This is a genomic window from Maridesulfovibrio ferrireducens (genome assembly GCF_900101105.1).
Classification (GTDB): domain Bacteria; phylum Desulfobacterota; class Desulfovibrionia; order Desulfovibrionales; family Desulfovibrionaceae; genus Maridesulfovibrio; species Maridesulfovibrio ferrireducens.
The window spans coordinates 288357-331194 of sequence record NZ_FNGA01000005.1; the positions used below are offsets into that span (position 1 = coordinate 288357).

Consider the following 42838-nt stretch of genomic DNA (forward strand, 5'->3'; position numbering starts at 1 on the left):
ATTATTTAACTACAAAGGCGAAACTATCGTCATTGACATCGCCTATAATGGCCGCATCCCCCTCAATCCTCACAAAACAGAAGAGTATGAAATTCCTGATGCTGACACCAGCCTGCAAGAATTAGATATGGATACCTTGTGGCTGCACATGATCAAGCGACGCATGGACCGGGTCCGGTTCATGGTTCAAGGATCACGGCACGTGCTGCGCATGGTCAAATATCGCCGCGAGGAAGGCAAAGAAAAACAGGCATGGATCATGTCCGTAAAACCGGAATTGCGCCAAGGGCTTATATTGCATCTTGCTGACGAAGACGCGGAACATCCCGCCTGCACGCTTCAGGCTACGGGAATGGGAGTACTCAAGCTCGGCCCCAGCGAAACATTCATCATTCAAAACATAGACGGCAAAACTTCGTTCCATGACCTATACATGGCACATATCGACGCTCTGGGTTTAACATCACCTGATATGCTGGCCGGACTATATGAAAAACTCGAAGCAATGGGGATGTTGTCCAATCCAGATGAAGATACAAAGAACACACACCTTAGAAGAACTCTCAAGAAAATAATCAACCCCAATATTTCCATACCCAATGCCGACATTGTGGTCGTGGCAGTCCATGATAAAACACGTTTTCTCTATTCCTTTCTCGGTCTGGCCATGTTGCTCGCCATCGGGCTGTCCGGAATTATACCTTATCTGGAACACCGCGCCCAATTCATACACGTCATCATGAATCTGGAAGAAACATTTCTCAGCACACCAATCCTCATAGTGCCCGTCTACCTCCTGACACTCATTCACATATGTTTACACGAACTAGGGCACGGCGTAACCTGCAAACACTACGGCGGCAACGTCCCACGCCTTGGCATCATGTTCTATCTGGCGTCATTCATCTTCTATTGTGACACTACGGCAGCATGGAATTTCCCAGATAAAAAACATCGCATTTTAGTCTCATTAGGCGGTCCGCTCATTTCCTTCTCCATTATGGGAATCGGACTCTGGGCGGCAGGACACTATGCCGGAACCGGCTTGATATGGGAACCAGTCTTCGTGGCTTTCAGCCTGCTTAACATCTTCGGGCTGGTCATGAACTTTAATCCGTTCATCAAAATGGATGCCTACTACATGCTGCTGGACTACACCGGCATTCCCAACCTGCGGCAACGTTCCTTCAAATTTCTCGAGCGCAAAACCCTAGGCTGGCTGGGCGTCGGCTCGGACGAAGACACCAAAGTCACCATAAAAGAGCGAAAAATATTCTGGTGGTATGGCACCCTTGGCGGTTTCGTAACGCTCGTCTTTCTTGCAATACCAATATTCCGGCTCAACCATCTCCTCAGCGCCGAATCAGTCTCCGAAGGTAGGTTGCTCTTTGCCGTACTCATCGGAGCACTCCTGATTGTGCGTCTCAGCAACATTGCTTACAGCAAAATCAAGGCTGTGCGATATCGGGAATATAAAATTCAGTAGAGAGTTCATCCAATCAATAAAGCTGTCTTTGCCTCTACCCTCGCCAGTTCTGGACAAGTAGATATGTACACTCTGCAAAAGCTGCTCACTCATAAAACACCGTCTATGGTTCAGAGATATGCACACCTGCGTGATGATGCCATGATGAAGGCAAGTGAGGTTGTGGGAGGGCCGAAGCTCCGGTTGTTCGGAGCGTTCGGTAGCAGAATTAAGGTAATGTCCTATGGGGTTGTAATTATAATATTTGAGAGAGAAATTCCTGAGTTCGCTGCTCTGACGGAGCAGAAAACAACCGGGACGGGCTATCCTGTTCAAGGATCACGCCCTGATCCATAAAGGCCACGGAATCCGCCACTTCATTTGCAAATTTCATTTCATGAGTAACGACCATCATAGTCATACCGTCGTTGGCAAGGTCACGCATAACGGTGAGCACCTCGCCGACCAGTTCCGGATCAAGGGCCGAGGTAGGTTCATCAAAAAGCATGACCTCCGGTTCCATTGCTAGAGCACGGGCAATTGCCACCCTCTGCTTCTGTCCTCCGGAAAGTGTTTCGGGATAGGCGTCAGCTTTATCGGACATGCCCACCTTATCCAGAAAAGACATACCTAGCTCAACAGCTTCCTTTTTGGGCAACTTCCTGACTTGGGTAGGTCCCTCGGTGACATTGCCTAAGGCCGTCATATGAGGAAACAAATTAAAATGCTGAAAAACCATTCCCACTCGGCTGCGCATGGAATTAATATCCTTTTCACTGCTAGGAACCTTGTCCCCGTTGATGCAGATTTCACCCTTGGTGTAAGTCTCCAGACGGTTTACACATCTAAGCAGAGTGGATTTACCCGACCCGCTTGCCCCAATGACAACTACAACGTCAGAGTTTCCAACATTTAGGTCTACACCTTTCAAAACATGGTTGGCATCAAACCATTTATGAACGCCTTCTATACTAATTGTATCCTGCATGACTACTCCTTAACCCCTGCTGGTATCGAGTCTCTTTTCGATTCTGTGAAATAGGAAAGTGAATGCCCCAGTATAGATGAGATAAAACACCCCGGCGATACTCAGCATTTCCATCATCATAAAATTGGAAGAAGCTAATTGCTGTGACTTGAGCAGCAGTTCATTGATGGTAATGGCACTGGCAAGAGATGAATCCTTCAGTGCGATGACAAACTGATTACCAAGGGCTGGAATAGCTCTTTTGAAAGCCTGCGGCAAAATAATCCTAATCATTGCCAGAGGATAACTCATACCGATACTGCGCGCCGCTTCCATCTGCCCAGAGGAGATGGAAATAATCGCCCCCCTGAAAACCTCAGCTATATAGGCGCCGTTATGGACACCTAGGGCCAGAACTGCTGCGGGGAGAGCCGACAGTCCGATCAAGCTGCGCATACCAAAATAGATGAACAACAGTTGTAAAAGAAGCGGAGTCCCGCGAATTATGTAAATATATGCATGAGCCGGAATATTGAATATCCGCCTGTCCGAAATACGCATGAATACGGCAATAAGGCCAAGGGCAAGCCCGAGAAGAATTCCCAGAACGGTAATCTCAAGGGTCATCCAAGCTGCCGGGAGAAAATACGGAATGTATTCCACCAGACTTGCTAAATCAAAATTCATCTATTTTCCTTTACTCAAAAAAATAAAGGGGGCCTTAGGCCCCCTTTATTTAGATTTATTTTTTAGTGATATCTACTTTGAGCCACTTCTTACTCAGCTTAGTAAGAGTGCCGTCTTCATGCATCTGGTTGAGTATCTTATTCACTTCATCCGTAAGGGTTTTGTCATCCTTACGAAAAGCTACTGCGATATCTTCCTTACGCAGCGGAGACCCAAGGGGCTTAATCTTGAACTTACCACTATTCATAGCGTTCACACCTACAACACGGTCGGTGATAACGCCATCGATGACGCCATTAGAAAGTTCGGTAAGGGTATGGGTATCGTCCTTGTAAAGACGGATATCAGTGACTCCGAGATCTTTGGCATCTTGTTCAAAAGTGGTTCCGGTTACCAATCCGACGGCCCTGCCCTTAAGTTCTTCTACAGAACTGAAAGGAGCCTGAACACCAACGAACATCTGAGCGCCGGAGTAGTAATAGGGAGTTGAAAAATCGACTACTTTTTTACGCGCATCGGTAGCAGCCATGCTGCCTAAAATTCCATCATAAACACCGGACCTAAGTCCTTCGATAATACCGCTCCACTCAGTAGTCACGGGATTGAGTTTCACGCCCAATCTTTTGGCAACTTCGTTTGCCACATCCACGTCAAAACCAACCAACTCATTATTTTTATTAAAAAAGTTAAAAGGAGGATATCCCCCACTCATGGCAAAGCTGACTTCCCCGGTTTCTTTGACCTTCTCAAGGCCGACCTTTTCCTGCTGGGCACAACCAGAGAAGGCTACAGCGACAAACAGCGTAAACACTGCAAGATATAAGGCGGTAAAACGTCTCATGTTTTCTCCTGTAATATGTACATTATTTTTCGAGATATACGCTTTTGCATACTATCATATGGGAAGTGGAAATGGAATTTTGAATTTCACTACGATGCACTGATGAGTTGAAGTAAAACAGAATTATTTGTTGCCCACAAGGCGATCTATTGGGTACACATTAGGTATATTAAATACCTAATGACTTATGAACTGACTTAATGTTTGAAGTAAGAAATCAGAGAGACACTCTTTCCCTGCAACCCAAGCTTGCGACGAATATTCCTATGGTAGGTGCAGACATGATTTGCTCACGGACCAGCAGAGCAAAATCCTCGTGCATGCCGTCTACCTGTTCGCAGATTTCTCAAGCCCGGCCCGGTCTCAAGGTGCTGACTATCGGCCATGTCACGCAGCCCGACATGAACGACAATACGAGACTAGAGCCTTGCCTTATGCATGGTAAGTTCAACAGAAATATCATTGCCGGAAAGCGTGGAACTGAGTCCGAAAAGTCGTTCCGAAGCGATCCTCTACCCTTTCACAGTCAAACGGTACTTCTGCAACTTACTGTTAGGCTTATCAGGAATAGTCATTTCAATAAGCCCTTCTTCCAGAGCCGGCTTGAGGTAAATCTCTCTAAATGATTTGCGATCTTTCAGACCCAAAACAGCTTGCAATTCATCACGACTCATTTCTCCAGAAATGGCTTCTACCAAAGCTTTAACATGGGGGGGGGTAACTTGGGGGGGCGTAGATGAAACAGCATCCAAAATCATCCTGCATTAAAATAGAAACTCACTTTGTTGGCGGAGCCATGTGAATTACCCGCTCCACAGACCAACTACCGAAACATTCATAAAACAATGACGTTACGAAATCGATTGATACGCCTTAGCCGCAATTCTTTTAAATTATCGATAAGGACGGTCAAACGCCCTACTACCTCGCTTATCTGGGATATCAGATTTACGATGGGTGGGGTTATTGTGTGGGGTGGGTGGTAGGTAGATTGGATGGTCATAGTTTTTTTAACAAATAAGAATCAAACAAACAATTAAACGAGTCGACAATACTCCCATTTATAGCCGCGATGTAATAAAAACAAATTTTACCAAAACAGTTCAAGTATGTGGACGTTTACAAGTGAAGCCATCACAATAGGAATAATAAACTTCAATTAAATTTAATTATTACATACCAGAGTATATAACTTATAGCATTTAAGTCGCAAATAAGATACTCGCTTACACGTTACATTTAAACGCTAGATAACATTTTGCCCTAACCTTGGCAGATAGTTTTTTCCCTATAAATTGGAGATCTGATATGTTTTTTCTTGGCTCGATCTCACTACTACTTTTCATTGTATTCATTTCTGTTGCAATATATTATTATTATAAACGAAAAAAATTTACACGTGAACGCTTTGCATTCGCTGTTTTTTTTGCATCTTCAGCTACAGTTACACTCATAATACAAACTTTTTTTGGCTATAACCCATATGTTACAATTATCGGTATAATAAACGTTATTTTTAATGCTAACATTCAACCACAACAAGCTGGGTTATCAGATAATATTCTAGCGATTCTTACTCTTTTTATATTCCTTTATTATATGAATTCTTTCTACAAGAACTGGAATGGCTTAATCTCTGAAAAACAATACGAAAATGAAATAATCAATGGCAACCAACCAATACCCTTCGCGTTTGCTTTTGAAGGACTATCTGAACTTCATCGCATGAAAGCAAAACTACCTCCGTCACCTGCTTACGAAAAAAAACAATCAGAAAAATATACAGCAGAACTATTACAAAATGTCGACAATTGCTCTTGGAATAACCAGGCAAGTTCACTAATTAAACTTAAATATCCTAGCTTATCTGTTACCGAAGACGATTGGCACGATAGAATTTCCTGTTGGATAGGTGAAGATAAAAAAATAGGTTTTCCTGTTGTCATATTCTGCCCTCAAAATACCCCCAGCAAAGAAAACATTTTAAGTCTAGTTAGCGACATAAAAAAGGACTATTTAAAGGATGAAGCAAGAAATATTGAATTGCTCATTATTACTCCAACTGGACCAAAACCAGCAATAGAAAAAGCTGAAGGCGTAACGATACAGAGCTTCGTAGAAGAAGATTTATTAAAAAATTTAGTCGATTTTTCAGACTATATTGCTGACATAAAAAAACAAGTTGAAAAAAATAAACTTCCAGATAGTGATCTCACTTTGAGAGACATCTATGTCGAATCTCAGGTGAAGGATTCTGACCAGAAAGACATAGAAATTACTCTTGAAAAACATCTTGAACAGTGGATCAATTCCCCTAGTCGCCAACAAATAGCGCTATTAGGAGAATATGGACAAGGAAAAAGCACAGGCTCTCTAATGTTTACATATAATTTATTATGCACAAAGAACATCAGAAGCAACCGAATACCTGTTTTTATAGACTTAAGAGGTAAGAATCCATCCAGCTTAGAACCTGAGCAACTATTAGCAGTATGGGCTGCCAAGTATAACATCAACCCTAAAGCAATGTTCACCTTACTTGTTGCTGGCAGACTGTCTATAATTTTTGAAGGATTTGACGAAATGCAAGGAGTCGCCGACCAAGAGTCCAGAATTGCACATTTCGCTTCTCTATGGAAGTTTTCCCAACAAAATTCTAAGATTATGATTACTGGAAGACCCAACTTTTTCCTTGATGATGAAGAAATGAAACAAGCGTTAGGTATTAACAAATCTCAAGGTATTGGGCCATCATGCAAAGCTATATACCTTCAACCTTTTAATAATGAACAGATTCTAAGCAGTCTAAGACACAGTGACAAATCGACTCAACAAGAAATAATATCTCTATGTAAAACAAACAATTCTTTCAAAGATCTGGCGTCCCGCCCATCACTATTATATATCATTAGCATCCTGTGGAATTCAGGAAAAATGAAAAAATACCGTAACACTAGCGAGCTAAATTCTGCGTTGGTAATGTCTAACTTCATTGATCATTGCTGCAACAGACAAACAGAGAAACAGGACAAAAAGAAGGCTTCTTCATTAAAATTCATGAATCTTAGCGAAAATGAAATAAAATACTTCATGGACGGAATAGCTGTTCACATGATGCATTCGAGCAGACAAAACCAAATACGAGGTAATGATTTTAAAAAAATAGTCCAACAATTATATTCCCTTATACCAGATAAAGCCTCTTCCCCAAAAGTTATGCTTGAAAATCCTCAAAAAACTCTGAAAGAAAGACTACAAGACAATCCTGAAGCAACGGATATCGTCTATACCAACGTCAGAAGTTATGGATTGTTAGTCAGAGATTTAAGCACTAACGACAGTTTTAAATTTCCCCACAAATCCTTTTTAGAATACCTGTATGCAGAATATATTGCCAACCAAATCATAAATTATAACTTTATAAAACGTAACGCAATAAACATGGCGATTTCCGACACAAAATCTTCAACGGGAAAGTATTATAATGTTGAAAGAGTTAATCCAGAAGCTCTCAATTTTGCGGGTGAAATTGTTGCAAACCATTTTACAGAGACCCCCCGCAACAACCAAAATATAAAAAACCGAAAAGGCATTATTATTTTTTTTAATGATTTAATATTTACTCCAAAAAGACTTCCATTTTTTCCAATTCCGAAAAAGATGGTTTCTCAATGCATGCAAAATTATTTAGCAATTACCGTTGCATCAAACGCTTCGTACGGAATAATGGAGAGGGCCAGCAGGGATCTCTTCGTAGGTTATTTTTCTCCCATACTAAAAAAATATAACCTCCAAACGAGAGCAGCTGTAGCATATAAGACTCTTATTTATTTAACTAAAAACAAAAAAGAAGTTGATTCTGCCATAGGATCAAAGTATGGGGACAAGTTTATAGTTGGTCTCTCCGAAATGCTGGATATAGAATGCAACTTCACATCCCCTAATAATTTAGAAAAAACACATACTGATTCTTCGACTTAGCACACATAATTTAAGTATAAACATTTAGTTTGTTAAACCCTTAAATCAAGAAATACCAAATGTATCTCTACTGCTATAAAACAAATTTATCCACAGCCCCCCCTCTATATCAAAACTTACCACTTTATCATTCTATTATTTATAATCTCCCTCATTGCCCTGACAACCTCCTCAACTCCCTCAACGCACCATCCAATCCGCTCTGCAAGTCCCGGCAACCCTGCACATCCTTTTCCATCTCGGCTACCCTTTGCCCCTGTTCGGCTATTCTCTGATCTTGCTGCTTCAACTTTGTTCCTGTGCTTCTACAGATGGCTGTCTATATCGCTAGTGATGGTATTCAATTCGATTTCGGCATATTCCAGCAAGTTCTTGCAATATAACTAGCTAGCTAACTGCCCCTTTGTCTGATGTAGACCCTACAAAACACCACGCACAAAAAAAGGGTTTACAGTCGTTAAACTGTAAACCCTTGATTTATCTGGTACCGAGAGAGAGAATTGAACTCTCATGGTATCACTACCGGCGAAAAAAGGAACCCGCGAAAAGGCAGAGAAAGGTAAAGGCATTACTTTTGATGAAATATGGACACAATTCTATCGGCCACAAGCAGAATCCAATAAATCTGCAAAATCATGGAAAAGAGAAGAAAGCCTCTACCGCATATGGATTTCACCGGCCATAGGCGAATGCCCTTTTGCCAACGTTTCAGCCCCTGACCTTGAAAGAATAAAATCCAATATGGCAGAAAAAAGATCTCAGCCCACGCTCAATACAATATGCGTTGGCTACTGTGCGACAGGTATATAATGTTGCCAAGAAGCAAGACATCTTTAAAGGCGATAATCCGGTCAAAAAAATAAAAATGCCTAAAATGGATAACCGGCGAACAAGATTTTTGTCAGAAGATGAAGCTGAACAGCTACTTGAAATACTAAAAGACAAACATGCTCTACTATACATTATCGCGCTTGTTTCTCTATATGGCGGCCTGCGGGCAGGAGAGATTATCAACCGAGAGTGGAAGGATCTGAACTTTGCTGAAAGCATGATCCTGATCCGAGACTCAAAAAATGGTCTTTCACGTCATGCATTTATGACAAAGCAGGTAAAAAAAGAACTTCGAGAACTCAAAATCCAGCTTTCGGTCATTGATACGGCTCAGGAAGTGGAGGACGTGGACCTTCCCGGATTCCGGCTGCACAAGCTCAAAGGAAGCCGTGCGGACCTATGGTCCATAACCGTCAATGGTAATTGGCGGCTGACCTTTGAATTCCGAGACGGAAACAGTTACATCTTAAACTACGAGGATTATCATTAATGACTATGTACAATCCCCCCCACCCCGGTGAGCTTATTAGCTCCGTGTATATGGAAGAGTACGCTCTCAGTTGCCGCAAGCTTGCAAAGAAGCTCGGTGTCGCACCCTCTCCTCGCACGCGTCCTGAACGGCAAGAGTGCGGTATCGCCTGAAATGTCCCTGCGCCTTTCAAAGGTTCTCGGCCGTACTCCTGAAAGCTGGCTGACTATGCAGGCCAATTATGACCTTGGCAAGATTCGCAGCAAGGTTGATTTGTCCGGAGTTACTCCTGTTGGGACGGATTGTCCGGTAGTGTAGGTGACTGAACTTTTGTTATCAGCAGGCCGTCGATTTAACTCCTATCGCTTACTCCATAAAAGCAAAAGCCCCGCAATGTGTTAACACATTGCGGGGCTTTTGCTTTTAGAACAAACAGGTCAAGACATTCAACAGATACGTACCTATTTTTCTTATTTCTTCAAAATAGTTTTCTTTATGATTGTTTTTTTGTTAACTATTTTTTGCTTATTGTTGAATCAAAGGTACGGAAGTATTGATATCATCACGACATAAAAGCCGAGAAAAGACGTGCACTGGCTAATCGTAAGTGCCTCTAAAAATATGATGATAAAATCAACGGCACAATTTTTAAAACAATAGAAAAGAATTAACGAAGATATGAGAAATATTACAACCATCTTAGTTATCGCGGCCGGAACATTCCTAGTTAATCTGGACGCCAGCATCGTTAATATAGCACTTCCCACACTCTGCACAGATTTAAGGGCCAGCACACAGGATGTCGCGTGGGTCGTGCTGATTTATTTGTGCGCACTGGGAAGCCTGCTTCTTTTTTCAGGAAAACTTGGAGATGCACTGGGCTCAAAACGAGTTTTTATCACGGGTTTTTTAATTTTTTCCGTGGGTTCTCTTATCTGTGCTTTTGCTCACCAGATTCACATGATGTATCTAGGCCGACTGGTTCAGGGAATCGGTGCGGCATGTATTATGGCTAATTTTGGCGCAATTCTACTCCAGAACTTACCTTCAGATTACATAGGCAGAGCTTTCGGCCTTAATACGGTTCTCGGAGGTATCGGGTATGCCATGGGTGCGCCTCTGGGCGGCTGGCTGATTCATTCTTTCGGCTGGCGATGGATCTTTTTAATCAATATTCCTGTAGGAATTGTCGCGATTATCGCCTCAATGATATATCTAAAAAAAGATCCGGCAAGAAAATCAGAGCCGGAATGCTTTGACCTGCAAGGCCTCTTCCTAAGTATTATAGCTGTAACTCTTTTTCTGCTGATCCTGACCCGGGGATTCGGTGAAAATATTTTTTCAGCAACATATGCCGTTGCTGTTATTATTTTCTTAGCGTGCACAATGGCATTTATCCGGCAGGAGCTTAAAACTAAACACCCTCTCCTTGAAATACCTCTGTTTCTAAAAAAAGGCATACTTGCATGTATTGCCGCCAACATGGGCTTTGTGATTGTCCTTTCCGGCTTAAACTTCCTTTTCCCTTTTTATTTCATGGAAGTGCTGCAAATGGGGGTAGGCAGAACAGGCTTTTTCCTCATGTTCTTCCCGGTGGTGTCCATCGCGGTAAGCCCTCTTGCCGGCTATCTGGCAGACAGATTAGGTCCTAAGGTGATTGAGGTCAGGGCCTCAGCGCTGGCAGTACTTACCACCGCCAGTTTTTATTTTTTCTCACCCGATATTTCAAGTGCAATGATCATTATCATTTTTATCGGATTCGGTATCGCTCTTGCCATGTTTTTCACAGCAAATATAACCCTTTTCATGAGCAATGCCCCGGCTGACAGAGCCGGAATGTTCACTGCGGTAGCATCTTCGGGCACAACCATCGGAGCGGCTCTGGGTGTAAGTATTTTTGGAAATTTTCTGGAAACCAGTAATGGATCTGACATTTTAAGCCGTGCCTTACAGATTGATTCCGGTTTCCACTATGCAGTTTTTCTGGCTACAGCCTTTGCCCTGATAGCGTTCGGGGCTTCCATGATATCAAAATCAGGGCAGCCCTCACTGCCTGAAGAGGAACAGAATTATGAAAAATGAAAAATCAGAACATAAACTATATGACCTGTCACATCCTCAAAAAAGAATCTGGTATTCTGAAAAGACATATCCCGGAGTAGGTGCCGCCAACCTAGTTTTCCTTGTAAAGTTTGATTTCAAAGCCGACAATACTATACTGGAATCCGCCATAAATGCGGTAATCAATGCCCATCAAGGGATAAGAATGCGGATAACGGAGCTAACCGAACAGGAAACGGTAAAACCCTGTCAGTACATTGAACCCCATAGCGATAAACTGTTTGATGTATATGACTTCCATGTTCCCGGCGGTACTGCAAAGCTTAAAAACTGGTCAGTTGACCAGACTTCCCAGCCCTTTGAATTTTTAGATTCCGATCTGTTCTATTTTGCTCTGCTGCGTCATGACGACGGAAAAAGCGGCTATTACATGAAGCTTCACCATATAGTCTCAGACGGCGGCACTGTGCTGTTATTTCTCAGAGACATCAAAAATACCTATTTTCGATTTTTGGAAGGAAAAGCCGCTGATTTTTCAATGACCAACTCCTATATTGATTTTTTAAATTATGAACAAAAATATTTGAATTCAGCCAGATACAATGAAGATAAATTGTACTGGGAAGAAGAGATGCTGCCCTTACCCGAGGAAATTAATCTATCAGGATCACGTTCTACCGATGGTTCCATGGCAGCAGATAAAAAGATATTGGCCTTCGACAACGGGCTGAGAGACGGTATGCGTAAATGGGCAAAAGAAAATAAAACTTCTGTTTTTAAACTCGTTTATACAGCGGTTTCTATCTACACAAGTCGCATTACAGGCATAGATGATTTTGTACTGCCCACCTTCAATCACAACCGTTCCATAAAGAAACAGTATGAAATGGCAGGGATGTTTATCAGCACCATCCCCGTTAGAATTCGAATGAAGGGAGATGATATTTTTGGATCACTGGTCAAAACCGTCGGCGACCAGATGAATTACCTTATTAAGGAACGGCAGAAATACCCTTTTGATGAATTGGCTGTAAATCTGAGGGATAAGTCTGGAATTGACCCGTCCTTTTTTATGAATGTTTCGGTAATAGGACATCAGGACGTGCTTTTTGAAGACATGGGTTTTGAGCATATTCAGCCTCCTTATGAAGCCGGCGGCCTTTCCATCCACGTTAATCCGCAAAACAAAGATCTTCTCGGAATTTTAGAGCTGGAATTCGACTATAAAAATGCTTTGTATTCGGAAGCATCCATTGAGACAATTTTTAAGGGAATATGCAATATTATTTCTGCCGGAATTAAGCATCCTGAACAGAAAATTAAAGATCTGCCTATTATCGACAAGGCTCAAATAAATCAGGTCATACATGAGTTTAACGCTACAGAAGAAGCTTATAACCTTGAAACTACCCTTGTTCACATGTTTGACAAACAGGTGGAGAGCTATGGCGACTCACCTGCTCTCGTTCTCGGTGATGAAAAACTTACCTATAATGAGCTTGCAAGTAAGGCTGATTCTCTTGCCTTTAAGTTACATGAAGCGGGAGTTGGACCGGAAACCATTGTGGGGCTCATTGCAGGAAGGCGCGTAGAAAGTATCATCGCCATGCTTGCCATATTAAAGGCTGGCGGGGTCTATCTTCCCATTGATCCCAAATATCCCGAAGACCGTATTCTCTACATTCTTAAAGATTCTGGGGCAAAGCTCCTTCTGGCTCATTGCGATGAAGTTCCAAGTTCTTATACCGACAATTATTTTGATCTTTCAGATAGTTCTCTTTTCACTGCGAAGGCTGAAAAACTACCCATACGGACAGATTCCAAAAATGCAGCCTATATAATCTACACATCCGGTTCAACGGGACGCCCCAAAGGGGTTGTCATTGAACACAGGAGTGTTGTGAATCTTGTTAACTGGCACAGCCGGGCCTATGGCATAACAGCCGGAGTTAAAACCGCCGAGTATGCTTCTTTCAGCTTTGACGCTTCGGTCTCCCAGATATTTTCTCCCTTACTAAACGGCGCCGAGCTTCATCTTATTTCCGAAGATATCAGACTCAATCCCGTAAAAATAAATGAGTATCTTGAGGAAAATCAGATTATTTATATCGATCTTCCCACCCCCATGTGTGAACAGTTCCTTGAAATGTGCGATAATAATTCTCTCAAGGTGATGACCACAGGCGGGGAAAAACTAAAGAAATACAGCCTGCCTAAATTCCGGCTGGTTGATGAATACGGTCCCACGGAAAACACGGTAATATCCACACATATCCATCTGGACAAAAAATGGATTAAATCTCCCATTGGGAAGCCTGTTCCCAACACCCGTGCATATATTCTTGATCGGTATAAAAATCCTCAGCCCCTTGGTGTGGCTGGAGAACTTTATCTCGCCGGAGCTGGTCTTGCCAGAGGATATCTGAACCGGCCCGAGCTTACCCTTGAAAAGTTTGTGGCTGATCCTTTTTTCCCCGGGCAGAAAATGTACCGGACAGGAGATCTCGCAAAATGGCTTCCCGACGGCAATATAGATTTTCTGGGCCGGATCGATTTTCAGGTGAAGATCAGAGGATACCGGATAGAGCTTGAAGAGATTGAAGCACGAATAGTAAAGCTGCCTCATGTCACAAATGCTGTGGTCGATGTCAGAGAGGATAATACTGGATCACCCTTTTTATGTGCATGGGTTGAAACATCGCAAGAAAACGGGGTTTCAGACATACAGGCCAGCTTGAAAGCAGATATGCCGGACTATATGGTTCCTGCCTTTATTACCGCCATTGATACTCTTCCTATGAACAGTTCGGGGAAAGTAGACCGGAGAGCGTTGCCGGAACCCGATCTTGAATCCCAAAGACAGACCGAATATGAACCTCCCAAAACCGAGACAGAAAAAAAACTTGCTCTTATCTGGGAAAAAATCCTGGGCCTAAAGAAAATCAGTGCCAATGATAGTTTTCTATCTCTGGGCGGCCACTCATTGAAAGCTTTGACCATGCAATACCGGATACAAAAAGTTTTCAAGATCAACCTTCCCATATCAGAAATTTTTAAACTGCAAACATTGAGAAGAACTGCCGCCTTTATTGAACAGTTGAAAGACAGCAAAGAAGACGAAATAAAATCAGTACCTGTCCGTAGTTTTTATCCGGTAACGTCTGCCCAGAAAAGACTCTACCTGATTCACCAGATGGGAAATGTAGACACGGCATACAACATCCCCCTTGTCATGAGAATACAGGGCCCTCTGGATCATGTGAAACTGGGAGCCGCCATTGATGAACTTGTTTTGCGCCATGAAATACTGCGCACAGGTTTTAAACTGGAAAATGGAATTCCGGTGCTGAAAGTTCATCAGGAAGTCACTCCTAAAAGGGTTTTTGCTGAAACTTCTCCCAATCATGTGCAGGCTCAGATAAAAGATTTTGTAAAACCGTTTGATCTGGAAAATGCTCCTCTGTTCAGGACAGCATTGTTCAGGGAATCTGCTAACAGCCATGTATTTGTTTTTGATGTTCACCATATCATTATGGATGGACTTTCTGTTTCCATTCTTATGAAGGAATTATGGGATATTTACGGCGGCAACGAACTGCCTGCCCTCGAATTCAGCTATAAAGATTTTTCAGTATGGCAGCAGGAAACCAACGTAGGTGGTAGATTACCGAAACAGCAGGCGTATTGGCTGGATGTTTTTAAAGGGTTTAGCCAGACCATGGAATTTGAAGCTGACCATGTGCGAAAAGCTTCTATGGATTACAGCGGAGGCCGCCTGCTCTTTGACGTACCCGAAACCGTCAAAAACAGGTTAGCAAAAGTCGCTGAGAAATCAGGGGTTACTCTGTTTACAACCATGCTCGCGGCCTACGGAATATTTTTAATGCGTCATACCTCCTGCACAGATCTTGTTGTGGGAATTCCATCATCAGGCCGTACCATCCCGGAAGTGGAAAATATGCTGGGCATGTTTGTCGGTACTATGCCGTTAAGGTTGTTCCCCGATAAAAACACCCCGATAAAAAATTACCTTTCCTCAGTAAACCAGACGGTCATGGGAGCTTTGGATAATCAGGATTACCCTCTGGAAGACCTTGTTGAACAGCTTGGCGTAAAAAGGGAACCCGGAAGGACTCCACTGCTTGATGTCCTTTTTACTCTCAGAGAAATGCCTTCGACCATGAAAGCGGGAGAACTTTCAATTTCGCCTGTGGATTATGATCCGGGAGTTTCCAAGTTTGATCAGACCTTTGAAGCCATCATTCATGAAGAAGGCATTCAGCTAAAAATTGAATATAAAAAGGCTTTGTTTGACGAAGAGACCGTGCTTGGCTGGGGAGATCAGTATATTCAGCTTTTAGAGCAAATCTGTGAACACCCTGATAAAACGGTTGGTGAATATGATATAATTCTGCCTCGGGAACGAAAATTTCTTCTAGAAAAATTCAATGATACCAGCGTCCCATGTCCTAATCAAACTGTGACTGATTGTTTTTGCCAGCAGGCCAAGAGAACACCAGACGCGGTTGCTATTAAACAAGAAGACAGGACCATTTCATTCAGCGAACTAGACAGCCTGACCAATCGGCTTGCCAATAGACTTAGGGCCGAGGGCGTAAGTTCAGGGCAGGTTGTAGGGGTAGTAGGTTCGGCTTCCATTGAATTTATTGTAGGTATTTTGGGAATTCTGAAAGCTGGGGGAGCATATGTGCCGGTTGATATCGGCTACCCAGCTGAGAGAATAAATTTTATGATGAAGGAGGCGGATGTCCGCCTTGTTTTGACCACTTCAGGCAATGATCAGGCTCAAAAACTGGCCCCGTCTTTAACCTGTCTGAAACTTGAAGATGAACAAACGTATTCGGATAATGACCTCATGCCGGATTCCGGCAGCAATCCATCTGACCCCATTTACATCATTTATACATCCGGCTCCACGGGGAAACCGAAAGGTGTAATGGTAACCCATAAAGGGGTTCTTAATTATCTGCTGTGGGTAAAAAGCTGTTTACTTCAGGATCAGGTCTTTGACGTTCCGCTTTATTCTTCACTTTCATTTGACCTTGTTGTCACCTCAGTGTTCCTTCCTCTTTTGACCGGTTCCCGCATGGTTATTTATCCGGGAGAGGATAAAAGCGGATTGGTAGAGAAAATTATCCGGGAAAATGAAGTCGATGTATTGAAAATGACTCCAAGCCATCTGGCACTTCTTGAGATGGTTGATTGTCAGAGCACCCGTGTGAAAAAGCTGATTGTAGGCGGGGAGAATCTGAGCACAGATTTATGCCGCCGGGTTCTTGCAAAATTCCCGCAGGGGCTTTCAATCGTAAATGAATACGGCCCAACAGAAGCTTCCGTGGCCTGTTCATGGCATGCTTTCAATCCGGCAACAGACAGAGGGGGAGCCGTTCCCATCGGAATCCCTGCCGACAATGCTCGGTTGTATATACTTGACGAAGACCTGCGCCTCGTTCCACGAGGAGCTGTGGGTGAATTATACATAGCTGGTGACGGGCTGGCTGATTGTTATGTCAATCGGCAAGATCTCACCGATCTGGCATTTTTGCCTGATCCATTTATTTCCGGCGAAAGGATGTACAAAACAGGAGACCTTGTTCGTATGTCTGTTCAGGGGCGGATTGTTTATCTGGGCAGAAAAGATCATCAGGTAAAAATCAGAGGATACAGAATTGAAACCTCTGAAATAGAAAATGTACTGGGCAGATATCCATCTGTGAAGGATACTTATGTGCTTGCCGTGGCCGGTGATAATTTAGAAGATTCATTTTTATGCGGCTATTATACCGGGCCTCAGGAAATAGCTCCGGCCGAGTTGAAAGACTTTCTACTCCAAGAACTGCCTGGCTATATGGTACCTTCCCACTTAATTTATTTGGATAATATACCAGTAACAGCCAACGGCAAAGTCGATCGCCGCGCACTCCCTATGCCCGGTAATAACACGAGTGATAAAAAACAGATTGTTAAGCCTCAAACCGAGGTGGAAAAGAAAGTTTTGGATGGATTTTGCAGTATTCTCAAAAAAAATAATATCAGTATGACCGATAATTTTTTTGATATGGGCGGCAACTCCCTGAAGGCTGTGACCCTTATCTATGAGTTGAAAAAACATGTGGAAATCGGGGTGAATGATATTTTCAAATATCAGACGCCGGAAAGACTGGCCCGCAATGTCAGACCTCTTGAAAACAATCTAATGAAAAAATTGCTTGAGGTTAAAGAAAGATTCGGGACCGGACCGGATTCAGAGATCGAAAACTCTTTTGCACAGATGGAATCATCCTATAAAGACCAGTATACTCCATATGAAACGCTGGATCTTTCTGATCAACAGCAATATGAATCCGTGCTTTTAACAGGCGTTACCGGATTTTTAGGAATTTTCCTTTTAAACGGATTACTGACAACGGGTACCTCTCGTATCCATCTGATCATCCGATCCAAAGACAGTGATGCGGCCCGTGCAAGGCTTGACTCCAAATGGGAGTATTACTTCAAGTGCGCTATGCCCAAAATATACAAAGAGAGAATTCAAATCCATGCCGGAGATCTTTCCAGTGAAAAAATAGGTTTAAACAAAGCCGACTGGGAAAAACTTGCACAGGAAGTCGATTGTATTATCAATGCTGCGGCCCTTGTAAAACATTACGGGCATTATGAAGAATTTGTAACGGCAAATGTGGTGTCTGCCAGCAACCTGATCGAATTTGCTCTTCATGGCAGAGATAAAGTCCTACACCAAATTTCAACCACTTCGGTGGGGCTGGGAAATATAGATGATAAAAAGACTTTCCTGTTCACCGAATTTGATACCGACGCCGGGCAGAAAACAGATAATTTTTACCTGACCACAAAACTTGAGGCGGAAAAACAGATTATTTCGGCAAGGCAGCAAGGGCTGACAGCCAATATCTACAGAGTTTCCAACATTGTTTTTGATTCCATTAACGGACGCTTTCAGGAAAATATCGAAGACAACGGATTTTTCAGGCAGGTGAAATCCTATGTTGCCATAGGCGCCGTGCCCGAAGGTATGGACAGGAGTGATTTTTCCTTTGTTGATCAGGTTGCCGGAGCAATTCTCACCCTGTTTGACAGGCCTGCACTGTTCAATGAAATTTTCCATATACAACATGAAACAAAACAAAGTGTTGCCGAGCTGCTGGAAGACCCTGCTCTGAACCTGCCCACACAACGAATGCGTATTCCGCAGTTTATTGATTTCCTAATGGAAAAATTAAATTTTGACGAATATCGCGAAGATATTGAATCTCTCCTGCTTCATTTAGGCTGGCTGGAGAAAAAGACCGCGCAGACAACCACTATGATCAGCTCTGATAAAACCATTCTGGTGCTCAAGAAATTGGGCTTTGAATGGCCATCTCTAAATCCTGAAACAGCCCGCAAATTTGTTTTGGAAGCTTTAAAAAAACGCATGGAATTTTTGAAGAGTATCAGAGCCTTTACCGGCTTGCCTGCTCAAGCCATAGAAGGGCTGGCGCTTAAATCAAGACATGAAGTTTTTGCTGAAAACAGCCTAATTCAAATGGAAGGAGATGCTGCAACAAACATTTTCCTTATTGTAAAAGGGTTTGTTGAGATAAGTAAGCTTTCTCATTCTGGATGGGCTGGCACTATAAAAATAGCCCATGCCGGTGATTTTGTGGCTATGCAGAATTTTGCCGAAGATAAAGGGGCTAGTATAACAATAGAAGCGATCATGGGAGAAGCTCAGGTTGTTATTATCAATCGGGAAGCTCTACTTGCTCAAGTTGTTCAAACCCCGGAATTGGCAGTAAAAATCATGCAGGTCATGGCCGGTCAGCACAGGGATCTGGAAAAATTGCTGGTATATTCAAGTTAGTTCGTTTTAGCAGGAAGGAAAAACATTACCTCGTGAGGACTGGCCTCCATGGTCAGTCCCATGAGACAAATGGGTTTCAATCTTTTAGAATAGTTGCTCCGGATAATATAAATCCGTTCTTCACTTCATAGCGGCCATGTATTTTGGAGCAAACCAGAGAAACTTCAGGTGACTTATGAGTGACGATAACATTAAAAGACAACTCATTAAAATCTAGAGTAATTTCAGCTTGAGCATAATCGATAAATTCCTGAGTAATCGGAAACTGACATTTAAACGCAGCCTCCTTTGTACTAAAAAATATCTTCGCTAATTTGCTGCGTTCACTGAGAGGATAGCTGGAAAGCCAGATAAGCTCTTGCGGAGAACATATAAGCTCAGACAGTTTCCAATCAAGTGGAGAATCAAGCTCTACATCAAGGCCGACACCTTCAATATCATCCTTTTTTGCCACCGCAGCCGCGCAATATCCTTGAGTGTGCGAGATTGAACCTGTCACGTTGTCCGGCCACCGTGGTGAACGATCTTTATTTTGTAAAATTGCACTATCAGCCATGCCTAATTGTTTCAAAGCCTGATGCGCACAAACCCGCCCCCCGCAAAACTCCGCCTGCCTTTCAGGCACCGAGTCTGCTACTATTTCCCATTCATCTTCATGCAAACTGCTTCTAGATATATGAGGCAAGGATTCTGCTGTAACCACAGAATCGGGAAATAGGATATCAAGAAAAGAATCCTTACAATGCTTTATAGACGAGGGCGGCATAATAGCTACATCCTAAATTTTAATTTCCAGTACTTTCATAAAGACATGTCTCTACCAATGCTGTGGGCAATTCCGAGGGTTCTAAATCAGAAACTCTGCACATAACGAGCTTCACAAGGTATTCATAAAAATTTAAAGCTTCGCCACGCCACCAACATTCAACATTTTTTTAACGAATGGCTTTCGTGTGAACTATTTTTCTTTTTCATGCGTCCATTTAATCGAATATAAACTCATTCTGTCAAGAAAAGGACGAGATTCTACCTCCCCCCTCCCCCAAAAAAAGCGGGATAGAAACGGGGCAAAACACCACGCACAAAAAAAGAGCTCACAGTCGTAAAACTGTAAGCTCTTGATTTATCTGGTACCGGGAGAGAGAATTGAACTCTCATGGTATCACTACCGGCGGATTTTGAGTACCGTTCTGGACTCTTTACCCGAGTTTAACTGCCTCATAAGTTCTTTAATTAAAAGAAGAACACTCTTTAACCTACCTTGTTTGATTTCCCCATAATTTACTGTATCTTGGCCTTCTTTATGGGGAATAGCATGGGGAATATGAGCCATGACCCCACGGAATTAAACGGATTAATGAGAGAAAATTGATCACAAATTCCTCTTCCCCACAAACAGGCAAAAAGGACAAGGTTATGGCAGTTAAAAAAAGGAATAAAACCGCATACAAAGGCGTATTTTACATCACCAGCACCCACCCCACAACCGGCGTAAATGAAAAGATCTTCTACATCCGTTACTATAAAAATGGAAAATCAATCGAGGAGAAAGCCGGTCGCCAGCATCAGGACCGTATGACACCAGCCAAAGCCAACCGATTGCGGGTGCTCCGCATCGAAGGCAGGGTTGACTCCAATGAAGAGCGTAGAGAGAAGATCCGTGCAGAACGGGAGAAAATGAACACCAGCCGGTTATGGGAAACATTCTATGATGCTAAGCAAGAAAACAAGAGTATAAAAGACGACCGTAATCGCTGGCGGGCATACCTGCTCAAAGATTTTGGTAGAAAAATTCCGGAAGAAATTTCAACAACGGACATAGACAAACTGCGCCGCAAACTACAGGACCGCGGCCTTGCTCCCGGCACAGTTAAGCAAGGACTTGTCCTGCTCAAACGCATACTTAATTTCGGAGCCAAGCGCGGCCTATGTCAGCCTGTCAATCAGGCCAAACTTCATTTCGAAATGCCTAAAGTAAATAACATCAAAACTGAAGACCTCACGCCCAGACAGCTTTCATCACTCATGGAAGCCATTGAAACCTCATCGAATAAACCTGCTGCGAACATGATGCTTATGGCCCTCTATACAGGCATGAGAAAGGGCGAAATCTTTAAGCTAAGATGGAATGACATTAATTTTAATCGTGGCTTCATCACACTCAAAGACCCAAAAGGTGGAACTGATCAGCGTATACCTTTGAATAATTTAACCAGATCAATTTTGGAAGACCTGCCCCAAAAAGACAGCGAATACATTTTCCCCGGTAGAGATAACGGCCCAACAAAAGAAATGCGTATTCCCTTTCGGCGTATATGTGACAATGCGGGACTGGCCAAAGATTTTCGCCCTATGCACGGACTGCGACACGTCTTTGCCTCTACCCTCGCCAGTTCGGGACAAGTAGACATGTACACTCTGCAAAAGCTGCTCACCCATAAAACACCGTCTATGGTTCAGAGATATGCACACCTGCGTGATGATGCCATGATGAAGGCAAGTGAAGTTGTGGGGGATATGTATCAGAAGATGCAGAAATGTGGCGGTCAAAAGAGGTAGACACAGATACAAATTTTATGACTGCGGTTAACTTGAGAAAGCGGTAGTAAAAAAGACAAACAAAAAAACCGGCGCTTCACTCTGTGAAACGCCGGATAAATAATCAATTACCAGCTGGCATCATCTTGACCAGCACCAGAGTAAACTCCGCTACTAGCTCCCGCTCCACTAGAAACGCCTGGATTAGAGTTTACAGCGGGCTGAGCCTGATTGGCCTGTGAAGAGACATTACTGCTGGCCTGAGCCTTGGCCTGATTATATGAGGTTTTATCAGCTTTAGCGTTCTGTACAGCTGAATCATGACCAGCTTTGGTTCCCTTATGAACCTGCTGAGATTTAACGTCCATTATTCTGGTCAGATAATTGGATTCTTCCATCATTAAGGCCTGTCTAGCAGACTGACCGCTTACCCCATAAATAGAGACATAAATAGTCTGCCCGGAAATGGGATGCTTGACCTTTCGCGAATATAATTTCTGCATTCCGGTAATGGTTCTATTTTTCATAGACTGAGACAACTCGCTGGCAAAACTTTCGGCAGCCACAGAAGTATCTTTGCCCGTGCCTCCATTGTATGTTTCCATCATCTGCTCAGCCTTTTCGTATGAAGAAACATCTGCAAAGATGGCTGTTGCCACTTCCTTCTGAGCATTAAGAGAAGATATTCCACGAGCTCTTTTTTCACTGCTGGCACTTGATCCAACAGCCGCGGCACCAATTCCTATGAAATAAATGTTGCCTCCATTATCGCGAAACCTACGCCCTCCAGTGGAACAAGACCAATCATTATTGTTTACATAATCAGTAATACTAATCTTCCCCGGAGGAACAGTCATATTTTCCCCGGCAAGGTAGCCCCTGACAATCTCTTCCATCTTTTTACTCCACATCATAACAATGGCAGTATGAAATTTTTCATCGTCAGCGCTCCAAGCTTCAAACTGGCCCAGAACTAATCCGCCCATAAGGGGCATTGCAGCCATAGTTTCTACACTGGATTTCAATGTCTCTTTTTTGGAACCTGTCAAAGCGTTTAACTGGGCTTCAGTCTTATCGTACTCCCCGCGAGCGTCCTGATACCGAGATTTAGCTTGTTCGAACTTAGCCCTTTTCTTTTCCTCAATCTGCTCGCTGGAATAAGTCTCATCCAACTTTTTGATGGCAGCATCCATAAGCCTGTTCAGACGATCTCCGAAAGTAGCTCCCTCTAGGGCTGCAGCATCTGCGGCGTTCACGTCTTTAAGCAGAGCCACAAGTCTTTTCCGCTGGGCTTCAATTTTCATCTGCAGTTTATCAATTTTTTCCTTAAACTGGGCACTAAGGTCAGTCCCGGGGGTACTTGCCTGATCCATCACACTCATATCAGTTCTGATAAACTTAATAATTTGTGATTTGGCATCCAGAGTAGCTTCCATGCTTTTGAGCGATCTTTTAATCATAAAACTGTCATCATAAGAAGGATCTTCACTGTCTAAAACCGAAGTTCCCACAGCAATGAATGTTTCCTTTTTATCGTTCCAACCTTGCATGTAACCAGCCCGCGACAAAAACTGAGCCACCATATCATCAACACTCATAGCTGGCACAGAAGACGGCTGAGAAGTCGCCATAGCCTTTTGGGCTGCATTTAAACTGACATCCTTAGACGCATCTTGAACAACCTGTTCTTCCTGAGCTTTTTCATCTGAGTATTCTACTGCAAAGGCAATTGAACTTGCCATCAGCATTACCATGGATACAGCTAATATTCCCGCCAGTTTCGTGGTTCCACTTCTCATTATTGCTTTCCTCTTATTTGCTGTGTGATTCTTTTAAGAATTTTATTTTCCCCAACCCGGCCACTGTAAAACATGAAATCTGCAATAACACTTGCTGACTCCGTTCTACCCATCTGACTATAACACTCAGCCAGATGTCCCATCGCTTCGGAGTCAAATTCCCGTATTTGCAAAAGCTGTAGATAAACTACAGAGGCTTGCGCCCACTTATTATCTGCCTTCAATATAGCCCCCAGATAATCCCAGACTTTAGGATTAGCTGGAGTTTTATCTGCCGCCTGAATTAAAAGTTTTTTAATTTTATTTTTATCTCCGTGACTGCGAAAAAGCTTTACTGCTTGCTTAAAATAGCCATCATCAAAAGCGGAGACACCTTCCCCAAAACGAAGATTACCTACAGAAGACATCGACATTTTAACTGTCTCACCACCGATCGATTGCCATTTTGGAGGTACCATTGAACTACCTCCTGTCAAACTATTCATAGTATCGAGAACGTCCGGATAATTATTGCCACTCGCAGGCAATGATAATCCTAAAAGAGAAAAGGAACGTTCCGGCTGAGTATTCATAGATCTTTCAGCCATCATTGAAAGAATTTCATAAGAACCAGGAAGTTTATGAAGATTTTTAGCCTCAATATTCATCTTTCCGTCTAAAAGTTCCTTTAATGCATTCCTTTGAGCTAAGGGACTAGGCTTAAAAGAATAATTATCCATGCAGAACTCTTCTGACAAACCTTCTTGAATTGCAAGGGAGGCGAGATGAGGTAGACCTGCATCAAAAAACAGAGTCGCTGCTAAAGAATAGTTTTCATGCTTAAGCGCATCCTCAAGAACTTGACTGAACACTCTCATGGGATCCGCAGAAACTTGCTTAAGCTGAGCACAAAATTGTTTAAGCTCAACTACAGGAACAGCAAAGGCATATCTATACCTTTGCTTAACAGGTGCATTTTCCACAACATGTCCATGAAACTGAGCGAAGGACGGAGTTTGAATTTTCTTTTCAAGATAGGCTTGAAGAATCTTTCTGGACCGCTCAGGCCAACGACTCAAATCACATTGAACTTTGCCGCATTCTGAGGCCGACCATGAGCGCATCAACTCGCCAACTTTAAGCATGGTCTTGGCTCTCATATCACGCACAGAATTGCTGCGATCTTTTCTTTCAAGATCGGCAATAAAAACAACGTAATCAGTTAATGAATACCAGCCTGAACTCTTATCCTTTAACGAAGACTGATACAACCCAGCCAGTTCAAACACCTTTAAAGGAGCTTGCTGAGCCATCGTTACTGACGGGAAAGCGACCACAAACATAACCGCAAGTAAAAAGAGGGAGCGCAGCTTCCCTCTACCAGTCATCGCTACTTTCCTTTTCCATCTCAGCCATGGATTTCTCTATTACTTTTTCAACCTTCTTAGTCTTTTTAGCAGCACTTTTTTGACCACCAGACCCTTTAATCAAACGAACAATAAAACCATTCGGAGTAAAGACCTTATTCATATCAACACTGCATTTGAGAATGTTAGCCCTGGAAGTTTTAGCCTGTACATCGACGACTTGCACAATCCCTATCGCAACCTCTTCACGTCCAAGAAACTCTTTGGTATATGGATCAACCATTCTTTTTCCATACTGAACTAAAGTGAACTTCTGTCCTTTCTTTACAGTCTCTCCACCCTGCCCGAGGTAAATGGATTTACCGGAGACAGAAACGACCACAAGAGGAAAAATTCCATCTACGATTTTCCTGCCCACCACGTCGGCATCTTTCTTGGAAATTCTGCTCATGTCCGGCAAAGAACCCTGAATAGTTTTGATATTCTCATAAAGCTGAGAAAACACAACCTGCCCGGTGGCAACATCAATTACGCGACAGGTAAAAGATCCACCGTACTGGGACATAGGAAATTTTTTTCCAGTAGATTTCATTTCCTTGAACCATTTCTTGGCAACAACCTTGTTGATCTGCCCTACTACAATAAAATCAGTGCCGAGTCGGTTACCAAGCCTGGCCATTTCCTCAACAGGAACGTTAGCTCCTTTTAAGGAATCCAGTTCTGCATTGCTCTCTTTCTCAAAATCACGATCCAGCACGGCAAACTTTCTGCTCTGGGCAAGGTAACTCACCAACCCCTGAGCCAAAGTCTTCGCAAAATCGGCCTGAATTATATCTTCGGTATTTTCCAAACGAAACGGAAGGACTGCAATACGGTTGCGCTTAGACTGCTTGGACACTTTATATTTGGCAATTGTTGCCTTCAGAGTAACATTTACCAGTTTTTTATTATAAGGATCGTTTCCAAGGGCCAGAACCTCATAGCTCTTGATTACACCTTTTGTCGCAGTCTGAACTTCCTGTTGAAATTCTTCACTGTTAAGCTCGGCAACACCTTTCTCTCCCAAAACATTAGCCTCTACTCGTACAGAAGATAAAGCAGATCGCTCTTTGGTAGACATTTGCATACCATTAACCTGACCTAAAGCCTGCCCCAAAGCGTCATGGACAGCCGCTTTGGCAGTTTCACCTGTTCCAGTCTTTTCAACTGTCACATAGTCAATTTTAGCAAAAGCCATACTGGTAGAAAGACAAAAAGTAACCAGAGGAATAAAAAGAAGTTGAAGAAATAATCTCACTTGTTGAATCTCCTGAAAGCACGGCAGTTCAGATTAAATTTATGCAGCCCGGGCCAATATAAGCCCGGACTGTCCACTTAATGCACAAGACTTTCTACAAATCACCCATCGCATCTTCAGCGCCGGATGTTTCGAGTTTATTACTTTTGCAAAATGCTATCAGTTTATGAGTAGTTGAAACTGTTTGGGAAGTAAGAGCAGGAATTCTTGGAGCCATATTCATACCAAAGGAAAGATCTTTTTTGATAGAGAGAAGACTAGTCGGAGAAGCTTCTGCAATCGCAGACTGAGCTCCGTCAAGCCACTCAGTGAAGTCCTTGCTGAGTTTTGTCATATCAACAACACCAAGAGCATAAGGAGGTAATGCTTCTGCAACCTTCTTTTTAGAGGACTGGTCAAGATCATTCATAGATGACTCTTTTTTAGAAATAGCTTCATCATTATCTTCGGTTAACGCAACGGACTTATCAATCTCTTCATCCTGAACGTTACCAGCTTTGAGAACTCCAATCTGGTTAGCTACAGCACCAGCTGCATTTTTATCACCAGTTGCGATAAGAACTTTTTCCTGAGCACCGAGCATATGCACCAACGCACTGACAAGTCTTGATTTAAGCTTTGCCTGATCTGAGCTTAGCCCCTTAATGTCAGCCTTAGGCGCATCGTCTCCGCCTGACACCACAGAAGTAACGCTGCCTAAACCAAATGCACTGGCTGCACCTGCAAGACAAAGAACCAAAAGGATAGTACACAAAGAAATTGTAAAGCGTTTCATCAATTCACTCCGTAACGGATGCAGGAAAAACCTGCGTTAATGGTTAAAAAAATCTCTCCCCAAAAAAATAAAGCCCAGCCTAAATTGGCTGAGCCTTGCTACTCTACTTCAATCCTTTTGCATTCAATTGATCAACAATGGAACGAGCTGCTTCCTTAGCAGCCTTTGATAATGCATTTCTTTTAGCAACAATGGCAGAAGGACCAAGACCTGCGAACTGAACAGGACCGACAGAAGCAACCTTCTTAGGCAAACGTTTACTAATATTATAAACCTTGGCATTTACAGATACATAAACCCTTTTCAAGCCACTTGTAGGATCAATATCTGGCATTCCTGCGTCTAAAGTTCCAATTGCAAATAAAGGAACTTCACAACGTCTTGCTCCTGCAATGGCGGCTTTGCGAGTTTCGCGAGAAAGCTCTGCCTGCATTGAAAATTCTTTTTTAATAACTGCAGGTTCAACTCCACCGCATTCACTTACGATATCGCCATACTCTACAACTTCAAAGCCGGCAGGAGACAAAACTTCATTCATTGCAGCATCAATATCTGCTGAGCTTGAAATAGTATATTTGAGTTTATCTGCCTTTTGCTCAGAGCTTCCACCAGTTGTAGTTTTGGCCATGCTTTTTTGGGATTCACCAGAAACCATGGTAGAACCGCCCATCGAACCTGTTTCTTTACCTGATGACATCGATTGCGCCTGAGCAACTTTGGTCACCTTTTTGTCATAGGATTTAACTGAAGCAGTATCGCGAGCAACAAAAATAAAGGAGAACATACTTCCTTCGCCGGACGCCCCACTACCTGCGGCAGAAGAAAGGCTCAGTTTGCTGTCAACGGCAACATCATTAATGAGAGCTTTAACCGCTACAGTATATTTTTTATTATCTTCATCGTTCCTTTCGTCCACAATGCTATGGCTGGCAATGTATTGACCAAGATTATCCGTAAATTCCTTTTCAATTTTAAGATAAGCTTTATACTTTGCAGCGTTAAATGAAGAAGTATATTTCTTCCATGCATTCACTAAGGCTTCTTGGGCAACCTTATCCTTAGTTTCTGTTTTTATTTTTGAAGAAAAAACTCCTCCGTCGTAATTGAGAGTAGCAACTCCTGTTACTGAAGTGCCCGCAAAAGCGGCAGAACACAGCATTAACACGCAACAAATCACCAGCATTATTGAAAATACTTTCTTCATTTGATCCTCGTTTATCAGTACTTATTGATTTTTTGTTTCAGAGCTTGAAATTGGTCACCCGTACATGACCCTTCCGCACATTTTTTCAGCCAATCTGAATCACATATTTCGATTTGTTTTGTTGTCTTATCAAAAAGAACCAGCAAGCTTTCAACAAAAGCAGAACTATCCTCGACGGTTAACTGGCCAACAGGAACAATTTTAACCGCTCCGTTTTTAATTTTACTGTTGACGACATCTCCAAGAGCAGACTCGACAATAAGCCGAACATAGCTTCCATACACCCACGATTGCCCGGTCTCGTTTTCGTCCAGTTTTACCTTTTTAAAGCCTCGAATAGCTATGGTTATAGGATAATCTCCATCTGGAACCGTAAGCTCGAAAACATTCCCATTTGCAAAACGGCCAGCCATCTTATTGCCTATGGCCTTTCCTTTTGTATAAGGCAGTATGCTCGTCTTCAAATTCTTGGCAAAAAAAGAACTAAACTGTTGGGCAACAAAAATCTTAAAAGCTTCTTCTCGGTCATTCGGGAAATTCTTTACAACAAAATCATTGGCCTTTGCCTCTAAAACCACGTCTTCAACCTTGAAAGTCAAATTTGAGGCACTGGATTTAACTTCTACGTCTGTTAAAAGACAGCACAAAGAGTCAAGAAAATTCACTCCCGCAATATCAGACAAATAAAGTTTTTTAAATATTTCAAGCTTGTGTTCCTCGGAAGGAATCTTAGAAGTACAATCGGTAACCCTGACACCAAACGGATAGCTGGCCACAACTTCCATTTTAATAAAATCAAAAATCAATATCTGGCCGTGTAAGTTGTAGACAGATTTAACCAACCCCTCTTCAAGTGTTTCAACGGCTACATCCTCCCAATCCAAAGCAATAGCCATTGCTAAACCTTCACCACTATCCAACTGTCCCAATTCACCGGTAATAATTTCAATATTTTTACTGTCAGTCTTCTGCATCCTCTCGGAAAGCATCTTTTCAACAAGCGGTCTGCCTTCTGCATTATTCAGGCTGTAGATTTGATCACTGTATTTATACTGACTCTTTATATCTGCATGCTCTCCAAGAAAGGCAAAACCAGAGTAAATAACCTTTTCTTTCTCGGCATGAGCTTCAACAATATTTAGTGTTGAAAATAGACCTAAAACAAAAAGCACGAATATAATTCGCGCGGTATCTTGTGCTTTCATTTTGTGGGTATCCCTTTCCAGAGTGTAGTTATTAATTTAATTATCAGACAAGAATTAAACAATTAAACCCCGTAATATCTATACCAAATGAATTGTTCAATCAATAGAAAATTATGATTAATTCAATAAGGTGCAAGCAGCTTTTAAAATTTCTTTTTTTTTAGGATGTAATTTGAATTTATGAACGACTAAAAGCTACACGAATAAACCGAGTCATCGACTTTCGGTAAAATTTTCAAAAATAAAAGAATATGAGGGCGAATGAAATTGTAGAGGGATGTATCAAAGCATATTTTCAACAGATAGGGCGATTAACATGGTCCAAAGGAACGCCCCATTCATATGAATTAACTCATCGTGGTGGTAAAATATTCGAGGTAAAAATAAAATAGAACAGCTTAACAAGTGGTCTGTGGAGGTTGAAAGGCTAATGCTGTAGTCGCAGCCTCTTCTCAGTCAAACGATACTTCTGTAACCGACTCTTAGGCTTATCAGGAATAGTCATTTCAATAAGCCCTTCTTCTAGAGCTGGCTTGAGATAAAGATCTCTAAATGATTTGCGATCTTTCAAGCCCAAAACAGCTTGAATCTCGTCACGGCTCATTTCTCCAGAAATAGCTTCTATCAAAGCTTTAACATGGGGGGTGACATGGGGGCCGACTTGGGGGGTCGTAGATGAAACAGCATCCAAAATCATCCTGAGCATGAACTCGATAAATGGGGCTGAATCAGCTTTATCCGTGCTCTGTTGCAGAGCGTCATAATATTCTTCTTGGTGTTCATAGATCAGACTTTCGACCGGAATATCTGCGAACAAAGGATTCCAGCGATTCAGGATCAGAGTTTGCCACAAACGGCCCATACGACCGTTGCCGTCTGCGAAAGGATGTATGAATTCAAATTCGTAATGAAAAACTGAACTTGCTATCAGCGGATGGTCATCAGTAGCGGCAAGCCATCCAAAAAGATCCTGCATTAAAATAGAAACGCGTTTCGCTGGCGGGGCCATGTGAATTACCCTTTCACCCGCAATCACGCCGACACCGGAATGACGGTAAACACCAGCCTCATCTATCAGGCCGGACATAAGCACGCTATGTGCCTCAAGCAAGTCAGCTTCCCGCTCCACAGACCAACTATCAAAACGCTCATAAGCAGCAATGGCGTTACGCACTTCCTGAATTTCACGGGGCGGGGCTATTACCCTTTTGCCGTCAAGAATAGCTGTTATCTGTTCTTCGCTTAGGTTGTTCCCTTCAATAGCTAAAGAACCGCGAATAGTGCGCACGCGATTGATGCGCCTTAACCGTAATTCCTTTGAATTGTCGGTAAGGACGGTCAAACGCCCTACGACCTCGCTTATCTGAGCTATCAGATTTACGATGGCTGGGGTTATTGTGTGGGGTGGGTGGTAGGTTGGCATTCTAATATTTTAGCAAACATTATCAAGAGTAACAACTTCCTAGACACAACAAAACAAAATATTCAATCCAAGAATTCACATACCGACCTCAAATTACAAGTAAACAAATACCATACCATGAAAGCGGAGATTAATTTTAAAAATAATTCCCCTCGCTTTTCATAAACTTTCTATATATTTTGTTAAGCAACAACAAAACACATTAAATTAAGTAAATATTTTAAAGACTAACAAGAAAACTAGATCTTATCTTTATTATTTGACAGACAATTTCAACAATTCCCCAGATCTATTTTAAAATAGATCTGGGCTTAAAAATTAAACTTTAGGGGAGACACATGCACCAAGTCATTTTTTATCCAGTCGGCAATGGAGATACTAGCCAAATCATCCTTAATAATGGCAAGCGGATTCTTTTTGATTTCAGGCATCTTAAAAAATCAGAAGAAGAGGGAGACCCCCACATCAACTTAAATGACCACCTAAAAGACGAACTCAAAAAGGCCGACAAAGACTATTTTGATGTTGTAGCATTCACTCATGGTGATAAGGACCACATTGAGAACAGTACAGAGTTCTTTGAACTTCAACACGCAAAAAAATACCAAGGCGATGGTCGTATAAAGATTAAAACCCTTTGGGTTCCAGCTGCTATGATTCTTGAAACGGCTGCATCCGACAGCCAAAGCAGTGAATTCGTAATATGGCGCCAAGAAGCCCGTTATAGATTGAAAGAAGGAAAAGATATCCGAGTTTTTTCTAAGCCCGCCGAGTTGAAGAAATGGTTTGAAGACGAGAAGCTAGATTTTGACTCACGTAAACACCTTATCACTGATGCAGGAAAACTTGCTGAGGACTTTAGCTTAGAAGATGATGGTGTCGAATTTTTCTGTCACTCACCCTTTATTAAACATGTTGATGAAGGCGACGACATGCGCAATTCTGCTGCGTTAATATTTAACGTACGCTTTAGAATCAACGGAAGCGTATTCGACTACCTCGCGGTTGGAGATTCTGAATACGAAGTCCTAGAAGATATTATTTCAATAACCAAATATCATAGCCGTGAAGACAGACTACACTGGGATTTATTTAATATCCCTCACCACTGTAGCTATAAAGCCCTTAATAAGGAGAAGGGAGATAATGAAACTGAACCAGCAGAAAGCATTAAAGAACTTCTCGGATTTGGAAGGCTCAACTCTTATCTGGTAAGCTCAAGCAAACCAATTGAAAACAACAAGGAAGCATATGACCAAGAACAGCCTCCCCATGTTCAAGCCAAAAACTGCTACAAAAAATATCTTAAAAAAGTAAATGGAGCAGATCTTCTGGTCACCATGGAAGAACCCAAAAGAACAAAACCAGAACCACTAATATTCAAAATTGAAAGTCGAGGAATTTCCCTTGACTCTAAAACAGTTGCAGCCGCCGCTGCCATCACAAGCTCTCCAGCCAAAAGGGCAGGACATGAGTAGCTCATACATCGAATATGGTTCTCCTATAGAAAACCCATCTATAGGAGAACTTACCTTGCCTGCTGCACAGGCTATTTTTACCGCATGCGAATCTAGCTCCTGCTATGAAATTATTGAATTGCGTAAACTCGAAGGAGAAGAAGGGCTTGTCGCTGAAATAATTGTAGCAGACTGCACATGCAGAGAAATACCCAGCAGGAATGATGTTGGTATTTTAATTAGAGAACGTATTGCATTAACTTTAATGGCTGACGAAACAAAGATGCCGGAAGTAAGGATGCTTCGAAACGAATTTCCAACAATTCTACACTGCAACTACGTAAAAGAAGGTGATCCTGTATCACTCTGCTTATACTTCGAGCCTTGGAGCACAGTTAGACGGGTGTGGACGCCTCAACAATTCCTTCAGCGTGTGGAGTGGTGGCTAACCTCTGCGGCTCAAAATAGCCTTCATAGAACTGACCAACCCCTAGAACCTCTATACTTTGATTCTCCCCAAAAATTTGTAATTCCACCGAAGGATGCACTAAAAAACGGACCTCTAAAATTATTACCTCTGACCAAGAATTACTATAGATCAGCCTACGAAAATGACATTTCAATAGGCATTTCAATTGACAACAACATAATACCTATCACGGTCTATTTTCCGCCAGTCATCCACGGAGAAATAGAATCATTCCCATCAAACCTTGGGGAAATCAATGACCAAATAGAAAAAAGGGGACCAATCTTTAGCACAAAGCTCTTTGACGCGATACGCGAGCATGTACAAGAAAATATAGATGAAAAATATGTAACTAAAAATCCTTCTGAAAACTGTTTATTAATCCTTATTATTCCAGTTGCACGAAATGAAGATTCAGAAGCAGAAAAGATCGATGTTTCTGGGTTCTTTTTGGGAACAGATTTAGCTTCTTTAGGAGAGTCACTTGGAGCTCTAGATAGGATGGAGGATTACACCCCAAACAGATATTATGCGATAGATATATTAGGAGTTGTGGAACACACTAACTCATGGCGCGATTTTGAAGTTTCTCCAGTGGAAATAATACAAGAAAATTCTTTTGAATTTGCTCAGCAAGGATCAGGATTAAATTCTGAGTTAGCAAACTTTCAAGGGACACTCGTAGGTGTAGGAGCATTGGGGAGTACTATCGTCAACATCTGGAGTAAAGAAGCATGGGGAAAATGGACCCTGATTGATGCGGATGTAATTAATCCTCACAATATAATAAGACACCTTGCAACAGACCAATTAATTGGTGTTAATAAAGCAGAAGCAGTGGCTCACCTTGTTGATAACAACTACTACAACATGTACAGTGAAACGGTTAATCTTAACAAAAACGTCCTAGATCTATTAAAAGATGAGTCTGACAATACACTTGAAACGTCTGATCTCCTCGTTGATGCAAGTACCACATTAGAGGTTCCCCGTGAACTTTCGAAATCTGAAAAATGCCCAAGATCCGTCTCAATATTTCTAACCCCATCAGGCAATGCTTCCGTATTGCTTCTTGAGGACTCCGAACGGAAAGTCCGGTTAAATAATTTAGAAAGTCAATATTATAGGGCAATACTAAATTTTCCATGGGGTGCTGCCCATTTAAAAAACCATAAAGGACACTTAGCTGTGGGGCTCGGCTGTAGGGATGTGTCTCTAGTAATGTCCTATGAAAAAATAACCTTACACAGTGCTATTTTATCTCAGCAAGTAAGGATCCTTCGCGACCAAACACAACCCAAACTAAAAATTTGGATCTCCGATGATGAGAATTCAGCAGTGCAAGTTCACGACATACCTATATCCCCTGTAATCTGCTGTACATGCGGAAACTGGGAAATGTTACTGGATGATTATTTGGTCAAAGAATTAAATAAAATTCGCCAAGAGAAGCTCCCAAACGAGACTGGGGGAATAATCTTGGGATATGCCGACCACATCCTGAAACAAATTTTTATCGTTGATATTTGTCCTGCACCTATCGATAGCGATGAAAAAACATGCTCATTTGTCCGTGGATGTCATGAACTTACTGAAGTAGTTGATAGTGCAAGTGACCGAACAGCGAATGTGGTTGGATATATAGGAGAATGGCACTCTCATCCTCGAAACTATACAGCAAAGCCTAGTGCAGCAGACCAAATTTTAATAGACGACTTAAGCAACACTATGTGGAAAGAAGGACGCCCAGTACTAATGCTTATCGTTGGTGAAAACAGCATAACGATAACAGTCAAAGAAGGTGATCAGAAATGGACAGTAGAGATTTAAAAATAGGACTAGCATTGTCAGGAGGCGGGGTTAGAGCTGCCGCATACCATGCAGGAGTGCTCAAGGCCCTTGCAGAACATAACCTGTTAGAAAATGTAACCCACAATTCAACAGTCTCTGGCGGAAGTTTATTTCTTGGTCTAGTATACCATTTTTCAAATATGCAATGGCCTACTTCATATGCATATAAAAAAGACATATACCCAGCTATCAAAAAGCTATTATGCTCAACAGATATCCAACTTAATTCTGCATTTAGGTTGTTAAAACCACACAACTGGAAATTCATATTATCACGGGCTACAATTCTTTCTGAAAGTATACACGAAATGTGGGGAGTTAAAGCCACACTTAATGACATTCCTAATTCACCAACTTGGTCTATCAACGGATCTACAGCTGAAACAGGAAAACGTTTCAGATTTAAAGGAATATCAGCAGGTGATTATAAATTAGGGTACACATTGGCTAAAGAATACAAACTAGCCAATGCCATGGCGATGTCAGCGGCCTTCCCTGTTGGGATAGGCCCTTTGTTTTTTGATGCTAGTCAACATAGCTGGGAAATACCCAAAAAATACCAGACCTCTAATGATGCATGTCCTCCCGCAAATTTCAAAAAAATTCACCTTTATGATGGTGGGGTCTATGACAACTTAGGGATTGAACCTTTATTCAACATAGGGACACAATCATACAAAAAGCACAGCGACATCAACTTTCTTATTGTATCAGATGCAGGAGCACCATTTTGCCAGCAGCCCATCCCATCCCCTTTTAGTTGGAAAAGGATGAATAAACTCCTTGACATAATCCAAGAACAGACAAGAGCTTTAAGGGTCAGATCATTCGTTGCTTTCTTAAGAAAAAACTATGAAACTAATCAGAATTGCGATGGTATGTATCTTCAAATAGGATCTAACCCCGTCACAAAATTGGCTAAACATATGGTTAGCCCAAACACCCAACCATCGTACAGCCAATGGTTAAAAGCAGAGTCAGTACAAAAAGCTGCAAAATATCGTACAACTCTAAGTAAATTTAAAGAAAAAGACTTTGAGTTAATCTCAAGACATGGTTATGAAACATTTTTATGGAATCAGAGAGCTTGGGGGCCCCCTAAGTAAAACCTTAGTTATAAATTCACCTGACATGACGACTTATTCAAAGAACATGTCAGGTGAATACCTAAACAACTATAATTAAACACATTAATAATGAATCCCCCTTGAGATAAACTTCAAGGGGGATTCGTTTTGAATTGGTATTAGCGAGCTTTGTTAGACTGAGCGAGGACCGATGCAGCCATCGTTTTGGTCTTGTCGTTATATTTAGGGCTATTAAGAACCTTTGAAGCTACGGTTTCCATGTCAGCTCCAGTTTCTTTGCCTGTACTTGCCTGCGCAAGAGCTGAACCTGCGAGTTTTCTTTGAATACCGGATGAATTAGAATCCCTGAGAATTTCAGAAGCCTGACTTGCTACACTGGATGATGTCTGTTTGCTATTTTTGGGCATAATAATTGTCCTTGCGGCATGAGCCGCCTTATCGCATCCTGTAGCTCATTACAAGACGCCTATTTTTAATCTTCGTCTTCGCTTATAACGGTAAAGCCATTGCTTTTGAGGTGGTCAATTTCATCCTCAGTTAACCATTGAGGCACATCATAACTGGCAATAGTTTTACCAGTTGTAGATATGAATATAGCCTCGCGCAGGGGCTTGTTCTCTTCTGGTTGTCCAGAATCTATAGTTACAAGGTAAGTTTCAGGCATAGCTCCTCCTTAGCAATGTTTACTTGCGTATTGCGTGCGGACTACACGGTTAATAAAAGAGTTCAAGCCATGTCCTTGCTCTGCCAAATCCTTCATATGCTCAAGATTAGAAGCACCAGCACTGGCATAGGTGTATGAGTAGGTTGCGCCTGAGTTAAACTGTACGCAAATGGAATCGGAATCGTAGCGATATGCAGCAACTCCAGAGTTGCCGCCAATATTTGAATATCTTGTCATTTCAATACCTGTCGGAAAGTAAAAAGGTATAGCACTACCTATTATGCTTGAGAAAAACATAAGGAAGGGCTGAAAGAAATTCAGTATTAGTAAATAATGTGAAGTGAGTTTAAGAAATCATGGCAGCTACCCTCTTATATAAAGATATACTTATCTTCTTGACAAGGGGAGCCTGAGCGGTTAGTTACTTTCCTACCAAAAGAGAGAAACCACCTGATTCTCAGGTTCCCAAACGCCCTAATCTTCGTCAAAAGACTGGGGCGTTTTTATGTCAAGCACTTTTGAGAACCATGAAGTAAAATAATCCAATCAAGTCTGACTGTCAAGCATTTCTCTAGACAAACTTAAAATTATATACCATTCCACGCAACTGTGCAATAAAAAAGTAAATAATCATACAGAAAGACAAAATATACTGAACCAGTAAATTTAGTAACTTTTTTATTTTCAAGTCTCATTTCATCCGTAGTCTCATCCTGTCCGATTTGATATCTGGGCAATAAATCACCTAACCATTCTAGTTCGGGATTGTTTTACTTTCTTCCTCATCGCCCGCACAACCGCCCCAACTCCCTCAACGCACCATCCAATCCGCTCTGCAAGTCTAGGCAACCCTGCATCTCCTTTTCCAGCTCGGCTATCCTTTGCCCTTGTTCGGCTATTCTCTGATCTTGCTGCTTCAACCTTTGTTCCTGCGTTTTCTCCATCCGTTCCAAAGTCTCCGATAAGCTCCGACTTAACTCGTTCATGATCTACCTCTGCAATAAAACGGCTGGGTCGCCGTTGGATGTTTTTACTATTTCCAGATTCATTCCCTTGGGAAATGCCAGAAACTTTTGATTGCCCTGCTGGTGCATTGTAATTCCCCAATTCTTGAGTTTGCTTTCCTGCTTTTTCAAATTCACGACACTGTCCTTGAGTTGGCTCAGCTCCTCGTTCTGGGCTTGAATTCGCCAGCCTAAGTATCCGGTTATGGAGACTGATATGATGATTAGAAGCAGAGCGGATATGATGTTTGCCAAAATGTTTTGCTTCCAGTGATACGTGGAGATTCTGGATTGTTTTTTCCTGAGCTTCTGAAAATGAGCATCCATATCGCTGGTGATGGTATTCAGTTCGTTTTCGGCATACTTCAGCAAGTTCCCGCTCAAGTCTTTCAATGCGTTCTTGGCGGCCTGCTCGACCTCCTGAGACCGTGAGTCCATCTTCTCTTTTAATTTCTCGGTCAGCTCTCCAAGATGATTCATATATCCCTCCTTTAAGCCGGACGCGCTTTTTATCTTTTGGCAACTCCAAGGTAATGTAATTATTCCCCTGCCTAGGCACGGCATAACCTAATTCTTGAAGAGCCGTGACTAAACCCTTCCTGTCCTTAAGCAAACCGTCAGCTATCCCTTGCGCCAAATAGTCAGTTACGGTTTTACGGAAGTCGTTCAGTTGCTTACCCTTTGGAGAATGTATATCTTTCCCCGGCTGTGTAAGCCGAGACCGCTTCAAATCATCAGGCTTTGCCCAATCCTTGCGCTCATTCCAAAGATCACGCCAAACGTCGTATTGTTTCTGCCAGTTGGGCGGGCATGGATTCATGGCTTTATCCTGCCTGAGTTCAGTACGCGGTATAATAAAGTGCAATTCAGGGTGTCCGGCATGGCTGTGCCGAACCCAAAGGATGGAATACTGATCCGGCTCCATGCCTGCGAAAGCTATTTTTTCAAAGTCATCCATGACTTCTTTTTCAGTCCGAGGTGTAACTTCATCCTCTGGAGCCCAAGAGAGAACACCGGAAGTGAATTTCCATACTCGATCAGTTGAGCGGATAACCTTTTGCACTGTCTCCGGATCTCCACGCAAAACTTCTGGCGGAGAATCTTCACGCCCCTCTCGTTTTGGATCAAGAACATATTTTATGGATGCGACTCCATTCCCTTTGCCGTACCGAAAAACCCTCATATACATTTCAACTCCTTTTCAACCGCTGACAGTTCAGCAAGAATCAAAATTGAATCTGCATTGCTTTTATAAGTATTTGCCCAGCGGGCAAGCTGGTTGAGATTATTTCCTATACGGGCAACGTGAAGCAGCTTCTCTCTTTCACGTTTGGTTTTACGAACTCGCTGCTTTCCCAATTTATGGCGCACAAAATCGCAAGTACTCATTCCCTTAGTTTCTGCTTCGGAAGTGATGATCTTTTTTTCTTCCGGCGTAACTCTAAGATTAATCCATTTAGTGCGTGCTGTGCTCATACAGCCTCCATTTCTCTGGCGTAAACGGAGGGATCGAAGGGAGGCTTGCCTCCCTCGCCAGCCCCAACGGCGTCACTGGTTGCGCAGCAAGCTGTGTCACGTTGGGTAGGCTGGCTATAAACTCCTTTTGGAGTAACCTCCTGCGCATGAACAGCCGGATGAACTTTATAACTCGGGCTCGAAGGACGGCCAACACCAGATGATTGAATAGGAACCAGAACAAGATACCCATAATCCTCAAGCATCGTTATGCCCTGCTCGACCTGCTTCTTTTTAGGAAATCTTCCACGGATAGCACGATGACATTCCCGAAAAGTGAATTGCTCAATATTTCTATTTTTAATCCACTTAAGAGCGGCCTGAGCACACGAAGTCAAAGCATCACACCCCATATCATGAAAAGCATATAGAGCATGAGAGACAAGCTTCTTACCAAGTTCGGTAGCTGCCAGCATTACAGATTGTTCAATTCGGGATTCAATTTTTACAGATGAAACCAAATGTAACAATCCGGCAAGACGAGCAACCTGACCGGGAACTTTGCCCGCCCAGTCAGTCATATTTTCAAGACTTTTCCCCGGTCGCAACTCTGCCTCAATGAGCAAGAAAAAACCTTTCCATGACTCATACGCTTCAGCACTGAGCAACAAGGGCTGACTATGATCAGTAATTTCGGAATTTGTTTTGAAGGATAAGAGTAGTTCAACTCGCTCTAGAAAAGCTCGTTCAACCTGCAATGAAACTTTCGGAGGCTCCGCAATTCGAAACCCAAGTCTGCTTTGACCAAAGAAGTATAAAAACCGAGCCAGAAAGCCGCGCCCTCTAAACTCTGGATTCATGGCCATTCCACGCAAAACATCCGGCTGAGTTGTAACGCATATAGTCAACAATGGATGCTTGAGCCCGATATACTGCCCGTGCTTACGATCCACACGACACGGCTCGCCACTAAACGCTTTCAATATAAGATCAAGGTTAGGCATCTTGCTATACCGTCCTGCAAAGGTATCAAAGAGACCGCCTTCGGCCTCAATGATAGACATGCACTCGCCTTGCTGCTCCATGAGCATAGCCAAACATTCAGGAGTAATGTCATCAGCAAGTAATCTTGGAATAGAAAGTAACTCCGGCAATTCATCCTCAAGGTCACGAATCTCTTGCAAGATATTGTTTCGATTCTGAGAATTCTTTGCCTTAGCAGCCAAGTTACGACGATGATCAATGGCACGTTCTAACGTCAGTCGTTTTGAACGCACTTCCTGAGCCAATGGACCGATTACTTTTTCTTGATCGTTCTCCCACTGTGTTAACGGCCTGCGTGCAGCCTGAGTAACAGCACTTTTCCTCTCACCGGGTGGAAGCGGTGACAACAGGTAAAGATTTAAGGACTCATGATACCCCTCCTTCACTTGTATAGAAAAACGCCGCTGCGCGACGGTGGATAGAACTCCAAATAGATTACAAAGAACCATCTCATACGGAACTTGTAGAGATTCACTAAGTTCATAGCTGTACTCGGCCAGAACCGAAGGCAACGAAATTGACGCCAACGAAGGCGGAAACTGCGGCCCCAACGGAACAGGGGGTTTATGTCTGAACATAGAAAGAATGTCTGTGCCGGACTCGTTCATCTGGGCCTCGGCAAGTTGGCTTGTTCTTCGAGCGGAATAATTTTGCAAGATTCAACATAGAGATCCAGATCACTAGCATCGTATCCGACACGCCGCCCAATTTTGATATAGCGCGGACCTTTTCCAAGACAACGCCATACTTCCAATGTTCCGGGGCTGAGTCCCAATCTTTCCGCAGCTTCTTTTGTGCTTAATAGTCCTTGCATCGATTTCTCCTTGTTGGTTGGAGGTGTTTGTTCTTCGATGCAAATCGATCACGTTTAACGGAGCTGTTAAACCATCTGGAAGGGTAGAAATTCTGTTAAAAACCCTCCAAGTCCTGTCGGATATAGACAGAATTTGGAGGGCAAACTTCTTTATTTTCAGGGTATTATTAGAAATTTAAATTCTAAGGTGTCTTTACTGTAAAAACTTGAAATTTTATCAACAGAGTAGGAAGCAAGGCGGGGTATTTTAAACTGTAAGCCGAAATAGAAATAAAAAAGGAAGAATAATTATGACCGGACAATATGGACAAAATGGACAGAAATATAATTTTGTCCATTTTGTCCATATTGTCCCAAGGTTTTTACTTGGAATCATTTCCTGTGTTTCTAAATTCTGAGGGGAGATTCAGACGAAAAATTTTAATCAACTTATCTGCAGGACGATTCAAACTCAAATCCTGAATATATTTTTTATCCTTAACCTTATCAGCAATCGCTTGGTAATCCTCATGAGAAAAAGTCTGTAAGGATGTCGGGTCTTTGACCATTTCCAGCACCATATTCGCAAGAAAGAAGCCTTCTTTATGTGCTCCGTCTAACTTTTTCTGAGCGAGAGTCAAACGAGCCTTCTGTGTTTGATAAGATTTAACTTCTTTTTTAAGCTCTTCAATCTTTAAATTTTGTATTTGGGCTAAACGGTCTTCATCTGACAAAAATCTTGAATATTTTAATTCAATCTTCTCTACTTCATCTAAATCAAAAAAACATCGCTCATCAAAAAGACGAATAGCTCTTTCTTTCTGACGGAAAAAAGAAGAATGAAAACAACCTATCTTCATAAATTTTACAGAATTATATTCAGACATAAAATACACTTTCAATCTATTTTCAAGAATTGCGTTCGTAAAATCAGCACTTGATTTTCGATTCCACCTAGTTCTCAATTCCGAAGCTAAAATTCGTCGCTGAACTTCATTCTTTGTAAAAAAGTTCATCCCTTCTATAAAATGTGAGAGTGCAAAATTAAACAAATAAATTGTTAGCCAAAGAACAAAAAAGCAAATAAAGGCATAGCCCAATACTGAAGCATTTGGATGACTAGGAACATACTTGATAATAACTACAGGAATTATCATACTCACAAACAACACAAATGCCTCTAATAGCTTGTCTTCAAAACTCTTTTCTTGAAAAAGTGACTGAATGAGAGCTTCACGTTTAGGCTTTTCATCTTCTTGCTCAACAACTTTAGTCTTAGCTTCAACAAATTGTTCTTTCTCATTTTCAAAAGTATTCACATCTGTAATTTGAACCTCAGTAACTTTATCATTCTGCGCTTCACTCATTCGCTATCTCCCTATGCTTTTATACAGCTTATCCCCCTTTAACTGAGGTATATTTTTTTTACAAATAGGATGATGGTTAAACGAACTTCCCCAATAAATAAACATGGGGAACAAAAAAGTGAAAAAAATTTGAACTTAATCAAACTTTTTTCACTTTTTTAAATTTTATGGGGAAGAGTGTGGGGAGAGCTATTTTGGGCATGAAAAAAGGGCTTCTCACTTTCAGTGAGAAACCCTTATATTTCAAATGGTACCGGGAGAGAGAATTGAACTCTCATGGTATCACTACCGGCGGATTTTGAGTCCGTTTTATAGGGTTTCAGAAGAAATCACACATCTTCACAAAAATTCAGTTAACCATTGTTTTAACTAACTTTTTAACTGAATAAGTTTCATTTATTATCACTTGTGATCATTGTCCATCTCTTAAAAAAGTTGTACAGGAGTTGTACAGGAAATGGAGGTAAGGATGGCAACAAGACCAAAATGGAACAAAACAAAGTACCCCGGAGTACGCTACCGTGAGCACGAAACCCGTAAGCACGGTATTCAACCGGACAAGTATTTTGCAATCACCTATAAGTATGAAGGCAAGACCAAAACCGAGCCCATAGGTTGGGCAAGCAATGGGTTCAAAGCTCAGGATGCAGCTAATATTCTGAGTGAGCTTAAAGTCAGTCAGGCCCAAGGTAAATTTCCACAGACCCTGAAACAGAAAAAAGAAATGGCCACCGCCGCCCTCAAGGAAAAAGAAACCCGCGAAAAGGCAGAGAAAGATAAAGGCATTACTTTTGATGAAATATGGACACAATTCTATCGGCCACAAGCAGAATCCAATAAATCTGCAAAATCATGGAAAAGAGAAGAAAGCC

The 42838-nt window shown here is 42.1% G+C and carries 31 protein-coding genes and 1 pseudogene (1 of these 32 running past the window's edge); 12 read left to right on the forward strand and 20 right to left on the reverse strand.

Features of this window, described 5'->3' with window-relative positions; genetic code table 11:
- A protein-coding gene (locus BLT41_RS15860) for a M50 family metallopeptidase (protein WP_092162896.1) crosses the window boundary here: on the forward strand, positions 1-1486 show its 3' portion. 200 nt of this gene lie to the left of the window's left edge; only the last 1486 of its 1686 coding nucleotides appear in the window; its start codon lies beyond the left edge, outside the window; the stop codon is at positions 1484-1486.
- Between the two features lie 235 nt (positions 1487-1721).
- Here the strand turns inward: BLT41_RS15860 and BLT41_RS15865 are convergent, their stop codons facing one another.
- The 4 genes from BLT41_RS15865 to BLT41_RS17715 all read right to left on the reverse strand — a co-directional run bounded on the left by BLT41_RS15865 (position 1722) and on the right by BLT41_RS17715 (position 4712).
- Entirely contained in the window at positions 1722-2453 is a 732-nt protein-coding gene (locus BLT41_RS15865; RefSeq protein ID WP_092162897.1) for an amino acid ABC transporter ATP-binding protein, read from the reverse strand.
- 9 nt (positions 2454-2462) lie between these two features.
- Positions 2463-3119 (reverse strand): amino acid ABC transporter permease, encoded by a 657-nt coding sequence (locus BLT41_RS15870; RefSeq protein WP_092162898.1) that lies wholly within the window; start codon positions 3117-3119, stop codon positions 2463-2465.
- A 55-nt stretch (positions 3120-3174) separates the two neighbouring features.
- Positions 3175-3960, reverse strand: coding sequence for an ABC transporter substrate-binding protein (locus tag BLT41_RS15875; protein ID WP_092162899.1), 786 nt, complete (start codon positions 3958-3960; stop codon positions 3175-3177).
- A gap of 512 nt (positions 3961-4472) precedes the next feature.
- Positions 4473-4712 (reverse strand): Fic family protein, encoded by a 240-nt coding sequence (locus BLT41_RS17715; protein ID WP_244512311.1) that lies wholly within the window; start codon positions 4710-4712, stop codon positions 4473-4475.
- 556 nt (positions 4713-5268) lie between these two features.
- On the opposite strand from BLT41_RS17715, the gene BLT41_RS15885 reads away from it, so the two are divergent.
- The 6 genes from BLT41_RS15885 to BLT41_RS15910 all read left to right on the forward strand — a co-directional run bounded on the left by BLT41_RS15885 (position 5269) and on the right by BLT41_RS15910 (position 19187).
- Positions 5269-7941, forward strand: coding sequence for a hypothetical protein (locus tag BLT41_RS15885; RefSeq protein ID WP_092162900.1), 2673 nt, complete (start codon positions 5269-5271; stop codon positions 7939-7941).
- A gap of 510 nt (positions 7942-8451) precedes the next feature.
- Complete coding sequence (locus tag BLT41_RS15890; RefSeq protein WP_092162908.1) at positions 8452-8751, forward strand: hypothetical protein; 300 nt, start codon at positions 8452-8454, stop codon at positions 8749-8751.
- A gap of 88 nt (positions 8752-8839) precedes the next feature.
- A complete protein-coding gene (locus tag BLT41_RS15895) occupies positions 8840-9262 on the forward strand; it encodes a type II toxin-antitoxin system RelE/ParE family toxin (protein WP_170830393.1) in 423 nt (140 codons plus the stop codon).
- Between the two features lie 27 nt (positions 9263-9289).
- Positions 9290-9559 (forward strand): HigA family addiction module antitoxin, encoded by a 270-nt coding sequence (locus tag BLT41_RS15900; RefSeq protein ID WP_280141313.1) that lies wholly within the window; start codon positions 9290-9292, stop codon positions 9557-9559.
- Positions 9560-9919: 360 nt separating this feature from the next.
- Positions 9920-11323 (forward strand): MFS transporter, encoded by a 1404-nt coding sequence (locus BLT41_RS15905; RefSeq protein ID WP_092162909.1) that lies wholly within the window; start codon positions 9920-9922, stop codon positions 11321-11323.
- On the forward strand, positions 11313-19187 hold the full coding sequence (locus BLT41_RS15910; RefSeq protein ID WP_092162910.1) for a non-ribosomal peptide synthetase: 7875 nt from the start codon (positions 11313-11315) through the stop codon (positions 19185-19187). Before BLT41_RS15905 ends, BLT41_RS15910 begins: the two co-directional genes overlap by 11 nt.
- Before the next feature lie 76 nt (positions 19188-19263).
- Here the strand turns inward: BLT41_RS15910 and BLT41_RS15915 are convergent, their stop codons facing one another.
- Complete coding sequence (locus BLT41_RS15915; protein WP_092162911.1) at positions 19264-19953, reverse strand: 4'-phosphopantetheinyl transferase family protein; 690 nt, start codon at positions 19951-19953, stop codon at positions 19264-19266.
- Between the two features lie 650 nt (positions 19954-20603).
- Between BLT41_RS15915 and BLT41_RS15920 the strand changes: the two genes are divergently transcribed.
- Positions 20604-21746, forward strand: coding sequence for a tyrosine-type recombinase/integrase (locus BLT41_RS15920; RefSeq protein ID WP_092162912.1), 1143 nt, complete (start codon positions 20604-20606; stop codon positions 21744-21746).
- A 107-nt stretch (positions 21747-21853) separates the two neighbouring features.
- Here the strand turns inward: BLT41_RS15920 and BLT41_RS15925 are convergent, their stop codons facing one another.
- The 7 genes from BLT41_RS15925 to BLT41_RS15955 form a co-directional block, all read right to left on the reverse strand.
- The gene (locus BLT41_RS15925) at positions 21854-23524 is read right to left on the reverse strand and encodes a hypothetical protein (protein WP_092162913.1); all 1671 of its coding nucleotides are present in this window, start codon (positions 23522-23524) and stop codon (positions 21854-21856) included.
- On the reverse strand, positions 23524-24891 hold the full coding sequence (locus tag BLT41_RS15930; protein ID WP_092162914.1) for a tetratricopeptide repeat protein: 1368 nt from the start codon (positions 24889-24891) through the stop codon (positions 23524-23526). Before BLT41_RS15930 ends, BLT41_RS15925 begins: the two co-directional genes overlap by 1 nt.
- Entirely contained in the window at positions 24881-26167 is a 1287-nt protein-coding gene (locus BLT41_RS15935; protein WP_092162915.1) for a hypothetical protein, read from the reverse strand. Before BLT41_RS15935 ends, BLT41_RS15930 begins: the two co-directional genes overlap by 11 nt.
- Positions 26168-26261: 94 nt before the next feature.
- Entirely contained in the window at positions 26262-26942 is a 681-nt protein-coding gene (locus tag BLT41_RS15940; RefSeq protein ID WP_092162916.1) for a hypothetical protein, read from the reverse strand.
- A gap of 103 nt (positions 26943-27045) precedes the next feature.
- The gene (locus BLT41_RS15945) at positions 27046-28146 is read right to left on the reverse strand and encodes a hypothetical protein (protein WP_092162917.1); all 1101 of its coding nucleotides are present in this window, start codon (positions 28144-28146) and stop codon (positions 27046-27048) included.
- Positions 28147-28160: 14 nt separating this feature from the next.
- Positions 28161-29351 carry a hypothetical protein gene (locus BLT41_RS15950; protein WP_092162918.1) on the reverse strand — a complete coding sequence of 397 codons (1191 nt, stop codon included), beginning with the start codon at positions 29349-29351 and terminating at the stop codon, positions 28161-28163.
- A 427-nt stretch (positions 29352-29778) separates the two neighbouring features.
- Positions 29779-30774, reverse strand: coding sequence for a Fic family protein (locus BLT41_RS15955; RefSeq protein WP_092162919.1), 996 nt, complete (start codon positions 30772-30774; stop codon positions 29779-29781).
- A 338-nt stretch (positions 30775-31112) separates the two neighbouring features.
- On the opposite strand from BLT41_RS15955, the gene BLT41_RS15960 reads away from it, so the two are divergent.
- The 3 genes from BLT41_RS15960 to BLT41_RS15970 are packed head-to-tail and all read left to right on the forward strand — an operon-like array spanning position 31113 to position 35657.
- Positions 31113-32252 carry an anti-phage 6A-MBL system MBL-fold protein gene (locus BLT41_RS15960; RefSeq protein ID WP_092162920.1) on the forward strand — a complete coding sequence of 380 codons (1140 nt, stop codon included), beginning with the start codon at positions 31113-31115 and terminating at the stop codon, positions 32250-32252.
- A complete protein-coding gene (locus tag BLT41_RS15965) occupies positions 32245-34530 on the forward strand; it encodes an anti-phage 6A-MBL system cap2_3 protein (protein ID WP_092162921.1) in 2286 nt (761 codons plus the stop codon). The genes BLT41_RS15960 and BLT41_RS15965 overlap by 8 nt, the downstream gene beginning before the upstream one ends.
- Positions 34512-35657 (forward strand): patatin-like phospholipase family protein, encoded by a 1146-nt coding sequence (locus BLT41_RS15970; RefSeq protein WP_092162922.1) that lies wholly within the window; start codon positions 34512-34514, stop codon positions 35655-35657. Before BLT41_RS15965 ends, BLT41_RS15970 begins: the two co-directional genes overlap by 19 nt.
- Before the next feature lie 140 nt (positions 35658-35797).
- Here the strand turns inward: BLT41_RS15970 and BLT41_RS15975 are convergent, their stop codons facing one another.
- The 8 genes from BLT41_RS15975 to BLT41_RS16010 form a co-directional block, all read right to left on the reverse strand.
- The gene (locus tag BLT41_RS15975) at positions 35798-36046 is read right to left on the reverse strand and encodes a hypothetical protein (RefSeq protein ID WP_092162923.1); all 249 of its coding nucleotides are present in this window, start codon (positions 36044-36046) and stop codon (positions 35798-35800) included.
- Positions 36047-36111: 65 nt separating this feature from the next.
- On the reverse strand, positions 36112-36303 hold the full coding sequence (locus tag BLT41_RS15980; protein ID WP_092162936.1) for a hypothetical protein: 192 nt from the start codon (positions 36301-36303) through the stop codon (positions 36112-36114).
- A 9-nt stretch (positions 36304-36312) separates the two neighbouring features.
- A complete protein-coding gene (locus tag BLT41_RS15985) occupies positions 36313-36540 on the reverse strand; it encodes a hypothetical protein (protein WP_092162937.1) in 228 nt (75 codons plus the stop codon).
- A 504-nt stretch (positions 36541-37044) separates the two neighbouring features.
- Positions 37045-38490, reverse strand: coding sequence for a relaxase/mobilization nuclease domain-containing protein (locus BLT41_RS15990; RefSeq protein ID WP_170830394.1), 1446 nt, complete (start codon positions 38488-38490; stop codon positions 37045-37047).
- Complete coding sequence (locus tag BLT41_RS15995; protein WP_092162939.1) at positions 38487-38783, reverse strand: MobC family plasmid mobilization relaxosome protein; 297 nt, start codon at positions 38781-38783, stop codon at positions 38487-38489. Before BLT41_RS15995 ends, BLT41_RS15990 begins: the two co-directional genes overlap by 4 nt.
- On the reverse strand, positions 38780-40414 hold the full coding sequence (locus tag BLT41_RS16000) for a YfjI family protein (protein WP_092162940.1): 1635 nt from the start codon (positions 40412-40414) through the stop codon (positions 38780-38782). Before BLT41_RS16000 ends, BLT41_RS15995 begins: the two co-directional genes overlap by 4 nt.
- Positions 40411-40620, reverse strand: a complete 210-nt coding sequence (locus BLT41_RS16005) for a helix-turn-helix transcriptional regulator (protein ID WP_092162941.1) — start codon at positions 40618-40620, stop codon at positions 40411-40413. Before BLT41_RS16005 ends, BLT41_RS16000 begins: the two co-directional genes overlap by 4 nt.
- A gap of 362 nt (positions 40621-40982) precedes the next feature.
- Positions 40983-41966, reverse strand: a complete 984-nt coding sequence (locus tag BLT41_RS16010) for a hypothetical protein (RefSeq protein ID WP_092162942.1) — start codon at positions 41964-41966, stop codon at positions 40983-40985.
- Between the two features lie 469 nt (positions 41967-42435).
- On the opposite strand from BLT41_RS16010, the pseudogene BLT41_RS17565 reads away from it, so the two are divergent.
- A pseudogene (locus BLT41_RS17565) lies at positions 42436-42838 on the forward strand (site-specific integrase); the annotation flags it as partial.

Coding starts and splice junctions, on each gene's coding strand:
- BLT41_RS15865 (WP_092162897.1), bottom strand. CDS start 2,453: ATGCAGGATACAATTAGTATAGAAGGCGTTCATAAATGGTTTGATGCC.
- BLT41_RS15870 (WP_092162898.1), bottom strand. CDS start 3,119: ATGAATTTTGATTTAGCAAGTCTGGTGGAATACATTCCGTATTTTCTC.
- BLT41_RS15875 (WP_092162899.1), bottom strand. CDS start 3,960: ATGAGACGTTTTACCGCCTTATATCTTGCAGTGTTTACGCTGTTTGTC.
- BLT41_RS15885 (WP_092162900.1), top strand. CDS start 5,269: ATGTTTTTTCTTGGCTCGATCTCACTACTACTTTTCATTGTATTCATT.
- BLT41_RS15890 (WP_092162908.1), top strand. CDS start 8,452: ATGGTATCACTACCGGCGAAAAAAGGAACCCGCGAAAAGGCAGAGAAA.
- BLT41_RS15905 (WP_092162909.1), top strand. CDS start 9,920: ATGAGAAATATTACAACCATCTTAGTTATCGCGGCCGGAACATTCCTA.
- BLT41_RS15910 (WP_092162910.1), top strand. CDS start 11,313: ATGAAAAATGAAAAATCAGAACATAAACTATATGACCTGTCACATCCT.
- BLT41_RS15915 (WP_092162911.1), bottom strand. CDS start 19,953: ATGCCGCCCTCGTCTATAAAGCATTGTAAGGATTCTTTTCTTGATATC.
- BLT41_RS15920 (WP_092162912.1), top strand. CDS start 20,604: ATGGCAGTTAAAAAAAGGAATAAAACCGCATACAAAGGCGTATTTTAC.
- BLT41_RS15925 (WP_092162913.1), bottom strand. CDS start 23,524: ATGAGAAGTGGAACCACGAAACTGGCGGGAATATTAGCTGTATCCATG.
- BLT41_RS15930 (WP_092162914.1), bottom strand. CDS start 24,891: ATGACTGGTAGAGGGAAGCTGCGCTCCCTCTTTTTACTTGCGGTTATG.
- BLT41_RS15940 (WP_092162916.1), bottom strand. CDS start 26,942: ATGAAACGCTTTACAATTTCTTTGTGTACTATCCTTTTGGTTCTTTGT.
- BLT41_RS15945 (WP_092162917.1), bottom strand. CDS start 28,146: ATGAAGAAAGTATTTTCAATAATGCTGGTGATTTGTTGCGTGTTAATG.
- BLT41_RS15950 (WP_092162918.1), bottom strand. CDS start 29,351: ATGAAAGCACAAGATACCGCGCGAATTATATTCGTGCTTTTTGTTTTA.
- BLT41_RS15955 (WP_092162919.1), bottom strand. CDS start 30,774: ATGCCAACCTACCACCCACCCCACACAATAACCCCAGCCATCGTAAAT.
- BLT41_RS15960 (WP_092162920.1), top strand. CDS start 31,113: ATGCACCAAGTCATTTTTTATCCAGTCGGCAATGGAGATACTAGCCAA.
- BLT41_RS15965 (WP_092162921.1), top strand. CDS start 32,245: ATGAGTAGCTCATACATCGAATATGGTTCTCCTATAGAAAACCCATCT.
- BLT41_RS15970 (WP_092162922.1), top strand. CDS start 34,512: ATGGACAGTAGAGATTTAAAAATAGGACTAGCATTGTCAGGAGGCGGG.
- BLT41_RS15975 (WP_092162923.1), bottom strand. CDS start 36,046: ATGCCCAAAAATAGCAAACAGACATCATCCAGTGTAGCAAGTCAGGCT.
- BLT41_RS15980 (WP_092162936.1), bottom strand. CDS start 36,303: ATGCCTGAAACTTACCTTGTAACTATAGATTCTGGACAACCAGAAGAG.
- BLT41_RS15985 (WP_092162937.1), bottom strand. CDS start 36,540: ATGACAAGATATTCAAATATTGGCGGCAACTCTGGAGTTGCTGCATAT.
- BLT41_RS15990 (WP_170830394.1), bottom strand. CDS start 38,490: ATGAGGGTTTTTCGGTACGGCAAAGGGAATGGAGTCGCATCCATAAAA.
- BLT41_RS15995 (WP_092162939.1), bottom strand. CDS start 38,783: ATGAGCACAGCACGCACTAAATGGATTAATCTTAGAGTTACGCCGGAA.
- BLT41_RS16000 (WP_092162940.1), bottom strand. CDS start 40,414: ATGAACGAGTCCGGCACAGACATTCTTTCTATGTTCAGACATAAACCC.
- BLT41_RS16005 (WP_092162941.1), bottom strand. CDS start 40,620: ATGCAAGGACTATTAAGCACAAAAGAAGCTGCGGAAAGATTGGGACTC.
- BLT41_RS16010 (WP_092162942.1), bottom strand. CDS start 41,966: ATGAGTGAAGCGCAGAATGATAAAGTTACTGAGGTTCAAATTACAGAT.